Annotated in this window: 56 protein-coding genes, 2 tRNA genes and 2 riboswitches (2 of these 60 cut by a window edge); of the genes, 40 read left to right on the forward strand and 18 right to left on the reverse strand. The window is 69.3% G+C overall.

From position 1 onward, the window contains the following. Positions 1-1,665: the 3' portion of an amino acid ABC transporter ATP-binding/permease protein gene (locus HKD39_RS20115; RefSeq protein ID WP_171200925.1), read on the forward strand. 258 nt of this gene lie to the left of the window's left edge; only the last 1,665 of its 1,923 coding nucleotides appear in the window; its start codon lies beyond the left edge, outside the window; the stop codon is at positions 1,663-1,665. Positions 1,666-2,563: 898 nt separating this feature from the next. Continuing rightward, entirely contained in the window at positions 2,564-4,441 is a 1,878-nt protein-coding gene (locus tag HKD39_RS16245; protein ID WP_171200926.1) for a DUF222 domain-containing protein, read from the forward strand. A gap of 384 nt (positions 4,442-4,825) precedes the next feature. On the opposite strand, the gene HKD39_RS20120 is transcribed toward HKD39_RS16245, so the two are convergent. From HKD39_RS20120 to HKD39_RS16255, 3 genes are all read right to left on the reverse strand, one after another. After that, a complete protein-coding gene (locus HKD39_RS20120) occupies positions 4,826-4,957 on the reverse strand; it encodes a hypothetical protein (protein ID WP_281361966.1) in 132 nt (43 codons plus the stop codon). 91 nt (positions 4,958-5,048) lie between these two features. After that, complete coding sequence (locus HKD39_RS16250; protein WP_212754657.1) at positions 5,049-6,005, reverse strand: DUF2268 domain-containing putative Zn-dependent protease; 957 nt, start codon at positions 6,003-6,005, stop codon at positions 5,049-5,051. 208 nt (positions 6,006-6,213) lie between these two features. Beyond that, positions 6,214-7,941, reverse strand: coding sequence for an MFS transporter (locus HKD39_RS16255; protein ID WP_171200928.1), 1,728 nt, complete (start codon positions 7,939-7,941; stop codon positions 6,214-6,216). A gap of 30 nt (positions 7,942-7,971) precedes the next feature. On the opposite strand from HKD39_RS16255, the gene HKD39_RS16260 reads away from it, so the two are divergent. Beyond that, positions 7,972-8,670 carry a helix-turn-helix domain-containing protein gene (locus HKD39_RS16260; RefSeq protein WP_171200929.1) on the forward strand — a complete coding sequence of 233 codons (699 nt, stop codon included), beginning with the start codon at positions 7,972-7,974 and terminating at the stop codon, positions 8,668-8,670. 285 nt (positions 8,671-8,955) lie between these two features. Here HKD39_RS16260 and HKD39_RS16265 read toward each other — a convergent pair whose 3' ends face one another. Next, positions 8,956-9,228 (reverse strand): response regulator transcription factor, encoded by a 273-nt coding sequence (locus HKD39_RS16265; protein ID WP_171200930.1) that lies wholly within the window; start codon positions 9,226-9,228, stop codon positions 8,956-8,958. A gap of 122 nt (positions 9,229-9,350) precedes the next feature. Between HKD39_RS16265 and HKD39_RS16270 the strand changes: the two genes are divergently transcribed. From HKD39_RS16270 to HKD39_RS16290, 5 genes are all read left to right on the forward strand, one after another. Then, on the forward strand, positions 9,351-9,698 hold the full coding sequence (locus HKD39_RS16270) for a BlaI/MecI/CopY family transcriptional regulator (protein WP_171200931.1): 348 nt from the start codon (positions 9,351-9,353) through the stop codon (positions 9,696-9,698). Between the two features lie 33 nt (positions 9,699-9,731). After that, the gene (locus HKD39_RS16275) at positions 9,732-10,721 is read left to right on the forward strand and encodes a M48 family metalloprotease (protein ID WP_171200932.1); all 990 of its coding nucleotides are present in this window, start codon (positions 9,732-9,734) and stop codon (positions 10,719-10,721) included. 166 nt (positions 10,722-10,887) lie between these two features. Then, positions 10,888-11,066, forward strand: a riboswitch (cobalamin riboswitch). 127 nt (positions 11,067-11,193) lie between these two features. Then, positions 11,194-12,759: an ABC transporter substrate-binding protein gene (locus tag HKD39_RS16280; protein ID WP_171200933.1), complete on the forward strand. Its 1,566-nt coding sequence runs from the start codon at positions 11,194-11,196 to the stop codon at positions 12,757-12,759. Positions 12,760-12,763: 4 nt separating this feature from the next. Beyond that, positions 12,764-13,852: a FecCD family ABC transporter permease gene (locus HKD39_RS16285; protein ID WP_246232957.1), complete on the forward strand. Its 1,089-nt coding sequence runs from the start codon at positions 12,764-12,766 to the stop codon at positions 13,850-13,852. Next, positions 13,849-14,676, forward strand: coding sequence for an ATP-binding cassette domain-containing protein (locus HKD39_RS16290; protein ID WP_171200934.1), 828 nt, complete (start codon positions 13,849-13,851; stop codon positions 14,674-14,676). Before HKD39_RS16285 ends, HKD39_RS16290 begins: the two co-directional genes overlap by 4 nt. Positions 14,677-14,694: 18 nt before the next feature. On the opposite strand, the gene HKD39_RS16295 is transcribed toward HKD39_RS16290, so the two are convergent. Together HKD39_RS16295 and HKD39_RS16300 are read right to left on the reverse strand one after the other, a co-directional pair. After that, on the reverse strand, positions 14,695-15,297 hold the full coding sequence (locus HKD39_RS16295) for an isochorismatase family protein (protein WP_171200935.1): 603 nt from the start codon (positions 15,295-15,297) through the stop codon (positions 14,695-14,697). 166 nt (positions 15,298-15,463) lie between these two features. Further along, complete coding sequence (locus tag HKD39_RS16300; protein ID WP_171200936.1) at positions 15,464-16,780, reverse strand: nicotinate phosphoribosyltransferase; 1,317 nt, start codon at positions 16,778-16,780, stop codon at positions 15,464-15,466. A 71-nt stretch (positions 16,781-16,851) separates the two neighbouring features. Between HKD39_RS16300 and clpS the strand changes: the two genes are divergently transcribed. The 7 genes from clpS (at position 16,852) to rdgB (ending at position 21,879) form a co-directional block, all read left to right on the forward strand. Then, complete coding sequence (clpS, locus tag HKD39_RS20675) at positions 16,852-17,163, forward strand: ATP-dependent Clp protease adapter ClpS (RefSeq protein ID WP_171200937.1); 312 nt, start codon at positions 16,852-16,854, stop codon at positions 17,161-17,163. 3 nt (positions 17,164-17,166) lie between these two features. Next, a complete protein-coding gene (locus tag HKD39_RS16310; protein WP_171200938.1) occupies positions 17,167-17,721 on the forward strand; it encodes a DUF2017 family protein in 555 nt (184 codons plus the stop codon). Beyond that, positions 17,718-18,653, forward strand: coding sequence for an aminoglycoside phosphotransferase family protein (locus HKD39_RS16315; protein WP_171200939.1), 936 nt, complete (start codon positions 17,718-17,720; stop codon positions 18,651-18,653). Before HKD39_RS16310 ends, HKD39_RS16315 begins: the two co-directional genes overlap by 4 nt. 158 nt (positions 18,654-18,811) lie before the next feature. After that, entirely contained in the window at positions 18,812-19,546 is a 735-nt protein-coding gene (locus HKD39_RS16320; protein WP_171200940.1) for a rhomboid family intramembrane serine protease, read from the forward strand. A 2-nt stretch (positions 19,547-19,548) separates the two neighbouring features. Continuing rightward, positions 19,549-20,346: a glutamate racemase gene (gene murI / locus HKD39_RS16325; protein ID WP_343074752.1), complete on the forward strand. Its 798-nt coding sequence runs from the start codon at positions 19,549-19,551 to the stop codon at positions 20,344-20,346. A 52-nt stretch (positions 20,347-20,398) separates the two neighbouring features. Further along, complete coding sequence (rph, locus tag HKD39_RS16330; protein WP_171200942.1) at positions 20,399-21,271, forward strand: ribonuclease PH; 873 nt, start codon at positions 20,399-20,401, stop codon at positions 21,269-21,271. Further along, positions 21,268-21,879, forward strand: coding sequence for an RdgB/HAM1 family non-canonical purine NTP pyrophosphatase (gene rdgB, locus HKD39_RS16335; protein ID WP_171200943.1), 612 nt, complete (start codon positions 21,268-21,270; stop codon positions 21,877-21,879). Before rph ends, rdgB begins: the two co-directional genes overlap by 4 nt. Before the next feature lie 14 nt (positions 21,880-21,893). Here the strand turns inward: rdgB and HKD39_RS16340 are convergent, their stop codons facing one another. Continuing rightward, positions 21,894-23,006 (reverse strand): hypothetical protein, encoded by a 1,113-nt coding sequence (locus HKD39_RS16340; RefSeq protein ID WP_171200944.1) that lies wholly within the window; start codon positions 23,004-23,006, stop codon positions 21,894-21,896. A gap of 257 nt (positions 23,007-23,263) precedes the next feature. On the opposite strand from HKD39_RS16340, the gene HKD39_RS16345 reads away from it, so the two are divergent. Continuing rightward, positions 23,264-23,340 (forward strand) — tRNA-Leu (locus tag HKD39_RS16345). A gap of 91 nt (positions 23,341-23,431) precedes the next feature. Here HKD39_RS16345 and HKD39_RS16350 read toward each other — a convergent pair. Next, complete coding sequence (locus HKD39_RS16350) at positions 23,432-23,920, reverse strand: peroxiredoxin (protein WP_171200945.1); 489 nt, start codon at positions 23,918-23,920, stop codon at positions 23,432-23,434. A 106-nt stretch (positions 23,921-24,026) separates the two neighbouring features. Between HKD39_RS16350 and HKD39_RS16355 the strand changes: the two genes are divergently transcribed. Further along, a complete protein-coding gene (locus HKD39_RS16355) occupies positions 24,027-24,248 on the forward strand; it encodes a DUF3618 domain-containing protein (RefSeq protein WP_171200946.1) in 222 nt (73 codons plus the stop codon). A gap of 202 nt (positions 24,249-24,450) precedes the next feature. Next, positions 24,451-25,887 (forward strand): Ig-like domain-containing protein, encoded by a 1,437-nt coding sequence (locus HKD39_RS16360; RefSeq protein WP_171200947.1) that lies wholly within the window; start codon positions 24,451-24,453, stop codon positions 25,885-25,887. A gap of 58 nt (positions 25,888-25,945) precedes the next feature. Here the strand turns inward: HKD39_RS16360 and HKD39_RS16365 are convergent, their stop codons facing one another. Continuing rightward, complete coding sequence (locus HKD39_RS16365) at positions 25,946-27,133, reverse strand: MBL fold metallo-hydrolase (RefSeq protein WP_171200948.1); 1,188 nt, start codon at positions 27,131-27,133, stop codon at positions 25,946-25,948. Between the two features lie 102 nt (positions 27,134-27,235). Next, positions 27,236-27,351, forward strand: a riboswitch (SAM riboswitch). Positions 27,352-27,482: 131 nt separating this feature from the next. Between HKD39_RS16365 and HKD39_RS20830 the strand changes: the two genes are divergently transcribed. The 8 genes from HKD39_RS20830 to HKD39_RS16400 all read left to right on the forward strand — a co-directional run bounded on the left by HKD39_RS20830 (position 27,483) and on the right by HKD39_RS16400 (position 36,507). After that, positions 27,483-27,542 carry a putative leader peptide gene (locus HKD39_RS20830; RefSeq protein ID WP_425488466.1) on the forward strand — a complete coding sequence of 20 codons (60 nt, stop codon included), beginning with the start codon at positions 27,483-27,485 and terminating at the stop codon, positions 27,540-27,542. Positions 27,543-28,130: 588 nt separating this feature from the next. Continuing rightward, complete coding sequence (locus tag HKD39_RS16370) at positions 28,131-29,120, forward strand: amino acid ABC transporter permease (RefSeq protein ID WP_171200995.1); 990 nt, start codon at positions 28,131-28,133, stop codon at positions 29,118-29,120. Next, entirely contained in the window at positions 29,117-29,899 is a 783-nt protein-coding gene (locus tag HKD39_RS16375) for an amino acid ABC transporter ATP-binding protein (RefSeq protein ID WP_343074754.1), read from the forward strand. The genes HKD39_RS16370 and HKD39_RS16375 overlap by 4 nt, the downstream gene beginning before the upstream one ends. 62 nt (positions 29,900-29,961) lie before the next feature. Next, positions 29,962-31,002: a transporter substrate-binding domain-containing protein gene (locus HKD39_RS16380; RefSeq protein WP_171200996.1), complete on the forward strand. Its 1,041-nt coding sequence runs from the start codon at positions 29,962-29,964 to the stop codon at positions 31,000-31,002. A gap of 94 nt (positions 31,003-31,096) precedes the next feature. Beyond that, positions 31,097-32,329 carry an NADPH-dependent FMN reductase gene (ssuE, locus tag HKD39_RS16385; protein ID WP_171200949.1) on the forward strand — a complete coding sequence of 411 codons (1,233 nt, stop codon included), beginning with the start codon at positions 31,097-31,099 and terminating at the stop codon, positions 32,327-32,329. Beyond that, positions 32,326-33,306, forward strand: a complete 981-nt coding sequence (locus HKD39_RS16390) for an LLM class flavin-dependent oxidoreductase (protein WP_171200950.1) — start codon at positions 32,326-32,328, stop codon at positions 33,304-33,306. Before ssuE ends, HKD39_RS16390 begins: the two co-directional genes overlap by 4 nt. Before the next feature lie 38 nt (positions 33,307-33,344). After that, entirely contained in the window at positions 33,345-34,631 is a 1,287-nt protein-coding gene (locus HKD39_RS16395) for an NtaA/DmoA family FMN-dependent monooxygenase (RefSeq protein WP_171200997.1), read from the forward strand. A gap of 1 nt (position 34,632) precedes the next feature. After that, positions 34,633-36,507, forward strand: a complete 1,875-nt coding sequence (locus HKD39_RS16400) for an FAD/NAD(P)-binding protein (protein WP_171200951.1) — start codon at positions 34,633-34,635, stop codon at positions 36,505-36,507. A gap of 9 nt (positions 36,508-36,516) precedes the next feature. Here the strand turns inward: HKD39_RS16400 and HKD39_RS16405 are convergent, their stop codons facing one another. Continuing rightward, positions 36,517-37,479 carry a helix-turn-helix transcriptional regulator gene (locus HKD39_RS16405; RefSeq protein ID WP_171200952.1) on the reverse strand — a complete coding sequence of 321 codons (963 nt, stop codon included), beginning with the start codon at positions 37,477-37,479 and terminating at the stop codon, positions 36,517-36,519. A 62-nt stretch (positions 37,480-37,541) separates the two neighbouring features. Between HKD39_RS16405 and HKD39_RS16410 the strand changes: the two genes are divergently transcribed. Both HKD39_RS16410 and HKD39_RS16415 read left to right on the forward strand, forming a co-directional pair. Then, positions 37,542-38,297, forward strand: a complete 756-nt coding sequence (locus HKD39_RS16410; RefSeq protein ID WP_212754658.1) for a mycothiol transferase — start codon at positions 37,542-37,544, stop codon at positions 38,295-38,297. Beyond that, positions 38,294-38,935: a GNAT family N-acetyltransferase gene (locus HKD39_RS16415; protein WP_171200953.1), complete on the forward strand. Its 642-nt coding sequence runs from the start codon at positions 38,294-38,296 to the stop codon at positions 38,933-38,935. The genes HKD39_RS16410 and HKD39_RS16415 overlap by 4 nt, the downstream gene beginning before the upstream one ends. Here HKD39_RS16415 and HKD39_RS16420 read toward each other — a convergent pair whose 3' ends face one another. Next, complete coding sequence (locus tag HKD39_RS16420) at positions 38,936-39,568, reverse strand: ArsR/SmtB family transcription factor (protein WP_171200954.1); 633 nt, start codon at positions 39,566-39,568, stop codon at positions 38,936-38,938. It lies immediately after the preceding gene. A gap of 62 nt (positions 39,569-39,630) precedes the next feature. Between HKD39_RS16420 and HKD39_RS16425 the strand changes: the two genes are divergently transcribed. From HKD39_RS16425 to HKD39_RS16440, 4 genes are all read left to right on the forward strand, one after another. After that, the gene (locus HKD39_RS16425) at positions 39,631-40,377 is read left to right on the forward strand and encodes an alpha/beta fold hydrolase (protein ID WP_171200955.1); all 747 of its coding nucleotides are present in this window, start codon (positions 39,631-39,633) and stop codon (positions 40,375-40,377) included. Then, entirely contained in the window at positions 40,374-41,018 is a 645-nt protein-coding gene (locus HKD39_RS16430; protein ID WP_171200956.1) for a VOC family protein, read from the forward strand. Before HKD39_RS16425 ends, HKD39_RS16430 begins: the two co-directional genes overlap by 4 nt. A gap of 73 nt (positions 41,019-41,091) precedes the next feature. Then, positions 41,092-41,164 (forward strand) — tRNA-Lys (locus HKD39_RS16435). 231 nt (positions 41,165-41,395) lie between these two features. Continuing rightward, on the forward strand, positions 41,396-42,685 hold the full coding sequence (locus HKD39_RS16440; protein ID WP_171200957.1) for a hydroxyacid-oxoacid transhydrogenase: 1,290 nt from the start codon (positions 41,396-41,398) through the stop codon (positions 42,683-42,685). 18 nt (positions 42,686-42,703) lie between these two features. On the opposite strand, the gene HKD39_RS16445 is transcribed toward HKD39_RS16440, so the two are convergent. Further along, positions 42,704-43,624 carry a helix-turn-helix transcriptional regulator gene (locus tag HKD39_RS16445; protein WP_171200958.1) on the reverse strand — a complete coding sequence of 307 codons (921 nt, stop codon included), beginning with the start codon at positions 43,622-43,624 and terminating at the stop codon, positions 42,704-42,706. A gap of 128 nt (positions 43,625-43,752) precedes the next feature. On the opposite strand from HKD39_RS16445, the gene HKD39_RS16450 reads away from it, so the two are divergent. Then, positions 43,753-45,243 (forward strand): MFS transporter, encoded by a 1,491-nt coding sequence (locus HKD39_RS16450; RefSeq protein WP_425488467.1) that lies wholly within the window; start codon positions 43,753-43,755, stop codon positions 45,241-45,243. Here HKD39_RS16450 and HKD39_RS16455 read toward each other — a convergent pair. The 6 genes from HKD39_RS16455 to HKD39_RS16480 all read right to left on the reverse strand — a co-directional run bounded on the left by HKD39_RS16455 (position 45,237) and on the right by HKD39_RS16480 (position 51,484). Next, a complete protein-coding gene (locus HKD39_RS16455; RefSeq protein WP_171200959.1) occupies positions 45,237-46,541 on the reverse strand; it encodes a TadA family conjugal transfer-associated ATPase in 1,305 nt (434 codons plus the stop codon). The two genes, HKD39_RS16450 and HKD39_RS16455, sit on opposite strands and share 7 nt — an antisense overlap. Positions 46,542-46,748: 207 nt before the next feature. Further along, the gene (locus HKD39_RS16460) at positions 46,749-47,477 is read right to left on the reverse strand and encodes a PIG-L deacetylase family protein (RefSeq protein WP_171200960.1); all 729 of its coding nucleotides are present in this window, start codon (positions 47,475-47,477) and stop codon (positions 46,749-46,751) included. An 88-nt stretch (positions 47,478-47,565) separates the two neighbouring features. Continuing rightward, complete coding sequence (locus tag HKD39_RS16465; RefSeq protein ID WP_171200961.1) at positions 47,566-49,617, reverse strand: thioredoxin domain-containing protein; 2,052 nt, start codon at positions 49,615-49,617, stop codon at positions 47,566-47,568. 42 nt (positions 49,618-49,659) lie between these two features. Continuing rightward, positions 49,660-50,025 (reverse strand): HepT-like ribonuclease domain-containing protein, encoded by a 366-nt coding sequence (locus HKD39_RS16470; protein ID WP_171200962.1) that lies wholly within the window; start codon positions 50,023-50,025, stop codon positions 49,660-49,662. Next, the gene (locus tag HKD39_RS16475) at positions 50,015-50,311 is read right to left on the reverse strand and encodes a nucleotidyltransferase family protein (protein WP_212754660.1); all 297 of its coding nucleotides are present in this window, start codon (positions 50,309-50,311) and stop codon (positions 50,015-50,017) included. Before HKD39_RS16475 ends, HKD39_RS16470 begins: the two co-directional genes overlap by 11 nt. A gap of 234 nt (positions 50,312-50,545) precedes the next feature. After that, positions 50,546-51,484: a DUF5996 family protein gene (locus tag HKD39_RS16480; protein WP_171200964.1), complete on the reverse strand. Its 939-nt coding sequence runs from the start codon at positions 51,482-51,484 to the stop codon at positions 50,546-50,548. Between the two features lie 140 nt (positions 51,485-51,624). Between HKD39_RS16480 and HKD39_RS16485 the strand changes: the two genes are divergently transcribed. From HKD39_RS16485 to HKD39_RS16515, 7 genes are all read left to right on the forward strand, one after another. After that, positions 51,625-51,855 carry a hypothetical protein gene (locus HKD39_RS16485; RefSeq protein WP_171200965.1) on the forward strand — a complete coding sequence of 77 codons (231 nt, stop codon included), beginning with the start codon at positions 51,625-51,627 and terminating at the stop codon, positions 51,853-51,855. A 6-nt stretch (positions 51,856-51,861) separates the two neighbouring features. Beyond that, on the forward strand, positions 51,862-52,257 hold the full coding sequence (locus tag HKD39_RS16490; RefSeq protein ID WP_171200966.1) for a TA system VapC family ribonuclease toxin: 396 nt from the start codon (positions 51,862-51,864) through the stop codon (positions 52,255-52,257). A 140-nt stretch (positions 52,258-52,397) separates the two neighbouring features. Continuing rightward, the gene (hisN, locus tag HKD39_RS16495) at positions 52,398-53,234 is read left to right on the forward strand and encodes a histidinol-phosphatase (RefSeq protein WP_171200967.1); all 837 of its coding nucleotides are present in this window, start codon (positions 52,398-52,400) and stop codon (positions 53,232-53,234) included. A gap of 123 nt (positions 53,235-53,357) precedes the next feature. Further along, entirely contained in the window at positions 53,358-54,047 is a 690-nt protein-coding gene (gene ftsE / locus HKD39_RS16500) for a cell division ATP-binding protein FtsE (protein ID WP_171200968.1), read from the forward strand. 155 nt (positions 54,048-54,202) lie between these two features. Then, entirely contained in the window at positions 54,203-55,102 is a 900-nt protein-coding gene (gene ftsX / locus HKD39_RS16505) for a permease-like cell division protein FtsX (protein WP_171200969.1), read from the forward strand. 119 nt (positions 55,103-55,221) lie between these two features. After that, complete coding sequence (smpB, locus tag HKD39_RS16510; protein ID WP_171200970.1) at positions 55,222-55,773, forward strand: SsrA-binding protein SmpB; 552 nt, start codon at positions 55,222-55,224, stop codon at positions 55,771-55,773. A 100-nt stretch (positions 55,774-55,873) separates the two neighbouring features. Next, a protein-coding gene (locus HKD39_RS16515; RefSeq protein WP_171200971.1) for a glycoside hydrolase family 3 C-terminal domain-containing protein crosses the window boundary here: on the forward strand, positions 55,874-56,303 show its start. Its footprint extends 2,123 nt past the window's final position; 430 of the gene's 2,553 nt are visible here — the first part of the coding sequence; it begins with the start codon at positions 55,874-55,876; its stop codon lies off the right edge, out of view.

Consider the following 56,303-nt stretch of genomic DNA (forward strand, 5'->3'; position numbering starts at 1 on the left):
CGCGGGGTGCTGCGTTACGTTGAGCGGCTGACCGGGCACGCCGCGGTGCTCACCATGTTGGTGACGGTGCGCCGGCAGCTGGTCGGCGGGCTGGCAGATCGGTTGCGGCACGGGCGATTGGCGCTGACCGACGCCGGCGCGCTGACCCGGGTGAACACCGATGTCGACGAGCTGCAGGACGCCTTCCTGCGGGGTGTGCTGCCGTACCTGGCGTCGCTGGTGGTGTGTGCGGCCGCGACCGTGGTGTCCGGCATCATCTATCCGCTGGCCGGGCTGGTGCTGCTGGTCGCGATGCTGCTGTCGATGATCGCGGTGCCGCTGTTGACTGCCCGCGCAACCGCGGCCGATCAGCGTGCGCTGGTGCGGGCCAGGGCCGAGCGCGACACCGAGGTGGCAACGCTGCTGGCGGCTTCCGACGGCATGATCATCGACGACCGTTGGCGGCAGGGGGTGGACCGGCTGTCCACCGCCGAACAGCGGCTGCAGGGTGCGCGGGACTCCGAGAACCGGCGCAGCGCACTGACTTTGGCGCTCGCCGTTGCGGTGACCGGACTGGCCTGCGTGCTGATTGTTGGTGCCGGGTTGGGGGCGGTGCGGAGCGGGTCGCTGAGCCCGGTGCTGCTGGCCGTCGTGGTGCTGCTTCCGCTGTCGCTGACGGACCTGGTGGCCGCCGCCGGTGACTGTGCCGCGGCCCTTGGCCGCACCAAAGCGGCCGCGGCCAGGGTGCTTGGGCTGCTCGACACCTCGGCAGCGGACCAGGGTTCCGGCGTGGGCGGCGCGGGCGGGCGCGGTGTGGGCGGGGGCCCTGCCGGTGCGGGCAGCGCTGGTGGGAGTGGTGCGGGCGTGGGCGGTGCCGTTGTGGACGGCGCCGGTGCGGGCGGGAGCGGTGCCGTTGTGGACGGTGCCAGTGTGGACAGCGCCGGTGGGAGCACTGCCGGCGCGGTCGACGGTGCGGTGGCCGGCTCGGCGGTATCTCGGGCGGCCGAACGCCTCCCCGAGCCGGCGCGCATGCCGGTGGTGCAGTTGCGGGACGTGGCGGTGCGTTGGCCCGGTGCGGAGGTCGACGCGGTCAGCGGTGTCACGTTGACGCTGGGTCCGGGTCGACGGGTCGTGGTGTTGGGGCCGTCGGGCTCTGGCAAGTCGACGCTGTTGGCCTTGTTGCTCGGTTTGCTGCCGTTGTCCCGCGGGAGCATCAGCGTCGACGGCCAGGAGGTGGCCGGCCCCGGGGACCCGCTGCCGGATGGACTGCTGCCGGCCGCATGGCTGTCCCCGCAGGCGCACCTGTTCGACTCGACCATCGAGCGAAACCTGTTGCTGGCAAGCTCTTCGGGCGGGACCGCGTCGAAGGAAGAGCTGGAAAAGGCTTGCCGCGCAGCCGGTCTGACCAACTGGATCAAAACCCTGCCCGATGGCCTACAGACCGCTGTCGGCCCCGGTGGGCTCGCGGTGTCGGGTGGGGAGCGGCAGCGCATCGCGCTAGCCAGAGCGCTGTTGGCCGACCGGCCGCTGTTGCTCGCCGATGAGCCCGCCGCGCATCTCGACGCCGCCACCGCCGATCACGTGACCGCGGCGGTACTGGCGCCAGACCCGGTGCGCTGCACGGTGTTGGTGACCCACCGCGAGTCCGACGCCGACCTGGCCGATGAGGTGCTTCGGTTGTCCTGAAGTGTCTGCGTGGCTGCCCGTGGCGCGAGCCGATCTGCCTGGCGCGAGCCGATCCGCTTGGCGCGCGGCCGCTGCCTGCCGAGAGTCCGCTGCCGGGCCGAGCTGGCTGATTCGCCAGGTGCGGCGTGCAGCCCGTTGATGCCAGCGGCAGGCGTTGACCGCTTGGGGAGGGCGGTCACAACGACCGCTGGGCGCTCCAGGGCTACGACAGCATGACCAGGCGGGCGCTGTCAGTCTCTGGTGGGCTCAATGGGCTAGACCTGTTGCGTCGGTGCACCTTGGCGGCGCTGTCGACCTGCTGGCAGGGTGCGGTTACATCGATTGCTGGCGCGGCCGGTGCGGGCAAATTGGCGGTGTCGCAGCGCTTCTCGTGCGCCGGCCGCCGTGCCGTCTCGCCGTCTCGCCGCCGATGCAGCGTGCCTGTCACCGCTGGTGTGGAGTGGGGCGTGCCCACGTGATTTCGAGTGCCGAGTATTCGCTGACGATGAATTCTGTTGTCACCCACTGCCGGAGGGCGCCGTAGCTGCTGCTCGGGTGCGCCAATGCCGCTGGCGTTGGCGAAGGGTGACCCGTTGACGCTAGGGCGCGCCGTAACGGCGGGCCCGTGTCGCGTCGGCCTGCGGATTGTCGTTGCGACAACGTTTCGGGCACCGGTTTCATCCGATCGGCGGATCGAACATGCGTACTAGAAGAGGTAATCTGGGTGTGTCACAAGGGGGTGATGTTGATGCTCAACTGGAAGCCGGTTCAGGTTGGCGCTGCGGGGGTTTCGCACGCGGGGTTCCAGCGGTGGTGTACGGCGTTGGGGGTGCTGCAGCCGGGGTCGGGTTTGGTGGCGCATCTGGAATCCCGCCCGCCCACAGCGGCTTTGGTCGCCGAGCGGGGTGACTCGCCTGCGGTGCCCGTGCCCGCGCCCTCCACTGACGCCGACCCCGGTCAGGACAATGCCGACTCCGGGGACGCCGACAGTGGTCGCCCTGATGCTGCCGCGCGTAGCGCCGACACGGACTCGGCGAACGGTGCCGCTGATGCCGGTGTTGCGGGGGTGGTGTTGCATGGGAATGTGTTGCTGGATTCGGTGGTGGCTCGGGAGCGGGTGATCTGGCATTTGCAGGCGCTGAACGCTGCCGACCTTGGCGAGTTGGCCCGGAGCTATGTGGGGGTGCGGGAGTTCCTGGACACCGAAGTCGCCGGGGCGTTGATCATCTCTGAGCGTGCCGCCGCCACCCAGATCACGATCGCGGAGCAGCTGCGGAAACTTCCGGTCACCTGGGCGGCGTGGAACGCCGGGGAGATTGATCTACCGAAAGTCCGGTATTTGGCCGAACAAGTCGAACACCTCGACGAGGCCACCGCGCGTCGGTTGGAGGAGCGGATCTATCCCTCCGCTGTGGGGAGGCCGATGGGGTTGTTCCGCCGTCAGGTCCGGCGGGTGTTGCTCGGGTTGAGCCCCGACCACGCCCGGGAATCCCATGAGAAGGCCGTCGCGCAGCGGGGCGTGTCGTGTGTGCCGGGTGAGGATGGGATGGCGCAGCTGGTGTACTACGGCCCTGCGCAAGAGGTGGAGGTGGTGTGGCGGGTGTTGACCGTGATGGCCGACACCGCGAAAACCCCCGACGACCCCCGCGGGATCGATGCCCGCCGCGCGGACTGTCTGGTCGACCTGTTCCACCACGTGGTCGAGCAGGGCCTGCCCGGCGGTGCCCAGCTGACCGCGAGGCAGCGGTCGAGGGTGCGGTTGCAGGTGACGATGCCGTACACCGTGCTGACCGGCGGTATCGAGGTGTGTGAGTTGGACGGGTACGGGCCGATCACCGCCGCCCAAGCCCGAACCATCCTCGCCCGCACCCACACCGGCACACAGACGAGTGCAGGTATGGGTGGGCGAGAAGTGAACCAGGGCAACAACAATGGAAGCGCTCGACGGCCCGGCAGTGACGGTCGAGCCGGCCGAAGACCCGACCCTTCCGATCAACCCGGCCGATCCGATCAAGCCGGCCGCAAACCTGGCCCGTCCGAGGGGCCCGGCCGAAGACCGGATGTGTCGAGTGAGACGAGTCGAAGACCAGGCACTCCCCATGGAACAGACAGCAGACCCAGCGGCAGTGGGCAAAGATCGAATAAAGCGACGGGTAGTGCGACGGGCAGTAGGTCCGATCTCGGCTGTGACCTGCTTGTGCAGCGGTTGGTGTGTGATCCCTTGGACGGGTCGTTGCTGGATGCCACCCGGATCGCGGGGTATGTGCCGCCGGAATGGCTCGCCGAACAGATCCGCACCCGGGACCGCACCTGCGTGGCACCGGGCTGCCGGCAACCCGCCGCCCGCACCGAGATCGACCACCGCGTCCCGTACCAGGCCGGCGGAGCGACCAGCGCGGACAACCTGAACCTGCTGTGCAAACACCACCACCGCGCCAAAGACGGCGGCGGCTGGACCCTCACCCGCACCGCCGGCGGTAGCTACCACTGGACCTCACCGCTGGGCCGCACCCACACCAGAGAACCCGAAACCTGGTGGCAACCAACAGGTCCTGCGTCGGATCCGGGTGGCCGGTCGGCGGCGGCGCTCAGTCAGGCCGCGGACCGGTCGGCGACACGCGGTACGCCGAGCGAATCGGTAGCGTCCGAACAAGAGGCAGGGGAGCAAATGGGCGGAACGCGGGACAGCAGTGACCAGGGCCCCGCCACTATTTGCCCCGCTGAATCTCTTGCGCCGCAATCGGATCAAGCTGAGCCAGGTGCGCCTGACCAGAACGATGACCTCCCGCCGTTCTGAACACCCGCGGGACTGCCCGACCCCTACCGTGCTCGCTGGCCGTGGGAACGGTCGGCCGGTCAGCAGTCGAGAACGCTCGACCGGCCAGCCATCGCAGCGGCAATCGCTGGGCCGGTCAGCAGCCGAGAGCGCTCGACCGGCCAGCCATCGCAGCGGCAAACGCTGGGCCGGTCAGCAAGCTCAATTGGAACGCCGGGCAGGTCAGCAGCGGGAACGCCTGGCCTGCAATGGGAACGCCGGGCCCGTCAGCAGCGAGGCACGGTGGACCGGTCGACAGTGGAAACGACTGGCCTGCAATGGGAACGCCGGGTCGGTCAGCAGCGAGGAGACGGCCGGCTGGCCGGCAGTGGAAACGTCTGGCCTGCAGCGGGAACGCCGGGCCGGTCAGCAGCGGGGGACGCCCGGCGCGAACCCTGGCGCACCGGTTTGCAGGTAGGCGTCCGACACCCAGAGGCCGTCGGCCGTGCGATCCCAAATGTCGGTGCCGTACGCGGCCGGCCCTTTCTGCTGGCACACCACCGGCACCATGTCGCCCTTGGCGTACGCCAGTGTGTTCAGCTGCTCAGCCTGCAGACGAAGCCATCTCTAGTGCGTCAACCCCAGCCGCTCAGCCAGCCGGCAGCCGAAGGCGTTGCCGCGCAACGTCGATGATGTCCTGTGCGGGAGTGCGCACCTGCGCGGCAGCGGTACCCGACACCGCGCCCTGCTGGTCAAGATTGCTCTGCTGGTCAAGATAGCCCTGCTGGTCAAGATAAGCGCGCACCAGCCGAGCGCCGGCCGCGTAACCGGCTCCGGTGGGCAACCCCACCGGCTCGGCCCCGAACAGCCTGGCACTCGCATCACCATGCACCCACGCGGTGAAGTTCTGCATGCCGGTCACGTCGAGCCCACGTGCCACCGTCTGCAGCACAGCGTCGTCGACACGGGTCTCCGGAGCCACGAAGTGGGTGTAGCCGGTGTCCCCGTACAACTCTGCAGCGAACTCGTCGGCGAGCCCCTCGGAGATCACCTGCTCGCCGACCGTCACGGTCGCGGGATTCCACACCACACCGCCGGGGCTGTACCGCACGTTGTGATGCAACTCGTGGGCTGCGATGGCCTCCAGTCGCCCCAACACAGTCTCGTTGGGCCACACCGTGATGGCGATGTAGCCGCTGATCCCGCCGAACGCCGACAAGCCCTGCACTTCGCGGGTGAAGTGATCGTTGCCAGGGTCGCCGACCACCAACAGCACCGTCAGATCGGGGATCGCCGCTTCCGGATCGGCAGCGTGCAGCGCGTCGATGCCGCGCTCTAGACCCGCCCGGATCCGTTGCCAGGCATCAGCATCGGTCAGCAACCGCACCGCTGTACGGTTCCGCGCAGAGTCGTCGTCGGAGTCGCGGTCGATCGGAAAGCCGAAACTCTGCAGGTGCGCCTGCACCAGGTCGGTCTGCCCTGGGAAGTACCGATACATCCCGGCCATCGGCTGCCACAGCTCGCGCAATAGCTCGGGCCGTTCGGCGGCGGGTGCGTCGAGGATGTTCAGCATGGCGGGGCCGGAGTCGATCACGGTGAGGTTCATGGACATGGACGGTAGGCACTCACGTGGAGGAAGGGTCAACCCAGCCGGCCGCTCCACCGGCGAAGGCCGCCAGCGTGCACCAGGCGCCATCGGCGGCGCAGTCGGCGGCCGACGCCGGGCTGATCGTCCCCGGGTCGCCGCACGGCAGCGCGGCGACCCGGGAACCATCAAACTGGCCCGCGGATTACTGTGCCGTCACCGTCGCCCCTCACTGACCGGCCTCGCCCCTGGCGGTGTCATTCTTGCGCACCACCAACGTCTTCCAGGCGATGGCTGCGACCAGGTAGCAGCCAGCATCGACCAGGATCGCCGCGACCGACCACAGTTGCGACAACACCCCGGCGAGGGCTCCGCCGGCCATCGAACTGGCGGCCGCCAGCGCGCCGACGAGCCCAACAGTGGTACCAAGCGCCTTCGGCCGCGCCCGCTGCTGCAGCACGGTGCTCTGCGCGGCAGCCACCACCGCGAACGGCACCCCGGCAACCGCGCTCAGCACCAGCACCGACCAAGCGGCCGGCCACACCAGCGGCACTCCGAGCAACGGAACCAAGACCACCGCCGCAGCCGTCAACCCACGGCCCAGCAACGAGTCCGCCCCGGTTCGGGGCCGCCGCGCCCCGAGCCACAGGGCAGTCAGGACACCACCGACCGCCTGGGCGGCGAGCATGGCGCCCAGCAGTGCACTGCTGCCGAAAACCGTTGCAACGTAAGGAGCCAGCAGCGCAGAAACCACACCCTCGCCGATGCCGGTAGCGACGACAACACCAACAACCGGCCGCAGCCGCGGATCAGCGACAATCGTCCGCCACCCCACCGGACGTGCGCTGTCGCTCGGTGCCGGACCGGACCCGGCCAGGCGCGCGACTCGGCGACCCCAGCCGTTGCGTGCGGAACTCGTCCGTCCCAGGGGCGAACCAGTCGGGTGCCGGCGCCGGACGAGCGAGTCGGCTGGACCCGGCCCCCCGGGCAGCGAACCGGGCCGCACGCGCTGGCCGAGCGAGCTGGGCCGCATGCGCCAACCGAGCGAGCCGGGCCGCACGCGCCAGCCGAGCGAACCGGACGGGCGCAGACGCCAGGCGAGCATGGCGGCAACCAGGTACAGCGCCGCGTTCGCGAGCAGCACCGTCGTCATGCCACCCACCGCCAGCACCAGACCGCCGGCCATCGGGCCGACCAGCCGCGCGCTGGACACCGCGGTGCCGAGCAAGCCGTTGGCCCGAATGAGTTGCCGCGGCTCGACAATCGACACCACCAGCACCGATTCGGTCGGCTGAATCAACTGGCTCACCGCCGACTGCGCCAGGCCCAGCGGCAGCAGCAGCCACCACCTCCACTGGTAGCTCACCATGGCCACGCACACCCCAGCCAACAGCAGGTTGGCGCAGCACAGCAGCAGTCGCGGGTTGCCGCGGTCCACCAACGCGCCTGCGAAGGGGGCGACGGCAATCCCCGGCGCCGCCATCGCGATCGCCAGTGCCGCTGTTGCGCCGGTGGATCCGGTCGCCGCGAACACGTAGTACGCCAACGCAATCCACTGCACCTGGGTCGCCGTCAGGCCGACCACACCGGCGGACCAAGCGAGCCGAAAGTCGCGATGCCGCCAGGGCGAGGCGTCACCGGTGGGTGGGCTGCGGTGGCCGTCGGCGGGGCCATCACCTGTGGGTGGACTGCCGTGGCCGTCGGCGGGGGCGTCAGCTGTGAGTGGACTTCCGTGGGTGTCGGCGGGGGCATCAGCTGTGAGTGGGCTGCCGTGGTCGTCGGTGGGGCCGTCAGCTGTCGGTGGACTGCCGTGGTCGTCGGTGGAGTCACCCGTGGGTGAGCTGCCGTGGCCGTCGGCGGGGCCGGCACCTGTGAGTGGACTGCCGTGGCGATCGAGGGGGTCGGCAATGGAGTCGAAGCCGGTGTCGTCGTCGGTGCCGTCGCCGGGATGCGTCATCTCGGCAGCGTGCGAACTAAGCTACTTCAAATGGAACAGTCGGATTCACCTAGCCCCAGGCGTCGGGTCGAGAATGCCGCTGCCGCAGCAACTTCCGGTTATCGGGTCACCGACCCGGCCCAGGCTCGGCTGCTCACCGATCCGGTCGCTCGCGACTTCCTCGGGCCGTTTCTCGGGCGCACCGCCAGCGTGGCCGAGGCCGCTGCTGAGCTCGATGCCGCCCAGAACACCACGCTGTACCGAGTGCGCACCCTGCTGCGCGCCGGGCTGCTCCGGCAGGTCGGAGAGCGGCGCCGGGCCGGCAGGCCGATCAAGCTCTACCGATCGAGTCACGACCATTACTTCGTGCCGTTCGCGGCTACCGGGTACGACACGTTGGAAGATCGCCTGCGGGCGCAGGGCCGGCCGATCTGGGACGGCCTCATCGATGCGTATGCCGCTGCGCTGCACGGGCATCGGCGTTACGGGCACCACGTGTTCCGCTCCGGCGGCGCCGTGATGACCTCAGATCTGCTGCCTGAGCAGTCGCCGTCCGGACGCCCGCTGTTCTGGTCGGACACCACGGTCACGCTGACCGATGCCGACGCGGACGAGCTGGCCGCGCGGCTGCGGGAGTGGTACGCCGAGCTGGTGCGCCGGAGCCCGCCGAGCACCGGGGGCGGCAGCCGCGAGAAGGGCCGGAGATATCTGGCGCTGGCCGCGCTGTTGCCGGTTCCGCCGCAACGCTGAATCTGCCCCGGCTCCGGGTCCATCGAGCACCGGCCGCCGGTGAGCCGCCGCGCACTCGGGGCGTCGGCTCGCAGTGGCTCCAGCTCTCCCGACGTCCCGCACCTCAGGCTCGCCCCACGGGCTCGCGTCTCAGGGTCGCCCTACGGGCTCGCCCCTCGGTCTCGCGCCTCCGTCTCGCGCCTCGGGCTCATGCGTCCCGCGCCTCGGTCTCGCGCCACCGGGCCGGTGCCATGGGCACGCCACGGGCTGGTGCCACAAGCTCGAGCCGCACCGGCTCCCACCTGCTCAGCCGAAGTGCGTGACCCGTCCGCCGGTGGCCTCGGCCACGGCGACGTGCACGGCGGCCTGGGCGCGGCGCTGCAGTCCCAACTTGGACAGGATCACGGTGACGGTGTTCTTCACCGTCTTCTCCGCGATGCCCAGCCGGGCGCCGATCTCCTTGTTGGTCAGCCCCTGTCCGATCTCGTGCAGCACTTGGCACTCGCGCGGGGTGAGCGCTGAGTACAGGGCGGCAGCGGTGCCCGCCGGCAGGTCGATCCGTGATGCGGTGGTGGTCATGCCTCCACTCTAGTTCGACAAGTTGTAGAACTTCTACTCAACTTCTACAAATGGTAGAATTTTCTTGGGCGGAGCGCACAAGGCCCTCCGCCGGTCCCGTCACAGGCAGGAGGCGAGCCACGATGACACAGCGCGGCGAGCTGGAACGCGCTGTGATGCAGGCATTGTGGGCCGCCGACGGTTCGCTCACCGCTCGCGACGTTGCCGAGCATCTGGCAGACCGGGATCTGGCGATGACCACCGTGTTGACGGTGCTCGGTCGGTTGGAGAGCAAGGGCCTTGTGGTCCGCAGCCGGGCCGGCCGGGCCCACACCTACGCACCGGCTGCTGATCGGGCCGAACACACCGCTGAGCTGATGCGGCAGGCGCTCGATTCCGGCGGCGACCGGCGGGACGCGCTTGTCCGTTTCGTCGATGCGGTTTCCGACGACGACCTCGCTGCCTTGCGCCGCGCCCTCGACGAGCGCTGAACTTCCCACCCGCTCCTGCTAGCTTCCAGCAGGGTGAGCGGCCTGTCGGTAACGGTGATCGCGATGGCGCTTGCCATCGTCGGGTCAGCGTGCGCCGGGCCGGTCAGCATGCGATTGGCGTCGGCGCGCTGGCCCGAGCGCGCCCCGACGGCGGCGCTGGTGCTCTGGCAGGCGGTGTGCCTGTGCGCCGGCCTGTCGCTGACCGGGGCGGCGCTGGTCGCCGGCATCGCACCGCTCGGTGAGCACCTACCCAGCGCACTACTGACGTTCTGGCGCAACGCTTTTCGGGGCCGGCCGTTCGACGGGCTCTCCGGCTGGCGAGTGCTGCTGTTGCTGCTGGCCGCGGTGATAGCCGGGGCGCTGCTGGTGGTGTTGGTGCGCTGCTTCGTCCTGACGGTGCTGCGCCGGCGGGCCCATCGACAGTTGCTCGATCTGCTCTCCACCGGCGCTCCCGTCGACCACGAGTCGGCCGCAGCGGATGCCGAGCCGCCGACGCGCAACGTGCGGGTGCTCGACCACGACGCCCCGTTGGCCTATGCGGTGCCGGGCTGGCACACCCGGTTGGTGTTGACGCAAGGTATCCGGCAGTTGCTGGATCCGGCTCAACTCGCCGCCGTCATCGCGCACGAGCGGGCCCACCTGAACTTCCGTCATGCGTTGCTGCTACTGCCTTTTCATGCCTGGTCGGTGGCGCTCGGTTGGGTCCCCGGGGTGCGCTCGGCGCGGCAATCCGTTGCGGCGCTGGCCGAGATGCAGGCCGACGACGCCGCGGTGCGGACCGCCGGTGCGGAAGCGGTGGCGTCCGCAATCTCTGCCGTTGCGCTCTCCGGCGGCGGGACGGCCGCGACGGCCCGCTCGAAGGAACTGCCGCAGGTCGGCAGCACCGCGGTGGTGCGCAGAGTGCGCCGGCTGCAGCAGATCAAGCCGTTGCCCCGGTGGGCACTGGCCGGCGTCTATGCGTTGGCCGCCGCACTGCTGCTGGTGCCCACCGCCGTGTTGTTCTTGGGTTGGCGTCCGGTCTGACGCACGTCCGGTCCTGCAGGAGCGAACAGGTTCCCCTTGGCACGGCGGGCAGGTTCCCCTTGGGCACCGCGGGCGGGTTGCGCCGGCAGCGGTACAGTCTGCGATGCCGATGGTCTGCCTGCGCGACCGGTCCAGCTGCCAACGGGGCAGCCCGGACTGGACCGCCATGGCAGGACAACAGGGAACCCGGTGCGAATCCGGGACTGCCCCGCAGCGGTGACCGGGAACGACAACCGTCACACAGCACTGGGCCGCGCCAGCCACACTGGGCCGCGGCCTGGGAAGCGACGGTCGGTAGGCCGGCGGCAGCACGCCGCAACGCCCGGGAGTCCGAAGACCTGCCGTCGGAGCGCCCACCGCCGGTGGGTGCTCGTTCCGGGGCCGCGAGGGACGGCCGTGGGCGACCGGCTGATGCTCTGCTCGGGCCGGGGCCTGCAGGATCCGGACCCGCCGCATCGCCGATGGGATCCACATGACCACACGTTTCACCACCCGCCGGTCCGCCCGGCAGCTGCCCGATTCTCCTGACGTCAACGGCGTTCCGCGCGCCGCGGCTCCGGTTCGTGCCCGCCGGGCCGGGCTGACCGCCGCCGTGCTGGTGCCGGCCCTGTTGCTGGCCGCCTGCGGCAGCAGCGGCGACGACGGAGCCGCTGCATCCAGCACCACCACCTCGAGTTCCAGCGCCGGCGCCACCGGCACCGCCGATTCCGGGGCGGCGGGCGCTACCGGTTCCGGTGCGGGCGCTGCCGCCGGGTCGTCGGGCGCGGACGCTTCCGCCGGGTCCGGCGCCGGGTCGTCCGCCAGCTCGTCCGGTACCGGACCGTCCAGCGCGGTTGCGTCCGCCACCGGCAGCGGTGCGCCGGGCAGTGGCGCAGTTGGCGGCAGCGCGGCGAACAGCGGGGCGGCGGGTACCAGCGGTGCCGCCACCCCGGCCGGGCTCGACGCCAAGGGCTGCATCACCGACTTCGACCCGGCGACCGACTACTACCCGGTCAAGCAGAAGGTCATCGACGCCAAGCAGTTCTCGATCAGTTACCACAAGTCGTATCAGGTGGTGACGGTGAAGCAGGAAGGCGGCCCCGACCTGAACTACGTGCTGCAGCGCTGCGGCGCACCGGCGCCAGAGCTCAGCGGAGCCCTGGCCAAGGCACCGGTGGTCACCACCCCGGTCACCTCGCTGTACTCGGGCTCCACCACGCATCTTCCGGCGCTGGTCGAACTCGGCAAACTCGATGTGCTGAAGGGAGTGTCGTCCACCGCGTTCGTCTCCGAACCCGAGGTGCTCGACTACATCAAGAAGCAACCCAAGTCCGACCCGGTGGTCAGCTACGCGCCCAGCGGCACTGTCGACGCCGAAGTGGTGATCAAGAACAAGCCACAGGTGGTGATCGGTGGCGGCTTCCCCGACGCCGCTGACGCCAAGATCACCGCCGCTGGGATCCCGGTGCTGCAGGACGTCGACTCGTCAGAGCCGAACCCGCTGGGCCAGGCCGAGTGGGTCAAGTTCTTCGGTGCCCTCACTGGCACCGAGGCCAAGGCCACCGAGACCTACGACAAGATCGCGAACAGCTACCGCAAGACCGCCAAGTTGGTCTCCGGCGAAGATCCCGTGCAGGTGCTGCCGAACACCCCGTACCAGGGCGCGTGGTACATCCCAGGGGGAAAAACCTTGAAGGGCAGGCTGATCGCCGACGCCGGCGGCACAACGGCGTGGGCCGACGATCCGTCACCGACAGCGATCAAGACGACCATCGAGGCGGTGTACGCCAAGGCGGCGAAGGCGCCGATCTGGATTGCCGACGCCACCTGGACCTCGCTGGGCGACGCCACCAAGGTGGACAAGCGGCTGGCCAACTTCACCGCGTTCAAGGACAAGCAGGTGTGGAACGCGGTCAAGGGCACAACACCAGAGGGTGGCAACCCGATGTACGAGCTGGGCGCGGCCCGTCCCGACCTGGTGCTGGAAGATCTGGTGGCGATTCTGCACCCGAAAGCGTTGCCGGATCACGAGTTCACCTTCTACGAGAAGCTGAAGTAGCCGCTTGACCCGCGGTCGACCGACGCCGGAACCCGCGGCCGGCGTCACCACCAGAACCCCGCTGCGGCCCACGCTGGCCGTGGCGGGGTCGGTGGTGGGGTTGCTGGCGGCATTCGGCTGGGCGTTGGCGGTCGGCTCCGAACCGGTGCCATGGCCGGTGATCTGGCAGTACCTCACCGGCCGCTCCGCCCAGGCCGATCCAGGCACCCTGGTGCTGCTCACCGACTTTCACCTGCCCCGAGCGCTCACCGCGGTGGCCGCCGGGGCCGGGCTCGCGGTGGCGGGACTGCTGATGCAAACCCTGTTCGCCAATCCATTGGCCGACCCGTACATCCTGGGAGTGTCGTCCGGCGCCAGCCTCGGGGTCGCGGTGTCCGTGCTCGGAACCGGAAGTGCCGCAGCCACTTTCGCGGCGTCGGTGGGGTGGTTGGGGCAATGGGGCACCACCACCGCAGCCATGCTCGGGGCACTGGCGGTACTGGCGCTGGTGCTGCTGGCCGGTCGTTGGGTGCGCAGCGTCGTCTCGCTGCTGGTGGTCGGCGTGATGATCGGTGCGGTTGTCGGCGCCATGGTGTCGGTGCTGCTGGCCTTCGCGGCGCCGGCCCAGATCCAGCGGTACGTGATGTGGAGCCTCGGCTCACTCGACGGCACCTCGGGTGCCGACATGTGGGTGCTGCTTCCGGTGACGGCCGCGGGAATCCTGCTGGCCCAAGCGGTCTCGCCGTCGCTGAACGTGATGCTGATGGGGGAGCGGTACGCCGCCTCGATGGGAGTGCCGGTGCGCTGGGTGCGGACCGCGGCGATGGTCGCCACCGCGGCCATCTCAGGGGTGGTGACGGCGTACTGCGGGCCGATCGCGTTTCTCGGCATCGCGGTGCCGCACCTGGCCAGGGTCGTCGCCGGCCGCTCCGACCTGCGGCTGCTGGTGCCGCTGAGCGCGTTGTTGGGCGCCGCCGTCTGCCTGGTCTGCGGGGTGGTGGCGACCCTGCCCGGCACCGACGGGGTGCTCCCGCTGAACGTGGTGACCGCGGTGCTCGGCGCCCCGGTGGTGATCGCGCTGCTGATCCGCAGCCGGACGCTGGTCGGCTCGTGAGCCTTTCGCTCGATGCTCTTGGGGTCGGCTACCAACGGTCGCCGATTCTGCCGCCGGTGACGGCCACCGCAGCGGCCGGCCGGCTCACGGTGTTGTTGGGGCCCAACGGATCCGGCAAGTCGACCCTGCTGCGGACGGTGGCCGGGCTGCAGCCGGCGCTGGGTGGCGCGGTGCGGCTGTCGACGGCCGGTGCGGAGCCGGTCGACGTGCTCGGCATGGGGGTGCGGGACCGCGCCCGGCGGGTGGCCGTGGTGCTCACCGACCGGTTCGACGGCGCCCTGCTGACCGGGGGTGACCTGGTGGCGCTGGGCCGGCACCCGCACCTGCGGGTCGGTGGCCGGCTACGCGATGCCGATCGGACCGCGATCCGGTCGGCGCTGTCGGCGATGCACGCCGACGAGCTGGCGGACCGCAAGCTGGTCGAGATGAGCGACGGCCAGCGACAGCGGGTGCTGGTGGCACGGGCGCTGGCCCAGGAACCGGCCCTGCTGCTGCTGGACGAGCCCAGCGCCTTTTTGGACGCGCCCAGCCGGATCGACCTGCTGGCCGTCCTCGCCGACGTCGCCGCCGAGCGGCAGATCCCGGTGCTGGTCTCCACTCACGACGTGGAGGCCGCCATCCGTACCGGCCAGGACGGCTGGCTCATCGACCCCGCCGCCGGTGAGCTCGGGGAGTTGGTTACCGGCACGGTCGCGGAGCTCTCCCGCGCAGCGATCGGGCGGGCCTTCGACACCGATCGAGTGCGCTTCGACCCCGGCGACGTGAGCTTTCGGCTACGCAGTTCACCGTTGGACGGCCGGTCATCGCCCGAACGCCACGGTTAGCTGCCCTGCTCGACCGGGTCAGTCCACCGCGACACCGGCGGCGCGCATCTCGTCGATGGCGCGGTCGGTGTCGCCAGGGTTCAGCTCGACGAACGCGGTGAGCGCCAGCGGCACCCGCACCGCGAAGTCCTGCTCGGCGGCGTCCACGGCGGTGGCCTTCACACACCAGTCGCCGGCGAGGCCGACCACCGTCAGCTCGCTGACGCCGTCCAGCAGCCCGGCCAGCTCGGTGGCGTGCACCGCGCCGGTGTCGAGATTGCGCACCGAGAACCCGGAGTACCCGTCCTCGGGGCCGGAGCCCTTGCGCACCACCGGTTCCGGCGCGCCGGCCGGGTCCAGACCGGGAACGAACTCGGCGCCAGGCGTGCCCATCACACAATGCACCGGCCACAGGCCGCCGTCGGTGGCGAAGTGCGGGGTGTGCTCCGGATGCCAGTCCTGGGTGAACACCACCCGCGCTCCCGCCGCCCTGGCGGCGGCGATCTCGGCGGCGATCGGTTCGGCCAGCTGGTCACCACCGCGGACGTACAGCGAGCCGTCCGGGTCGGCGAAGTCGTGCTGCATGTCCACCACCACAAGCGCTGCTCCGGAGTGGTAGCGCTGTTCGGTCGGCTCGCTCATGGCTTCTCCTCGGGTTGGCGGGCGGGCGCCGGACGTGCGCTGCCCCACGGGCGCTGCCGGACCTGCGCTGCGCCACCGTGCTGGCAGACGTGCGCGGCCGGACCGCGCTGCCCGACAAGCATTGCAGGACAGTACGTTGCGGCGGAACCACCGGCGGGGGACCGGCTCAGTGCCCCGGCAACAGCAGCGTCGTCGGGATGGCCGGGTCACCCTGCGACAGTTTCAAACCCTCCCACGGCAGCGTCACCAGCGCGTCCTTCAGATGCCGGCGGGAGTCGACCAGCGCCGGCAGCCCGTCAACGCGAGAACCACCACGCACCAACGGGATCGGCAGCACCACGTCCCGCTCGTCCGGCTCCGGGTGCTGGCCCTCGGCAAGGAAAACCACCTCCTCGGTGGCTGTCCCGCTCGACCGGTGCCGCCGCAGCGCGCTCTTCCGGCCCCCCAGCGATGCCTTGTTCTCGCTGCGCTTCTCCACCGGACGGCCGTCCACCTCGACCAGCTTGTAGACCATGCCGGCGGTCGGCGCGCCCGACCCGGTCACCACCGAGGTACCGACGCCGTAGCTGTCTACCGGTTCGGCGCGCAGCGCGGCGATCGCGTACTCGTCCAGATCACCGGACAGCACCACCCTGGTCTGCTTGGCGCCCAACGCATCCAGCTGGTCGCGGGCCGACCGGGCGAGCACCCCGAGGTCACCGGAATCGATACGCACCGCACCGAGGTCGGTGCCGGCCACCCGCACCGCGGTCTCGATGCCTTTGGTGATGTCGTAGGTGTCCACCAGCAGCGTGGTGCCGGTGCCCTGCGCCGCGATCTGCGCGGCGAAGGCATCCTCCTCGGAGTCGTGCAGCAGGGTGAACGAGTGCGCAGCGGTACCACCGGTGGGAATGCCGTAGCGCCGCCCCGCCTCCAGATTGGACGTGATGTCGAAGCCGGCCAGATAGGCAGCTCTGGCGGCCGCCACAGCGGCGTCCTCGTGGGCCCGACGCGATCCCATCTCGATCAGGGTGCGATCGCCTGCGGCGCTGGACATCCGGGCCGCCGCGGAGGCCACAGCGCAGTCGAAGTTGTAGATCGACAATGCCACCGTCTCCAGCATCACCGCGGCCGCGAAGGTACCGCGCACCGACAGCACCGGGCTGCCGGGGAAGTACAACTCGCCCTCCGGGTAGCCGTCGATGTCGCCGTCGAAACGGTAGTCGGCCAAGAACTCCAGCGTCGGCCGGTCGACGATCGGCTCGAGCATGGCCAACTCGGCGTCGCCGAAGCGGAAATCCTCCACCGCGTCGATGAAGCGCTGCACACCCGCGACCACGCCGTACCGGCGGCCGGCCGGCAGCCTCCTGGCGAACACCTCGAAGGTGCATTGCCGCTTGGCCGTGCCGTCGGCCAGCGCGGCCTGCAGCATCGTCATCTCGTACTGATCGGTCAGCAACGCGGTGCTGACCTGCGGTGCAGCCGCTGTCGTCTCGGCAGTCATCGGATCACCATAGGGCGCCGGGGTCGGCGGATCGGCGTGAACCCGCCCGTCATGCGTGTCACACTGGACGGGTGAGCAGTCCCGTCCCGACCGCCGAACCTGGTACCAGAGAAGCGACCGGCACGCTCACCGACGAGCAGGTGGAGCCGGACACCCCATGGGTCGCGATCGTCTGGAACGACCCGGTGAACCTGATGTCGTACGTGACGCACATCTTCGTCACCGTGCTGGGGCATCCGAAGAAGCTCGCCGAGAAGCTGATGCTCGACGTGCATCACAAGGGCAGGGCATCGGTCTCCACCGGGAGCCGCGAGAAGGTCGAGGGCGACGTGTTGAAGCTGCAGGCCGCCGGCCTGTGGGCGACCATGCAGCAGGACCGCTGACGCGTGCAACCCTTCCGCCGCAAGCGCGGTCAGTACGTCGCTGAGTTCACCGCCGACGAGGCACAGGTGGTGCGCGACCTGATCGATCAGCTCCGCATACTGCTGGATCGGCGCCGCGACGACGCGCCGGTCGATCCGCTCGCCGAGCTGACCGGGATATCCGCGGGGCCGGCGGTCGCCCCGGAAGATCCGGCGTTGGCCAGGCTGCTGCCCGACTTCCACGCGGATGACGCCGAGCTGTCCGCTGGCCTGCGGCAGCTGCGCGAGCCGGAGTTGTTGGCGCTCAAGGACAGTGCCGCCGCTGTGCTGCTCGACACCCTGCCGGTGCAGGGCGGCGAGGTGCGGTTGGACGAGCAGCAGGCCGAGCAGTGGATGCGCGCGCTGAACGACCTGCGGTTGGTGCTGGCCGAGCGCCTGCATCTCGCCGACGACCCGCACAGTGCCGAGAGCGGCGCCGAACCCGCTGTGCTGCACCAGGATCCGACCGGGCATGCCCGCGCGCTCTACCAGATCTACGGCTGGCTCTCCGCCGTGCTCGAATCGCTGGCGACCGCGTGAGCGCATCGGCTGACGTCGCCGCGCTGATCCCGGACGGCTATCGGCGCAAGCTGGCCGACCGGCGGTCGGAGGGCTATCAGGACGGCCCGACCTGGCTGCGGCAACTGCCCACCGCGCTGGCCGAGGTGATCGCGAACTGGCGGCTGCAGGTGACCGGGCCGAGCCGGTACGGGCACGGTGGCATCGCCGTTCCGGTGCAGGCATCGAACGGGCCGGCGGTGCTCAAGGTGATCTGGCCGCACCCCGAAGCCATCACCGAGCGGCTGGCGCTCAAACGTTGGGACGGTGTCGGAGCAGTGCGGCTGCTGGCCGCCGATCCGGCCCGCTGGGCGCTGCTGCTGGAACCGGCAGACGCCGAGCGTGACCTACAACGCGAACCGATCGAGGCGGCCTGCCACGCCATCGGTGAGCTGCTGCGCATCCTGGCGGTACCGGCGATGCCACAGCTGCCCACTGCGAGCGACACCCTCCGTGAGTTGCCCGGACAACTTGCGCCGTTGACCTCGATACCGCGCCGGTTCATCGAGCAGGGGCAGAGCCTGTGCCGCGAGCTGCTGGCTGAGTCCGGAATCGACGCCACCGTCACCCACACCGATCTGCACTACGAGAACGTGCTGGCCTCGTTGCGTCCCGAACATGCCGGCCGGACCCACTGGCTGGCCATCGATCCGCAGGCCCGCAACGCCGAACCGGGCTACAGCGTCGCTCCGGCTTTGTGGAACCGCTGGGACGAGGCGGCCGGCTCCGGCAACCTCAGGGACGAGCTGCGCCGGCGGATCGGCTGGGTGTGCGAGGCGGCCGGCATCGACGAGGACAGGGCGCGGGCCTGGACCATCATCAGGGAACTGCAAAACGCGCTGTGGGCCACCGAGGACGCCGACGAACAGGCGCTGACCAACGCGGTCACCATCGTCAAGGCCATGCAGGACTGACCGGTGTCGCGAATCCGGGTCTGGTTGGGTTCTCGGGGCCGATTCGAGGGTCGAGAACCGAACGCGACCCCGATTCGCGACATCGCCTGGCCGCGAATCAGGGTCGGCTCAGGGTTCTTTCCCGCCTGCGCACGCCGGTTCGCCCGTACTCTTGAAGCATGAGCGCACCCACCCCAGGCCCCGTTGGGTCGTCCGGCGGGAATCAGTTCAACCTGCCGGCCCTGAATGTTCCGTCAGTCCCCGCTGCCACGCCGCAGGGAAACGCTCCGAAGAAAAAGAACTCGCTGCTGCCCGAGAAGGTCCGGCCGGCGCTGTTCACCATCGGCGGCCTTGCGCTGCTGATGGTGATCGCTCAGTTGGTCAACTCCTTCTCGAACGACTGGCTGAACCGACAATTCGGCCTGGTCTCCCGGCACGTGTCCGGGCTCGACGGCGTGATCTTCGCGCCGCTGCTGCACGCCAACTGGCAGCACCTGCTGAGCAACCTGGTGCCGCTGCTGATCTTCGGGCTGCTGCTCTTCGTGGGCGGGGTGCGGCAGTTCGTTGTTGTCACCGTGCTGGTCTGGGTGCTGTCCGGATTGGGACTGTGGCTGATCGGGCCGAGCAACACGCTCACCGTCGGCGCCTCTGGGCTGATCTTCGGCTGGCTGGCATACCTGTTGGCGCGCGGCATCTTCACCCGAAACTTCGGTCAGATCGCCATCGGCCTCGTCCTGCTGGTGCTGTACGGCGGCATGTTCTTCACCGGCATCATCACCACCGCGTTCCGGGATGCCTTCGGCGCCACCAACATCTCATGGCAGGGCCACCTGCTCGGTGCGCTGGCCGGGGTGCTCGCGGCGTTCCTGGTGGCCAAGGCGGACGGCCCGCGGCGCAAGCAGGTGGCCGCCTGAGCGTGGACGCCGGCGCACCCATCGGCGTCTTCGACTCCGGCGTCGGCGGCCTGACAACGGCGCGGGCCATCATCGACCTGCTCCCGCAGGAGTCCATCAGCTACCTGGGCGACACCGCCAACGCCCCGTACGGCCCACAGCCGGCGGACGCGATCCGCGACCATGCGCTGGCCGCCACCGATTCCCTGGTCGGCTCCGGCGTCAAGATGCTGGTGATCGCCTGCAACAGCGCGGCGGCCGCCGGCGTCACCGAGTTGGCCCGCAGGCGGTACCAGATACCGGTGCTCGAGGTGGTGACGCCGGCGGTGCGGCGCGCGCTGGCGGTCTCGCGGGCCGACCGGATCGGGGTGATCGCCACCGTCGCCACCGTGCAGTCGCAGGCCTATCCGCAGGCGTTCGAGTTGTTCAAGGATCGGCCGTTGCAGGTCTGGCAGCAGGCCTGCCCGAGCTTTGTCGATTTCGTCGAACGCGGCATCACCAGTGGCCGGCAGATCACCGGCCTGGCCCAGGCCTACCTTGATCCGTTGCAGCGCGCGGACATCGACACCCTGGTGCTGGGCTGCACCCACTACCCGCTGCTCGCCGGGGTGCTGCAGTACGTGCTTGGTGAGCGGGTGACGCTGGTGTCCTCGTCGGAGGAGACCGCGCGCGACGTGTTCAAGGTGCTGACGGAGTCGGACCTGCTGGCGCCGCCCGATCAGCAGCCGGTGCGGGACTTCGACGCCACCGGCGACGCCGACGCGTTCCGCCGGCTCGGCCGCCGCTTCCTCGGGCCGGAGGTCGCCGCCGTTCCGTGGTGACCGGCCGTCCCCGCCGCCGCGCCGCCGGCCACCGGAAAGTAAGTTCTCAGCCATGAACAGCCAGCACAGCAGCGACAGCAGCCAGGGGCCGGATGCCGCGGAAAAGTCAGGTCCGGCGCCGGCCGACGGCGCGGCGGTCGACTCGGCCGCGGACCGGGCGGACTCGTCGACGGCGGGGGAGCGGCGCGCCGACGGACGGGCTGACGACGAACTCCGCCCGATCACCTTCACCCGCGGGTTCCAGGCCCATCCGGCCGGTTCGGTGCTGGTCGAATTCGGCGGGACCAAGGTGCTGTGCGCCGCCTCCGTCACCCAGGGGGTGCCGCGCTGGCGCAAGGGTTCTGGGCTCGGCTGGCTCACCGCCGAGTACGCCATGCTGCCGTCGGCCACCCACGACCGCAGCGACCGGGAATCGGTGAAGGGCCGCGTCGGCGGGCGCACCCACGAGATCTCCCGGTTGATCGGCCGGTCGCTGCGGGCCTGCATCGACCTGAGTGCGTTGGGGGAGAACACCATTGCCCTCGACTGCGACGTGTTGCAGGCCGACGGCGGAACCCGCACCGCCGCCATCTCCGGCGCGTACGTTGCGCTCGCCGACGCGGTGCACTATCTGCGGGAGACCGGAGCGCTGGCCGATCCGCAACCGCTCAGCTGCCAGATCGCGGCGGTATCGGTCGGGGTGGTGGGCGGCAAGGTGCGGCTGGACCTGCCGTACGCCGAAGACGCCGGCGCCGAGGTCGACATGAACGTGGTGGCCACCGACGCGGGCATGCTGGTCGAGATCCAGGGCACCGCCGAGAACGCCACCTTCCCGCGGCGCACCCTCGATGCCATGTTGGACTCCGCGCTCGCCGGAATCCACACCATCACCCAGCTGCAGTCGCAGGCGCTCGCGGCGCCCTACCCGAAGGAGATCGTCAAGTGACGGCGCGCGTCCTGCTTGCCACTCGCAATCGCGGCAAACTCGCTGACCTGCAACGGATTCTCGCCGGCACCGCCGAGGTGATCGGACTGGCCGACGTGCCCGAGTTCCCGGAACTACCGGAGACCGGGGCCACCTTCGCCGAGAACGCCACGGCGAAGGCGGAGCAGGCGGCAGCCGAGACCGGCGAGATCTCGCTGGCCGACGACTCCGGGCTGGCGGTGGCCGCGCTGAACGGCATGCCGGGGGTGCTGTCGGCGCGCTGGTCGGGGCAACACGGCGACGACACCGCGAACAACGCCCTGCTGCTCGCCCAACTCGCCGATGTGCCGGACGAGCGCAGGCAGGCGGAGTTCGTCTGCGCGCTGGCGCTGGCCGTTCCCGGCCGACCGACCGTTGTGGAACACGGCAGGTGGCCCGGCCGGATCGGCCGGGAAGCGGTGGGCGACAACGGCTTCGGCTATGACCCGCTGTTCCACCCTGACGGCGGCTGGGGCACCAGCGCCGAGCTCAGCCCGGAAGACAAGAACGCCCAGTCGCACCGGGCCAGGGCCTTCGCGGCCATCCTGCCTGCCCTGCAGGCGGCGCTGCGCGAGGCCCCCGGCCGGTAACCGTCAGCGCCGGATCAGGCCTGCGGCTTGATCCGCTCGATGGTGGCGTTCTCGCCGGCACGACGGGCGATGTGCCCGGCGATCCCGGCGAACAGCAGCGCAACGCCGACCCCGAAGCCGACGGTGCTGAAGAACTGCACGGGGTCGGCCCTGTCGAAGAGCCGATTCGACCAGTCGGCCGCCGTTCTGGCCACCTGGTCGACGAAGATCACCGCGATTCCGGCGGCGGTCAACAGCACACCGGCGAACCACGCCGCGGCGGCCGACCAACCGATCAGCAAGCCCGGAAGAGCGGCCAGCACCACCGACACCACCAGCCCGAACTTGTCGCCGAACCCCACGCCGTTGTCCGGCCGCACCAGCAGCGCGTACACCAGCGCGCCCAACGCGACGAAAACCACTCCGACAATCGCGCCGAGCAGGTTCGGCCCGAACCGCTTGCGCCGCGGCGCGAGTTCCACCCGCGGCGGCAACTGCTGGCCGGGCCCCGCGAAGAATCCGGATGACTCGACGCCGGCGTACTCCCGCTGATCGGAACCGGCCGGTGCGTAACTGGGCGAGCCGCCCGCCGACTCCGCCGACGACGAAGCCGGGAACGGCGCAGGCGGGGCGTCGTGCAGCCCGAGCCCGCCGGGGGCGTCGGACCCGGTGCCCGAGGCCGGCAACACGGTGGTCGGCGTTGCGCGTTCCACGTCAACGGGATCGTCCTGCACCGGCCGGGAGTACAACGAGCCGCCGGTGTAGTCGGACTGCGGATCGTATGCGGCAGTGGAGGGTTGCTCCGCCGCGCCGCTCGACCCGGTCCGGCCGCTCGACCCGGTCCCGCTGGTGTCCGCCCCGCCGGAGCTACCGGACCCGGCCCTGGCAGCCGCATCGCTGGAAGCGGTGCGGTCGGACTCGCTCGCGCCGACAGCGGAACCACCCTGGTGCTCGCCGCGTGGGCTTGCCGGAATGGCGGTGGTCGCTGCGTCAGCGCCGCCCGCCTGGTCGGCCGGCTGCCGGTACGGAGCGGCCGGCGAGGCACCGAGGTTTGCGTTCGAGCCCGACGCGGAGGCGGAATCGTCCGCCGGACCTGTTGCGCCGGCCGGCGTGTTGGGTGCGGAAGAGCGATCGTCGGGGGTCGTCATGGCAGCTCACCTCATTGCGTCGGGACTGGCCGCCGAGCACCGCCAACGGTTGTCAGTGGTCGGGCGATTCCGCCGGCCATCGGTAATCTCGACGCTACGTGCTCGGTGCTGTTGGCGCCCGTCTTTCCGGCGGAGTGTCCAGTCCGCTGCGGTGGACATCGCCGGTGCCACCGCACTTTTCAGGTGCATTCCGGACGAATCGATCTCAGGGACCGGCGTGCGATCGGCCCGAGCGCGGCCGGCCCTAGACTGCTGGCGGGGCCGTAGCCCAATTGGCAGAGGCACACGGTTTAGGTCCGTGCCAGTGCGGGTTCGACTCCCGTCGGCCCCACCATTCACCATTCATCGTGTCCGCCCCTTTGCGGGCGCCTACCATCCAGACGACGCAGGCCGCGCAGACACCGGCGGCTGCTGCTCGCTGGTGGCTACTGGATCCCGAGCGAGGCGAGCACCCGGCCCACGTGCCCGGTGGCTTTGACGTTGCGCATGGCCTGCTCGATGCGGCCGTCCGCGCCGATGACGAACGTCGAGCGGATCACCCCGAGCACGGTCTTGCCGTAGTTCTTCTTCTCGCCGTAGGCGCCGTAGGCCGACAGCACCGTGCGGTCAGGGTCCGAGAGCAGGATCAGGTCGAGGTCGGAGTCGGCGGCGAACCTCGCGAGCTTGTCAGGGCTGTCCGGGGACAGCCCGATCACCGTGTACTCGGCGCCGTCCAGTGCCGGGCGCGCTGCGGTGAACTCGCGGGCCTCGGTGGTGCAGCCGGGAGTGCCGGCAGCCGGGTAGGCGAACAAGATCACCTTCCGACCGGCGAAGTCCGATAGCGACACCTGCTTTCCCTCGGCGTCCGGCAGGGTGAAATCGGGGGCCTTGTCGCCGACGGCAGGGCCGGATGGTGCGGTGGAGTTGTCAGCCATACCGTTAGGCTAATGAGCCGGGCCGGCAGCCGATGCCGCCTGGTCCGGGTGAGAGCATCACCCCAACCCGCGGATCCAGCGAGACCCAACAGCACCAGGAGGCGACGTGGCGCGCGACGTCGAAACGATCCAGGCCGAGATAGATCGGGCGCGGAACGCGCTCGCGGTCGCCGTCGACGAGATCAGCGACCGGGCGAACCCGAAGGCGTTGGCCGAGCGTGGCAAGCAGACCGCCGTTGCGACGCTGAACGATCCCAAGGTGAAGTTCCCGTTGATCGGCGTCGGGGTGTTGATCCTGCTGCTGATCATCCGCAAGATCTTCCGCTGAACTGCGGTCGGCGCCCCGGCGGACCGCCGGCTCGTCCGCAGCTCATTGGGCCGCCGCTGCGCGCGTGACGCTGCCGTCGGCAGCGGCCGGGCCGGCTCGGATTTCCCACGTACTCTCGGAGCGTTATGCCAAGCGCTCGTCTCACCGAGAGGTTCTCATGCGGGGTTCGCGTCGTGGGTTCTGCACTGTTACGGCTGCTGCGGTGACGGCGCTGGCGGTGTTGGCGGCAGGTTGCAGTTCCAGCTCCGGCAACGCCGATCCGGCGCCGGTGACGGCGACTGCGCCGGTCACTACCGGCCCCACCGCCCCGACCGGTCCGGCCGCCGGCAGCGACAACACCGGGACGATCGGCGCGACCAGTGTCGCCGGCCGGGTCGTCGTGTCGGACGAACCCACGTCTGCGCCGGCCGGATCCTCCGGTCAGCACCCGGCGCCCAGCAACGGCTCCGGCGCCGCCGCGCCGAGTTCGGCAGCTGTCAGCTCGGCACCGTCGAGCTCGGCTCCGTCGAGTTCGGCACTGTCGAGTTCGGCCCAGGCCAAGCCGAAACCTGTCGCGACCATCAGCTCGACACCGGCGCTCGGCAGCACAAACATCTCGCCGGTCACCCCCATCACCGTCACGGTCGGCAAGGGCACCATCACCACGATCGATCTGGTGAATCCCAGCGGGTATCACGTCAAGGGCAAGCTCTCCGGCGACAAGAAGAGTTGGACAACCGCCGAGGTGCTCGGCTACGGCAAGAAGTACACGCTGACCGGCAGCGCCACCGGCGCCGACGGCAAGGCGGTCCCGATCAAGGGCAGCTACACGGTCGTCACCCCCAAGAACGAGGTGCGCACCACTGTGTATCCGTCGGACGGCATGCAGGTCGGCGTGGCGATGCCGATCATCGTCAAATTCCCGTTCGAACCCGAGGACAAGGCGCTGATCGAGAAGAACGTCTCGGTCACCACCACGCCCAAGGTCGAGGGCTCGTGGGGCTGGGTCAAGCATGACGCCGACGCCAAGGGAAACCCGGTGTGGGGACTGGACTTCCGCCCGAGAACGTACTGGCCGGAAGGCACCAAGGTGCACGTCAGCGCGCAGCTGTACGGACTCAGGTTCGGCGCCGGCGCATACGGCAAGACGGACATCACCAGCGACTTCACCATTGGGCGCAACCAGGTGGTGAAGGCCGACGCCCGTACCCACAAGATCGTTGTGGAGCGGGACGGTCGGCCGGTCGCCACCTACAACGCCTCGTACGGGCAAGAGACCGACACCGTTGCCGGCCACGATCCCAAAGACCGGCAAACCAAATCGGGTGTGCACGTGGTGAACGACATGAAGGAAGACACCGTGATGCGCAGTCCATTGTTCAACTATGCGGAGAAGGAGAAGTGGGCGGTCCGCATCTCGAACAACGGTGAGTTCATCCATGCCAACCCCAACACCATCAACGAGCAGGGTAAGGCGAACGTCAGCCACGGTTGCATCAACCTCTCGCTGGCCGACGCCGAGGCCTACTTCAAGACCGCGATGATCGGCGACCCGGTCGAGGTGACCGGCACCGACGTCACGCTCGGGCCGGCCGACGGCGACATCTTCGACTGGACGTACAGCTACTCCCAGTGGAAAGACTTCTCGGCGGCCAACTGATCCGCGGGGGATCGCTGCTGCCTTCGGGTTGCGGCGCTCGGCGCTCCGTGGCGCAAGCTCAGGCCGAGGCCGTCCACCAATCCGCCTGCGGCGCAGGGGTTCCGGCGACGAAGCGTTCGCCAGGAGCGGGCAGCAGCAGCGCGTCACTGCCGGTGCCACCGCCGGTGCCGGTCTCAGTGTCGGCACCGGTGGCCGCCGCTGCGATGAGGCGCTGCACCGGTTCGGCCCAGTCATGCAGCGCCAGATTGAAGGTGGCCCAGTGGATCGGCAGCAACAGCTTGCCGCCAAGGTCACCGTGCGCCTGCCAGGCCTGCTCGGGATCCATGTGAATATCCGGCCAGTACCGGCTGTACGCGCCGATCGGCAGCACCGTCAGGTCGAAGCCCGAGAAGCGGGCACCGATCTCGGCAAAACCGCTGTGATAGCCGGTGTCTCCGCCGAAGAACACCCGGTGCCCCGGGCCGGCGATCACCCACGACGACCACAGCGTGTCGTTGCGCCGCAGGCTGCGGCCGGAAAAGTGCCTGGCCTCGACGCAGCTGACGGTCAGGTCGCCGACGCGGTGATCGGCACCCCAATCGAGCTCGACGATGCGACCTTCCGCCACGCCCCAGCGCCGCAGGTGCGCTCCGACCCCCACCGGTACCAGGAACGGGGCGCGCTGGGTGCGCACCAGGTGGTCAACGGTGGCCAGGTCGAGATGGTCGTAGTGATCGTGCGAGATCACCACGGCGGAGAGCTCAGGCAGTGCCTGCGGATCAATCGGCAATGGATGTAACCGGCGCGGTCCGGTCACTTGGGTGGGGGACACCCGCTCGCTCCATACCGGATCGCACAGCACCCGCTGGCCGTCAATCTCCAGCAGAACGCTGGCGTGGCCGAGCCAGGTAGCGGCAAGGGCCGCGGGCGGATCCGGGAATGCCGGCGCCATCAAACCTACTGGCGCGGAAGGCTTCCCATGATCGCCGCGACTGGCCATCAGCCGAATCACCTGCGTCGGCGTCAGCGCATCGGCCAGCACGCTTGCCGGGGTGCGGTTGACGAAAGCCCCGTTCCGGTACTGCGGATTGCCGTCGGCGGCGCCGGCCAGTTCCCGCCGGGAGGCGCCCATGGCGTAGCGCAGTTTCCAGCCGAACCGAGCCGCGGCCGCCAGCGCGGCGCCGCCTGCGGCGAGCCCGATCGCCGCGCCGACAGCACGGCGATGTGAGCTACCACTGGCCCCGGCTGTGGATCTCTTGCTGCTCATCGCACCAGTCTGCCTGCTGCCGGGTGGTGTGGTCGCCGTCACTGGAATCCCTCGGCGATGACCGGTTGACGATGGCCCGGCGGCTGTGGCAGCCTCAAGCCAGGTCATGAGTTCCAGCGCACAGCCCCGGCTAGCTGGACGGCAACCCTCCCTCGCGGCGGGGTGCTCCGGGTGAAGACCTGGCATCGCGGTCGAACGACACGATGCAAGCGCGAGCTCGCACGGTAGCGGGCCCTCACCGACGGGAACAATCGCAGTGACCACCGCTCCAGCCTCACCAGCAACCGACAGCGTTCGCGCCGCACAGCGGCCGCTGCAGCTGTGCCGAGCAAAGCTGTTGCGCCCCACCATGTGCTCTCGCCGTCACATCGATCTGCTACGGGTCTCGTCGGCGCTCTGTTGCCACTGATCAGGCACCGGTAACGCCTCGACGCTGTCGGCAGCGAAGCTGACCGCGCGGCGCCGCTGTCGGCGCCACGCCCGGCAGCCGGTGGCGCCGCTGCCCATGCCTGTGCTGGTGCACCGGCTGCCGGGTCTGCCTCGGATATCCCGACCCGGCGGGCCTTCCGGCAGCTCATCCTGCAGTTCCAACCGGCAGCTCATCTGCAGTTCCACCCTGCAGTTCCATCCTGCAGACCAGACGCCATTGCCCTCTGTTTGCCCTGCTCGTCAGATGCTCGTCAGATCCATCGTCCCGTCCCGCGACCGACTCGGCCGGCGGCCAGCAGCACACCGCATTCGGCCGGTGCCGCGGCGGTAGCCGGAACCGTGACGAAATAAACCGTGACGAAATAAACCGTGACGAAACGAACCGTGACGAAAGATCGTTGACCTCAAGGACACCTTCGTGACAGCCACTCCAGTTACTGCCACCTCAACCCGGTCGACGCCGCACCCCGCGGCGCCTACGACCGCAACGCAAGCCATCCCAGCGCCAACAACCGCAGCGCCAACAACTGCACCGCCAACAACTGCGGCGCCAACAACTGCACCGCCAATCACCGCAGCGGATGCCGAATCACCGCCGGCGACTGAGCCGGCGGCGGCACCGAACGCGGCATCGCCACCGCCGGTCGAGCGCCTTCCGGTGGTCGGGGTGCGGCACCCGTGGCGCTGGGTCGGCATCGCTGCGGTACTGGTGCTGTTGGCTCAGCTGGTGCACGGTTTCGTCACCAACCCGGGTTGGGACTGGCCGACGTTCGGCGCCTACTTCGTGTCGGCCACCGTGCTGAAGGCACTATGGGTGACGGTGCAGCTCACCCTGCTCGGAACGGCCCTGGGGTTTGTCCTCGGCACGGTACTGGCAGCAATGCGCTTGTCGCGCAGCAGTTTTCTGCGTGTCGTGTCGTGGAGCTATGTATGGGCGTTTCGTTCCATCCCGTTGATCGTCCAGCTGCTGTTCTGGTTCAACATCGGCTATCTGTACCAAACCCTGCAGGTCGGCGTGCCGTTCGGGCCTGGGCTGTTCTCGGTGCAGACCAACTCGTTGTTCGGGCCGATGGGCGCGGCGGTGATGGGGCTGGCGCTGCACCAGGCGGCCTATGCCGCCGAGATCATCAGGGGCGGCATCGTGTCGGTGGACGCCGGCCAGCTCGAGGCTGCCGCGGCACTGGGCTTGCCCCGCCGCCGTCAGTTCTTCAAAATCGTTCTGCCGCAAGCAATGCGCAGCATCCTGCCGAACGGGGCCAACGAGGTCATCTCGCTGTTCAAGGGCACATCCATCGTGTCGGTGATGGCGATTCCCGAGTTGTTCTACCAGGTTCAGGTGATCTACGGACGCAACGGCAGAGTGGTGCCGCTGTTGATGGTGGCGACGGTGTGGTACATCGTCCTCACCACCGCGCTGTCGATTCTGCAGCACTACTTGGAGCGCCGATTCGGCCGCGGCAGCGAGCGTCATCGAGGCCAATCGGCGGTGCACCGGCTGCGTTCGGGCCTCGCCGCGATCAAGGCCAAGGCGACGGAGTCGGCGGTGACCGGCCGATGAGCGCCGCATCGACCAGTCAGGCGCCGATGATCGAGATCCGCGGCGTGCACAAGTCTTTCGGAGAGCTCACCGTGCTGCGCGGCATCGACCTGCGGATCGACCCAGGAACGGTGACGGCCATCATCGGCCCCAGCGGATCAGGCAAGTCGACCCTGCTGCGCACCATCAATCACCTGGAGCAGGCTGACGCCGGCACTGTCACCGTTGCCGGCACGCTGATCGGCTATCGCCGCCGCGGCGATCGGCTGCATCAGCTGGCCGAGCGGGACCTCCTGCGACAACGCTCGACCATCGGGTTCGTCTTTCAGGATTTCAACCTGTTCGGGCACCTGACGGTGCTGCAGAACGTGATCGAAGCCCCGCTGTCCGCACAACGCCGCAAACGGCGCGAGGTGGAACCACTGGCGCGTGACCTGCTCGCCAGGGTCGGCCTGGCGGACAAGGCCGACGAGTACCCGCGGCGGCTGTCCGGTGGGCAACAGCAGCGGGTCGCCATCGCCAGGGCCCTTGCCCTGCAGCCAGCGGTGATCCTGTTCGACGAGCCGACCAGCGCCCTTGATCCCGAACTGGTCGGCGAGGTGCTCGAGGTGATCGCCGAGCTGGCCCGCTCCGGCGCCACCCTCGTCATCGTCACACACGAGATCGGCTTCGCCCGGCGCATTGCAGACACGGTGGCCTTCATGGACGGCGGCCAGATCGTCGAATCCGGGCCGCCGAACTCAGTTCTCGACCATCCGCAGCACGAGCGCACTCGTGCCTTCCTGTCAAAGGTGTTGTGATGCCACACTTCTCCGGTTTCGCTGGACAGTCAGAATCGAGCCCCAGCCCGACGACGATCGCCATGTCCGGATCGGCCAAGACTTTCCGTTCGCGTCGGTCGCTGCTGCGCTGGGCCGCGGTATCGGTCGTGGGTTTTTTCGGGTTGACCGCCTGCGCCACCCCGGACGACGCGGCGCCGACGGTACGGGTCGCGGCGCAGCCGGCCGCCGCCGGGCAGAGCGCCGGGCCGGGCGAAACCGGCGCGAGTAGCGCCGGCGTCAACCTCAGCCCGCAACAGAACCGGATCACCACCCCCAAGGTGGACAGCATTGCCGCGCTGGTACCCGCCGACATCCGCAAGCGGGGGACCCTGGTGGTGACCGGATCCGCCGGCAGCGCGCCGCCGCTGCGTTTCTACGCCGATGACGACAAGACGGTGATCGGCGCCGAGACCGACCTCGCCTACTTGTTCGCCGACGTGCTCGGTCTGAAGGTGGAGCTACGGGCAGCGGACTGGGCACAGAACTTCGTCCAGATCGACTCCGGCAAGGCGGATGCCTTCATCTCCAATGTGACGGTCACCGAGCAGCGCAAGCAGAAGTACGACTTCGCCACCTACCGCAAGGACGACGTGGCATTCGAGGTGGGAAAGAACGTCAGCGGCGCCATCACCCGGCCGAAAGACGCTGCCGGACTGAAGATTGCCGTCAGCTCCGGCACCAACCAGGAGCAGCTGCTGCTGGACTGGAACAAGCAGAACCAGGCCGCCGGGTTGCAGCCGATCGAGATCTCCTACTACCAGAACGCCACCGATTACTACCTTGCCCTGGGTTCCGGCCGCATCGACGCCTACCTCGGGCCGAATCCCAGTGCCGCTTACCACGTCGCCGTCACCGGGCAGACCCGGATCGCGGGTGTGGTGTCCGGTGCCGGGGACGCGCTGCAGGGCGAGATCGCCGTGCTCACCAAGAAGGGCAACGGGTTGGCGCCGGCGTACGCGGCCGCGATCAACGAGACCATCGCCAACGGCAGCTACGCGAAGGTGCTGGGGCGATGGAACCTGAGCTCGGAGGCCGTCAGCAGATCCGCCGTCAACCCACCCGGTCTGCCGGCTGAGGGGTGATCTGAGAAAAGCCCGTAGCGGCAGCCTTTTCGGTGCTTGCCGCCGACCATTGCCCATCAGCGTGATTGATTCGCCCTTCAGGAGATTCACGACCATGTCAGTTGTTCTCTCGCTTTCCGGAAGTCCATCGGCAAGCTCCCGCACCAACGCGGTGCTCGCTCACATCGGCCGCCGACTTCAGGTGGCCGGCCACCAGGTGCAGCAGCTGTCGCTGCGTGACCTGCCGGCTGCGGCGTTGTTGGCCGGCGACCGGACCGATCCGCAGGTCGCCGCCGCGGTCCAGCGCGTGGTCGAGGCCGATGCGCTGGTGCTCGGGTCACCGGTGTACCAGGCGGCGTACTCCGGCCTGTTGAAAACCTTCCTCGACCTGTTGCCGCAGAACGCCTTCCGCGGCAAGGCCGTACTTCCGGTGGTCACCGGCGGCTCACCGGCGCACGTGCTGGCAGTGGACTATGCGCTACGGCCGGTGCTGCACAGCCTCGGTGCCGACCACGTCGGTCCCGGCTGGTTCGTGCTGGCCAGGCACGTCCGGCTGTACCCGGACGGCGGTGCGGTGCTGGATCCGGAGGCGGCCACCCCACTGGCCGAGGTCACCGGCGGATTCCTGCGTCAGCTCGACGCCCGCGCGCTGTTGACCCAGCCGACGACACCGGCACCATCGGCCCAGCCCACCGGTACCGCCGACCCGGCCTCAGTCGCCGGGTCGGCCGCCGTTGCCGGATCGGCCGCGGTCGCCGGACCGGCGGCAGTTGCTCGATCGGATGCGGCCGGGCCGGTGGTGCGGGTGCGGGTCGTCCGCGACGGTGACCCGGCGCTCGCCCCGCTGCTCGCCGAACTCAAGGTGGAGTACGGCACCAGGTACGGCCGGGTGAATCCCAACACCGAGCTCACCGAGGTCGACGCCGACGAGTTCCACGAGCCGAATGGGGTCTTCCTGGTGCTGGAACGGGACGGTCACACCATCGCCGGCGGTGCGCTGCGCCGCAAAGCCGCTGACACCGCTGAAGTCAAACGCGTCTGGACCGATCACCGCGAGCGTCGGCAGGGCCTCGGCCGCAGGGTGCTCGACGAGCTGGAGCGGGCCGCGGTGCGGCTGGGCTACCGCCGCCTGTACCTGACCACCGGGCCACGGCAGCCGGAGGCGGTCGCGCTGTACCGGGCGGCGGGCTACCGGCCCCAGTTCGACGTCGCCGCCGACCCGGAAACCATTGGTCCGCTTGCCTTTGTGAAGGAGCTGACCGCGGCTATCCCGGCGGACCCGACCGGTACCGAGCCGACGGCGGCGGCACCGGCGTTGCGGCCGGCCCTGGCGGGAGCGGATCGATGAGCGGCTATGTGGTGGGACTGGAGCTGGCCACCGACACCGCCAACCCCGGCTACTACCGGCGGGTGGTCACCGCGGCGGAAGCAGCCGGCGTGACGCTGGTGACGTTGTCGGACTCGCTCGGCGCCCCCACCGCAAGGCTGCAACTCGACGCCGTTGGCGTTGCCGGCCTGCTCGCGCCGATCACCCACCGGATCGGGCTGGTCCCGACGGTCACCACCACCCACACCGAGCCGTTTCACCTGCAGGCCCAGATCGCCAGCATCGACTTTGCCTCGCAGGGCCGCGCCGGGTGGCAGGTGGCGGTGTCGTCGACGCAGCAGGAAGCCGACCAGGTGGGTCGCCGGCAGCCGGCCGCACCGGCCGAGCTGTGGCGCGAGGCCGGCGAGGTGATCGAGGTGAGCCGGCTGCTCTGGGATTCCTGGGAGGACGATGCGGAGATCCGGGACGAGCTCACCGGCCGATTCATCGACAGGGACAAGCTGCACTACGTCGACTACATCGGCCGGAGCTTCAGCGTGAAGGGTCCGTCCATTGTGCCGAGGCCGCCGCAGGGCCAGCCGGTGATCGTGCTCGAACTCGCCGAGCAGGCGGCCGCTGCGGTTGCCGGGTCGGCCGATGTGCTGATCGTGCAGGGAGCGGTGCAGCGCCCCGAGCAGCGCCCAGCACAGCGGGTACTGGCCGATCTCGGTGCGGCCCAGCAGGTATCACCCGATGCCGCTATCGATCTGCACCGCGCCGGCTGGGACGGCATCAGGGTCGCCGTCCGTGACGCGGCTGACCTCACCGCGCTGCTCGACCGGCTGTTGCCGCCACTGCGCGCCGAGCAACTGGTGAACCCTCGCGGCGGCACCGGCCGGACCCTGCGCAATGCGCTGGGGCTGCCGCGACCGAACAATCGCTTCGCGGCACCCGGCGCGACAGCGGCCGGCCCGGCGGACGGTGCCGCCGCGCGCCGCGTGGAAGGAGCCTTGCAGTGACATCACCGTCCAACCGCCGCGGTGCCGGCAAGCAACAGCTGCACCTGGCGGCGCACTTCCCCGGCGTCAACAACACCACCGTCTGGAGCGACCCGGAATCCCGTTCGCAGATCGAGTTCCGATCGTTCGCGGAGCTGGCCGCCACCGCAGAGCGTGGCCTTTTCGACTTTTTCTTTCTGGCCGAGGGGCTGCGGCTGCGCGAGGTCAACGGCCGCATCCACGATCTCGACGTTGTCGGTCGCCCGGAATCCCTCACCGTGCTGAGCGCGCTGGCCGGCGTCACCGAACGGCTCGGCCTGGCCGCGACCGTCAACGCCACCTTCAACGAGCCGTACGAGCTGGCCAAGCGGTTCGGCACCCTCGACCTGCTGTCCGGCGGCCGGGCCGCGTGGAACGTGGTGACCAGCTCCGACGCTTTCACCGGCGAGAACTTCCGCCGCGGCGGGTACTTGGATCACGCCGACCGCTACACCAGAGCCGCCGAAGCGGTGCGGGCCGCCAGGGCGCTGTGGGACTCGCCCGCCGACGATGGTCAGTTCCGTTTCACCGGAAAGCATTTCGACATCTCCGGGCGGTTCACGCTGCCAGAGTTGCCGCAGGGGCATCCGGTCGTCATCCAGGCAGGCGACTCTGCGCAGGGCCGCGACTTCGCCGCCGCCGAGGCGGATGTGGTGTTCACCCGGCACGGGTCACTGGCCGCGGGGCAGGAGTTCTACCGCGACCTGAAATCGCGCCTGCCGGGGCACGGGCGCAGCGCCGAGTCGCTGAAGATCATGCCGGGCGTCAGCGTTGTGGTCGGCGACACCGACGCGGAGGCGGAGGAGAAGGCCGCCCACATCCGACGTCAACAAGTATCCGGCGCAACAGCTCTCGGCCTGGCGCAGCTGCTGTGGGGAATTGACCTGTCGGATCGCGATCCCGACGGCCCGCTGCCCGCGGAAGATCCGGTGCTCGACTCGGCCGTGGTGCAGGGCCGGGTGCGGCCAACCGATCCGGTGGGCACGGTGGCGAGGTGGCGCGCGGCGGCGGCCGAGAATGGGTGGACGCTGCGCGAAACCGTGATAGCGCAACAGAACCGGCAGTCGTTCATCGGATCGCCGGAGACGGTGGCGACCGCGATGGATGAGTTCGTGCAGCAGCGAGCCGCCGACGGTTACATTCTGGTGCCGCATCTGACCCCTGGAGGACTCGACGATGTGGTCGAGCGAGTGGTGCCGGTGTTGCAGGAGCGCGGGGTGTTCCGCACCGAGTACGTCGGCAGCACGCTGCGCGAACACCTGGGATTGCCGCGGCCGAAGGGCGCCCGATCGTCAGGTGCAGCCTGAGATGCCTGACGCCGCTGCGCCGGTGGTGGTCTTCGTCGGCGGGGGACCGCGGGTCACCAGCCTGCTGGAACGGTTGTCCGCCAACGCCTCTGCCGCCGGCAGCGGGCCGATGAAAGTTCATGTCGTCGATCCACACCCGCCCGGCGCCGGCCGGATCTGGCGGCAGCGGCAGTCGCGGTTGCTCTGGATGAACTCGGTGGCCGGCGACGTCACCCTGTTCACCGACGAATCGGTCACCATCGAGGGGCCGCACCGGCCCGGCCCAACCTTGGCCGAGTGGATTGCCGGAGCCGGCCGGACCTTGCTGGCCGCGCACGGTATCGATCCGTCGACTACAGCGCTGGGCGGCAACGACTTTGTGCCGCGCGAGGTTGCCGGGCACTACCTGGCGTGGGCATTCGACCGGGCCGCCGCTGCGCTGCCGCCGGGTAGCAGGGTGTACCGGCATACCGACTCCGCGGTCGCGGTGACCGACGATGTCGAAGGGCGGCAACGGATTCGGCTCGCCGGCGGCGCGTGCCTGGCAGCGGATCTGGTGGTGCTGGCCCAGGGATATCTGGACAGGACACCCGAACCGGCTGAGCAGGTACTCGCCGATCACGCGGTGCGAGTCGGTGCGCGCAATGTGCCGCCCGGTTACACCGCCGATCTCGACCTGAGCGGGCTGGGCGCGGGGCAACCGGTGCTGGTGCGCGGCTTCGGACTGGCCTTCATCGACCTGATGGTGTTGCTCACCCAGGGGCGGGGCGGCAGGTTCGATACCCGCTCCGACGGCACTCTGGCGTACCGACGAAGCGGCGCGGAGCCGCGGCTGATCGTCGGCTCCCGCCGCGGAGTGCCGTACCACGCCAAGCTCGGATACCAGTTGCCCGCGACGGGACCGAGCCTGCCGGAGTATCTGCCGAGCCCAGGATCATTTGCTCCGGACGGGTACGACTATCGGCGCGACATCGCCCCGCTGGTCGCCGCGGAACTCCGGGCCGCGCACTACCGGCGGTTGTTCGACGCGCATCCGGAGCGTTGCTCGGGCCGGTGGTCGGAACTGCGCGCCGCCCTCGAAGCCGGCGCCGCAGGCAGCGCCGATCAACTCCGACGTCAGGTGCCCGACCCGCGCGACCGGTTCGACCTCGACCGGCTGAATCGGCCGCTGGCCGGCCGCCGCTGGGCTGGTGCGGGAGTGGAACAGGCTGTGCGGCAGCACATTAGGGCAGACCTGGCGCGCCGGGCCGATCCGCGCTTCTCGCCAGATCGAGCGGTCTTCGACCGGCTGCTCACCGTGCACGGCACCCTCGCTGCCATGGCGGCGGCAGGCGCGTTGACCGCGGACGACCGGGTCAGGCACGTCGAGGGTGAGTTCCACAGCCTGTTCTCGTTCCTGGCCAGCGGACCACCGCCGCGGCGACTGTCCGAGCTGCTGGCGCTGAACGAAGCCGGGGTGGTGCGGTTCGCCGGACCGGATCTGCAGATCACCCCGGTGGATGCAGGTTTCAGAGCCGACAGCCCAGCCAGCCCGACCAGCTGGACCGCCGCCACCCTGGTGGACGCCCGACTGCCGCGCACCGAGGCCTCCGCCGTCACCGACCCGCTGCTGCGCGGGCTGCTCGCCGACGGAGAACTGGCGCACGGCAACGGAAAACTGCTCGCGGACGTCAGGGCAAGGGCCGTCCGGGCGGACGGCACCGCGCACCCCCGTCGGTACCTGCTCGGTCCGTCGGTTGCCGGCTCGGCCGGGTCGGCCGGCTTCGCCCGGCCGGGATTCAATGCGCCGTCGCTGCGGCAGAACGATGCGGTGGCAAGGGATCTGCTTTCGCAGCTGCGGGAGATCACCGATCGGCGGGCACGCCCGCGCGCCGTTGCGCTGGCCGGATCTCGCTGAGCGGGCCGGTCAGGGCACAGCAGCGGTGAGCCGCCGCGCCAACTCGGCCACCGTCTGTTGGAGTTCGGTGCCGCCGAGCACGGTGAAGTCGCCCGGCGTGGCGGCGAGTTGCTCGGCGTACCAGTACGGGTTGCTGGTGGTGCCGGTCAGCCGGGTGCGGTCGGCGCCCAGCGGCTCCAAGGTGCCGAGCGCGCCCGGAAGGCACCGCCGGGCCTGCGCCAACGGCACCTGCAGGATGACCTCGGTGGCGTACTCCCAACCCCGGGAGAGGTGCCGCTCAAGGAACGCGACCGGGTCGAAAGCCGCTGGCGGCGTGAAGGTTTCGGCGCTGACGGTGACGGTGCTGACCCGATCGACCCGGTAGGCGCGGGTGGCTCGCGGGCGGTGCGCATAGTTCAGCAGGTACCAGCGTCCGTGCCGCACCACCACACCCCACGGATCAACGTCGGACTGCCATTGCCGCCCGGATTCGGACCGGTAGTCGAGGGTCACCCTGCGGTGCTCGGAACACGCCGCCACCAGGGTGGCCGTGACGGCCGGGTCCGGACGCGCCGCAGCCGGATCGGGCGCCGCGGCGGCCGTGCGCCTGACCGCCTCCGCCTGGGCCGCGACCGGAGCCGGCAGCGCCCGAATGATCTTGCCGAGCGCAACCCCGACCGGGTCGTCCGGGTCGCTGGCGGCATGGTGCCCGTCCAGCACCGCCATCACAAGGCCAAGCGCCTCGGCGGAGCCGAACACCAACGGCGGCAGGCGAAGTCCGCGCCCCAGCCGGTACCCGCCGTAGCGTCCCCTGACGGTTTCCACCGCGATGTCGGCCTCGCGCAGCACCTGAACGTAGCGCCGGGCGGCTCGTTCGGAAACTGCCAGCTCCCTGGCCAGACCGCCGGCGGTGATGCCCGGCTGCTCCTGCAGCAGTTGCAGGGTGCGCAACGCCCGAACGGTCGGGTTGACCGCAAGGTCGGCGGCAGCCATCTCAACATTCTTGCACTTAACCGGACGGGATTCTGCCGGTATCCGATCTAGCGTCCCTCGGCATGACCAACGACAATGCTGCTCCCTCCGGCCCGACCGGGCCGGCCGCGTCAATCGGGCCGGCCGGGCCGGCCGCGTCAACCGCGCCGGATGCGTCGGCCGCGCCGGACGACGGCGGTCAACACATCGACCAGACCGCCGCCGAGGCCGGCGGGGATTCCGCATGGGTGCCGGCGCCGTGGGAACCGCCGGTGGCCGGTACCGAACTTGAGCATCTGCTCGGTGCGCTGGACAGGCAGCGGGCCACGTTCCGCTGGAAGGCTGATGGACTCGACCGGACGGCGCTGAACGTGACGATCGGCGCGTCCGCACTCACCCTCGGCGGCTTGCTCAAACACCTCGCGATGGTGGAGGACGAGAAGGTCACCGTGTGGCTCACGGGCGAGCCGCTGGGGGAGCCGTGGACGTCGCTCGGCGGACCACCGGAAGGCGCCGACGCCGACGGCTGGATCTTCGGCTCGGCCGCCGCCGACAGCCCGGAGCAGCTGTACGAGCTGTACGACGGTGCGGTGCGGCGGGCCCGCGCGAAGCTCGCGGCCGCGGCGGCCGACGGCGGGCTGGACCAGCCGATCAGCCTGAGCTTCGGCAGTGACGGACATCTCAGCTTGCGCCGGATGCTGTTCGACCTGCTCGAGGAGTACGGGCGGCATACCGGGCATGCCGACCTGTTGCGTGAGGCCATCGACGGTCGGGTCGGTGAAGACCCGCCGTCCGACTGGCGGCCGCCAGGTCTGCGCGAGGGCGACGAGGCGTCATGACATCCCGACGCCCACCGGCGGAACCCGCTGCGACGTTTCCGGTTCACGCGCTCTCGGCGGACACCTGGCCGGCGTTCGAGGCACTTGCCTTGCGGCACAACGGCGTCTGGAACGGCTGTTGGTGCACCTGGTTCCACTCCCGCGAGCTGTTGCGGCCGGGTGAGTCGGGGCGGGAGTTCAAGCAGCGTCTGGTGAAGGAGAGAAAGGCCCATGCTGCGCTGGTATTCGACGGTGAGGGCCCGGATGCCGAGGCCATCGGTTGGGCCGAGTACGGACCTCCGGACGAGCTGCCGCGGATCTACCACCGTAAAGAGATCGAGGCGCGCGACGAGCCGGCGCCGGACTACCGCATCACCTGCTTTTTCGTCGACCGGCGTTATCGGCGCAAGGGAGTGGCCGCGGTGGCGCTGGACGGCGTGGTGCGGCTGGTGGCCGAGGCCGGCGGGCGAGTGCTGGAGAGCTATCCGCGAGACACCAACGGCGCCAGGATGTCTGCGTCGTTCCTGTACAACGCCACCCGCAGCATGTTCGAGCGAGCCGGGTTCAGCTACATCGCGCCGAAAGGTCAGTTCAACTGCATCATGCGGCTGACCGTGCCCGGCGCTCGGCGAGCCCGATCGAGAGGCTCGAATAGGTGATCAGGGATGGTCGCCGGAGCCCGAACCGGGGCGCTGGTGGGCAGCAGCGTCGTCCGCCGGGGGCAGCGTGACGTGCTCGGTGGGATACAGCCCGGCCACCAGGGCGTAGCTGCGCTCGCCGGTACGGGGCAGCGCGGAGAACTCGGCGAACAGAGCGATCATCTTGCGCCAGAACGGTTCTGCCTGATCTTCGGGAATATGCGCGTAGCGCAGCAGCGCCCGCAGCTGGTCGTTGCGGTGGGCCGCGACAGATTCCGCCGCTGCCGTCGGCAGGTAGTTGGGCACCAGCGGCAACTGCTCGGCGCTGATCTTGCCGACATAGAACGTTCTGGCGACCCGGCCGTACCAGCGTTCGTCGATGGCGCGCACCTTGCGCGTCCGCACCACCTTGATCAGCCCGGCGTCCAGCAGCTTGGCCACGTGGTAGGCCACGGTGCTGGGTGGCCGGCCCACCGCGTCGGCCAGTTCGGCGACCGTGGCCGCGCGTTCCAGCAGCAGGTCAACCAGCTCCTCGCGCAGGGGATGGAACAGCGCTTTCAGCTCAGCGGTCGAGCTGATGATCCGGACGTCCTCCAGCTGGTAGTCGGGTCGGTCGACCGGTGTCGGATCGGTCTCCGGGTTAATGCTCGACATTTCTGGATCATTCCTGTTAGGTTTCATCGATCGACAAATCTGGATCATAACGGAGGCATGGCATGGCACATCTCGTTCTCGTTCCCGGGCTCTGGCTGGACGGCAGCAGTTGGGACGCCGTAGTCCCTGCGTTGCGGGGCGCGGGGCACGGCGTCTCGCCGCTCACGCTGCCCGGTCTCGAGGCCAAGGACGCTGACCGCAGCAAGGTCGGCCTGCAAGATCAGGTGGATGCCATCGTCGCCGCGATCGACGCCGCACCAGCTGGCGAAAGCGTTGTGGTGGTGGGGCATTCCATGGGAGCGGGGCTTGCGCATCTCGCTGTCGACGCCCGTCCCGATCGGGTGGCAAGGGTGGTGCACATCGGCGGCTTCCCGGCCGCTTCCGGAGCGCCGCTGGCGGAAGGTTTTGCGGTGGACGGGCCCGACCTGCCGCTGCCGGACCTGAGCACCTTCGACGACCGTGACATCGCCGACTTGGACGAGCAGGCGCGCTCCGCCTTCGTGGCCAGGGCGATCGCCTCGCCGGCGTCGCTCACCACCGATCCGGTGCGGCTGACCGACGAACGTCGCTACACGGTCCCTGCGGTGATGGTGTGCCCTGAGTACTCGGTGGACGAGCTGCAGAGCTGGGTCGCCGGCGGGGACCTGCCTGAGGTCGCGGCGATCGCCGACGTCAGCTACGTCGACATCGATTCGGGGCATTGGCCCCAGTTCACCCGGCCGACCGAGCTCGCCGGCATCCTCAACGAGCAGGCCAGCATCGCCGATACCGCGCAGCGTCCCGGCCCAAGTGATCAGGGCGAGCGATGACATCCATTACCCCGCAACAGTTTCATGACAGTGACGGGACCGCCGACTGGCGGTTCCTGTTCAGCGGCGTGACCGCGTGCTTCCGGGTGGATTCGCTGGGCCAGGCGATTGAGTTCGCCGGACGGATCGGCTCGGCCGTCACCGGCCTCGGCCGGGTTCCGGACCTGGATCTGCGCGCCGACAGCGTCACCGTCAGGGTGTTTCCAGGGGTGGACGGTCCGGTGGCGGACGACATCGAACTGGCCCACCGGGTCTCCGCTGCCGCGGCCGACCTTGGGCTCGCCGCCGATCCGCAGTCCGTGCAGCACATCCAGCTCGCCATCGATGCCACCGACTATGCCGCGATTCGCGAGTTCTGGGCAGCGGTGCTCGGCTACCGGTTGCTCGGCGAAGAGGACGCCGTCGACCCGAAGCGGATTGGGCCGCCGATCTGGTTCCAGGAAAGCCCGGAGCTGCGTACCGGGCGCAATCGGATTCATGTCGATGTGTCGGTGCCGCACGACGTCGCCGAGTCGCGGATTGCGGCGGCACTGGCGGCCGGCGGGCGGATGGTTGATGACAGGTTCGCTCCGGCCGGCTGGACCCTCGCTGACCCGGAAGGCAACGAGGTCGACATCGCCACCTGGCAGGGCAGAGCCTGACGGTTCCCGCTGAGCGTGGCTGAGCGGCGGATTTCACCCCACGCGGGGTGCCGGTGTAGGCTCATTCCCGCACGCGCTACTAGCTCAACTGGCAGAGCAGCTGACTCTTAATCAGCGGGTTCGGGGTTCGAGTCCCTGGTGGCGCACAGCGGAGCACGACGAAGGAAGCGGTTCTCGAGCCAGGGTTCGGGAGCCGCTTCTTTCTGTTTGCCCAGGTTGCACCCATCGACGGCACCCGCCTCGCGGCCGTGCCGAACAAAATTGAAACGCTGTGTCAGTAGCTGTCGATGGCGTGGCTAAGCTACGGGTTGACGCCCGGAGCCGTGCCACGGCTGCATGGACGTCGATGCAACCAGACTTCTCCAGGAGATTCGACGATGTCGCAGCCCGCAGCTCCGTCCACCGAAACCGTGTTCACCTATGGCGCGCCGCAGCTGAAGTTCGGCCCGGGCAGCAGCGCTGAGGTCGGGTACGACCTCGGCCAGCTGGGGGTGAGCCGGGTGCTGGTGATCACCGACCCCGGGGTGGCAGCCACCGGAGCACCGCAGCAGGTGGTGGAGCAGATCCGCGCCGCCGGGCTCGAGGCCGAACTGTACGACGGTGTCAGCATCGAACCCACCGACAAGAGCATGCAGCAGGCCGTCGACCACGCCAGGGAGCACGGCCCGTGGGACGGCTTCGTCGCGGTCGGCGGGGGATCGAGCATCGACACCGCCAAGGCGGTGAACCTGTTGCTCACCAACGACGGTGCGGTGATCGACTACGTGAACGCGCCGGTCGGTGGCGGCCGCGCTCCCCGCAATCCGCTGCATCCGTTCGTGGCACTGCCCACCACCACCGGCACCGGAGCCGAGTCGACAACGGTGTGCGTTCTCGATGTGCTCGATCAGCACGTCAAGAGTGGGATCAGCCACCCGCGGCTGCGTCCGGTCATGGCGGTGATCGACCCCGATCTGACCCGCAGCCAACCCGCTATGGTGACGGCATCGTCCGGCATGGACATTCTCTGCCACGCGTTGGAGAGCTATACGGCCAAGCCCTACACCAGCTTTGCCCGCAAGCAGCCGGAGCAGCGGGTGCCGTACTGCGGTGCCAACCCCATCGCCGACATGTTCTCCGAGAAGGCGATGTCGCTGCTGGCACAGTCTTTCCGGGCTGCCGTGCACGAGCCGGAGAACATCGAGGCGCGCAACGCGATGGCAATGGCCGCGACCTTCGCCGGGATGGGATTCGGCAACGCCGGGGTGCACATCCCGCACGCCAACGCCTACCCGATCGCCGGTCAGGTGCGCGACTTCCAGCCGGCCGACTACCCGCAGGGGCATGCCATGGTGCCGCACGGCATGGCGGTCTCGCTGACCGCGCCGGCGGCATTCGCGTGGACCTTCCAGTTCGATCCTGAGCGGCACCTGCGCGCCGCCGACCTGCTCGACCCCAGCGCCGAACGCGCCGCCGACCCCTCCGATCAGCTGCCCAACGTGCTGAAGAAACTGATGCGGGACATCGGCATTCCGGCCGGCATCGGGGCCGTCGGCTTCACCGAGGCCGACATCGACGCTCTGGTGCCCGGCACCCTGAAGCAGCAGCGCCTGCTGGCCATCGCGCCCGGGGACCCGACCCCGGAGGATCTTGCTGGCATCCTGCGGAACTCGTTGCAGCTGTGGTGATCTGGGACTGCTGAATCGTCAGTCGGCAGCGGTGGCAGTGAGCAGTCGCAGCGCCGATTCGGCCGGGCTGTCCGGCGCGGCGGTGTACATCAAGATGCGCTGACCGTCGCCCTCCGGCAGGTGCAGCACCTCGTAGTCGAGGGCGAACGTGCCCAGTTCGGGATGCTGAAACACCTTGCTACCGCTGGTGCACAGCCGCACCGTGTGTCCCGCCCACAGGCCGGCAAACTCGGTGCTCCGCACACTGAGTTCACCGACCAGGTCGGAGATGCGGCGATCACTCGGGAACAGACCGGCGACGTAACGCAACGACGCCACCGCCAGCGCCGCCTCGGCGGACCAGTCGCGGTACAGCTCGATGGTGTGCGGATCCAGAAACAACATCCGGATGTGATTGGGCCGGTCGGCCGGTCGCGATGGAGCGGCGACATCGAGGTGCCCTGCGAGCAGCCGGTGCCCAGGACGGTTCCACGCGAGAAAATCCAGATGCCGACCGAGCAGAATGGCCGGGACGTCACGGACCGCGTTCAACAGTTGCACCGCACCGGGTTTCGCGGTCTCCGGCCGCGCAGACCTGGCGCGCCGCCGCGGGGTCGGACGGGCCAGCGCAAACAGGTGGTCGCGCTCGTGCGGATCCAACCGCAACGCCCGCGCCAACGCATCGATGACCGCGTCCGAAGCGTTGCTGGACTGGCCCTGCTCCAACCGGGTCAGGTAGGTGGCCGACACACCGGCCAGCTGCGCCAGCTCCTCTCGCCGCAGGCCAGGGACTCGGCGGCGCCCGTAGCTCCGCAACCCCACAACGTCAGGGGTAAGGCGGTCGCGCCGGGACCGCAAAAACTCACCGAGTTCGGTCGACGCCGGTGCGCTACCGGAGATGGTGTCGGCCCGGTGTGCCGCCGCGAGGCGCGGAAGATCGTCTTGGTCGGCTGGTGCCATCGGTCCATGATGACGCACATCGTCCCGGGCCAGCCTGACCCCACCAGTGCTAGGCAACGCCGGGACTGGTTGCCATGCATGCCGATCGCAACGCTGATGGCATGACACCCACCTCCTCACAGTCACCGATGTCACCGCCACCCATGTCACAGCCGCCGACCCGGTCTCCGGCCACACCTTCGGCAGCGGCCCGGAAGCCGACCACCGGGCACCCGGCGGGACCGCGACAACCCGCCGATGCGATCGTGCCGACCGCGCGCAGCCGCGCCGCGGTGGCGCTGTTGCTGACCGGCAATTTCACCCTCGCGGTCGACTTCTCGATCTTGAACGTCGCGCTCCCGCATATCGGCACCGAACTCGGCTTCTCGGCCGGCGGGCTGCAGTGGATCGTCACGGCATTCGCGTTGTGCGCCGCCGGTTTCACCTTGTTCTTCGGCCGCGTCGCCGATCTCTTCGGCCGCAAACGCTTGTTCCTGGCCGGAATGGCATTGCTGGGCGCGGCATCGCTGCTCGGTGGGCTGGCCGGCACGCCGGCCCTGCTGCTCATCGCGCGGGCGGCCCAAGGCGTTGCGACCGCAATGGTGACCCCCGCGGCATTATCGTTGCTGACCACCATGTTCGCCGAAGGACCCGCGCGAGCTCGGGTGCTCGGGCTGAACGGCGCTTTGATGGCCGCGGGCTTCACCAGCGGAGCGGTGCTCGGTGGCGTGCTCACCGGGGTGATCAACTGGCGGTGGGCGTTCTACATCAACGTGCTGGTCGCCGCCGTCGTGCTGCTGGCCGCTCCCACGATTCTCCGCGAACCCCACCGATCCGACCGGCCCAGGCTCGACCTGCCAGGTGCCGTCACCATCACGGCGGCGCTGCTCGCCCTGGTGCTGGGCATCACCCACGCGGGCGAACACGGCTGGGCGGTGCTGGGAACGTGGCTCCCGATCGCGGTGGCGGTGGTGCTCGGAGCGGTGTTCGTCGTCGTCGAGACCAGGGTGGCGCAGCCGCTGATCGCGGTGGAGCTGTTGCGCCGCAACACCATCACCGTCGGGAATCTCGCAGGCCTGCTGGCCTTTGCCACCGAGACGTCGCTGGCCTTTCTGCTCACTCTCTACCTCCAGGAGACGCTGGGCTACTCCGCGGTGGCCGCCGGCCTCATTCTGGCCTTTCTCGGGATCGGGACGGTGCTGGGCGGCCTGCTGGCACCGAAACTGATCGGCAGGGTCGGACCACGGCGAGCTCTGATCGCCGGCTTCGGCGTGCAGGCCGCCGTGACACTGCCGCTGGCGTTCATCGGCGCCGATCGGGCCTGGTTGATCCCGTTGCTGGCGTTGACCTTCATCGGGGGAGTGGCGAACCTTGTCGCCATTGTCGGCTACGTTGTGACGTCAACGACGGGCGTCCCTGCCGATCAGCAGGGTCTGGCGACGGGCCTGGTGACCATGAGCCAACAGGTCGGTATCGCCCTTGGCACACCAGTGATGTCGGCGTTGGTGGTGAGCCAGGCCGCGGCGGGATTGCTCAGCGGCATCCGGTTCGCCGTCGCCGTGAACGCCGGCCTTGCCCTGCTCACCTGTTTCGTGGTGGCCGCGCTGCTGCGCCCGCCGATGGGTGGACGAACTCAATAGGAATGCCGGCCGGACGCGCCGTAACCGGCCGGGTCGTCGGCGTTGTTGTCGGCGCCGAGGTCCGAGCCCCGGCCCAGCAGCAACGCCGGCAGATCGTAGCCGTGCCGGGCGAATCGATCGTCGTGCGGCGGGAAACCCTGGGCGCGAACGAGTTTGCCGTCGCGAGTGGTGAAGATGTCGGCGGTCTCCACCACCCCGGACTCGACTCGCCCTGGCAGCGCCACGATTTCGCGGACCCGCCGGCCACCGCCGGGCTCCAGCCCGAGTTGCACCACCAGATCGATCGAGCTGGCCACCGTCGGCACCACAAAGTTGTCGGTGACGTTCTCGCCGGCCAGCAGCGGCAGGGTGCACAGCTTGATGACGGCTTCCCGTGCGGAGTTGGCGTGCACGCTGCACATGCCGGGCAGGCCGGAGTTCAGCGCGATCAACAGATCCAGCGATTCTTCCTGCCGCACCTCACCGACGATGATCCGGCTCGGCCGCATCCGCAGTGCCTCCTTGACCAACCGGCGCAGCTGAATCTCGCCGTGGCCCTCGAGGTTCGGCTGCCTTGTCTGCATGGCGACAACGTCGGGAAGGTTGGGGCGCAGCTCGAACACTTCCTCGCAGGTGATCACCCGCTCGCTCGGCGGGATCGAGTTGACCAGGGTGTTCAGCATGGTCGTCTTCCCGGCCTGGGTGCCGCCGGCGACGATGATGTTGAGCCCGGAGACCACCGCGGCCTCGAGGAAACGGGCGGCGTGCGGGGTGATCGTCTCGCGCGCGACCAGATCTTCAAGGCCGTTGGCGGCGACCACAAACTTGCGAATGTTCAGCGACAGGTGCTCGCGGGTGATGTCGGGGATCACCGCGTGCAGCCGGCTGCCGTCGGGCAACAGCGCGTCGACGAACGGAGACGACAGGTCGAGTCGGCGGCCGGACGGTTTCAGCATCCGCTCCACCAGGTCGCGCACCTCGCCGGGGGTGAGCACGGTGGTGGTCAGCTCGTGGCGGCCATCGCGGGCGACAAACACCTTGCCAGGCTGGTTGATCCAGATCTCCTCGACCTCGGGGTCGTCCAGAAACCGTTGCAGCGGACCGTATCCGGCCAATGTGTCGTACACATAGCGAGTGACACCGTCCCGATCCAGCAGCGGCGGCAGCGACGAGGTCGCCACCCGCTCCTCGTAGTGGCTGACCACTTCGTCGATGAGTTGCCTGGCGGCCCGCCGGTCGACCACCGGGTCGAGTCCGCGGCGGCGGATCAGCTCGCGCACCTCGTCGTGAATGTGCTCGGTCGCCGTCACGGTAGCCATCGCTCGCCCCCTGCCTGGTGCGGAGCGCGGCTCGCCGCCGCGTGTCCGCTTTCGGATCGCTTGGGCGAACCCTAACCGCAACCGGGCACCCGCGCCCTGTGCTGTCCACAGCCGTTGCGCCGAGTGCCAGTACCGGCGAGGTGCACGCACCCGGCGCCTGTGCTCGCCGGGCCGACGCAGCTGGTGCCTGCGACAACTGACGCCGTACTACAGCTGGTAGCCCCGGAAGAGCACCGCGTAGTCGGTGCCGGCCGCTTCGCCGCCCTTGCGCAGCTCTTCGGGGATGAACACTTCCGGGTCCGGATGGTCGGGCAGGTGCCGCAGGTAGGCCTGATGGCACTGCAGCGACGTCACCGCGGCGTCGACGGCGCGCTGGTCGACAGGCTGCGCGAGGTTGGGGTTCTCGTCGCCGGTCACCAGCAGCAGCGTGGCCTGCCAGGGACCGAGGTGCTCGGTCTCGGCGAGGTCTCGGAACACCCACCGGTTGGCCGCGTCCCTGGTGGCGTCGATGACGGCGATGCCGGTCACCCGATGGTCGGCCTGGTTCAGGCCGCCGTACGCCTCGACGTGAAAGTTGGCGGTCAGCACCACATCGGGACGGAACATGCGGATCTGCCTGGCGATGTCCTTGCGGAGTTCGAGGCCGGGCTGCAGCATGCCGTCCGGGTGGCGCAGGATGGTCAGGTCGGTGACGCCGACGGTGGCGCAGGCGCGGCGCTGCTCTTCAGCGCGGACGGTCCGCACCTGCTCGGGGTCTTCCGCCATGCCGGCCTCGCCGCCGGTCAGCAACAGATACCCGACCTGCTTGCCCGCGCGAGTCCAGGTGGCCACGGCGGCGGACGCGCCGTACTCCATGTCGTCAGGATGGGCAACGACGCACAGCACCCTGGTGAAGTCGTTGTCGTCCAGCGGTGTCAGCTCTCCCCGGTCTGCCATGGACCGAGCGTATCGACCGGGTTCGGCGGCTGAACAGGGCCGGTCGGCCAGGGACGGATAGTCGGGGCCGGTCGGTCAGGGCCGGCGGTTAGGGCCGGCGGGCCAGGGTTGCGGCGAGTTGGTCTGGCTCGGTGACGGGCGCCTGACAAACGAAGCCCCTGCACACATACGCCGCCGCCCTGCCGTGCACCAGGCTGCGTTCGGCCAGCAAGGGAACACCGGGCTCGTCCGGTCGGCCGGCGACGGCGACCAATCCAGGAGACGTGTTGTGCCGCGCGACTTTCAGCAGTGCTGCCGCAGCCTGTGACTCGGCGCCGACGACGGCGACCTGCAGCGGACCGGCCAGCATGGCCTCGGCCACCGACAGGAAGTGCCCGGCAAATCGCGGCTCCCTTGCGGCCAGCGTCGCTGCGCCACGGACGATGGCCTCGGCGGCGGTTCTGGCGTCGGTGTCGCCGGTCAGTGCCGACCAGGTGAGCAACGCACCGGCCAGCGCGGAAGCGCCGCAGGGTTCGGCGTTGTCGGCGTCGGTCGATGGGCGCCACAGCAACGGCGGTGAATCGGCAGCCGTGTCGTGCACCGTCATCTGATCCGGCCGATCGGGGTCGGTGCTGACGAACAGCTCCCGCGCCGTCTCGAGCAGCTCACCGGCGGTGTCGAGATAGTGGCGCTCACCGGTGATTTGGAACAACGTCACCAGTCCATCGGCCAGGTTGCCGTAGTCCTCCGCCACGCCAGCGGCCGAGCCGGCAGCGCCGTCCAAAGACACCCGTCGCAGCCGGCCGCCGGAATACTGGGTGGCGAGCAGCGCGTCGGCGCATTCCTTCGCTGCCGCAAGGTATTCCGGGCGCTCCAGCAGGGTTCCGGCCTCGGCCAGCGCGGCGATCGCCAATCCGTTCCACGCCGTCACCACCTTGTCATCACGGGCCGGTTGCGGCCGCTGCCGACGCGCGCTCAGCAGTTGCCGCCGCACCCACCCCCACCAGGCCTCGTCGGCCGGATCGGCGCGCCGCTGCAGCGTGGATAGCCCGTGCTCGAAGGTGCCGGACTCGGTGACGGACAACAGTTCCGCTGCCCTGGCGCCGTCCCGCTCGCCCAGAATCTCCACCAGCTGGGCGGGGGAGAAGACGTAACTGGCGCCTTCGACGCCGTCGGTGTCGGCGTCCAGCGACGCGGCGAACATGCCTTGCGCGGTGCGCAGGTCGGCGAGCAGAAAATCTGCGGTCTGCTCGGCGACCCGGCGCGCCAGCGGTGCTCCGCTCGCCCGCCACCAATGCAGGTAGCCGCGCAGCAGCAAAGCGTTGTCGTACAACATCTTTTCGAAGTGCGGCACCACCCACTGCCGGTCAACGCTGTAGCGCGCGAAACCACCGGCCAGCTGATCGAACATGCCGCCGCGGGCCATCGCCGCGAACGTCGTCTCGGCCATGGTGATGGCTGCCGCGTTTGCGGTGCGGGCGTGCTGGCGCAAAAGAAACTCCAGCACCATCGACGGCGGAAACTTCGGTGCGGTACCGAACCCGCCCTCGTCAGGGTCGAACTGCCGCCGCAGCGTGTCCACCGCGGCGGCGGTGTCCTGAGCCGTCATCGGGGCCGCGCCGGCGGCGATGTCGAATGCCGGGCGCTGGCCGGACGAATCGGGCGCTGCGTCGCCGCTGGCATGTCGACGCAGCGCCTCGGCGATCTGGAAACCCTGCTGCCGCACCGCATCCGCGTTGTCCCGCCACAGCTCGCGGACCTGGCCGAGCAGATTCAACAGCGCCGGCTTCGGCAGGTAGGTGTCGGTCCACACCGGCTCGCCGGACGGCAGCAGCACACACGTCATCGGCCAGCCGCCGTGCCCGTTCATCGCGGTGGTCGCCGTCATGTACACCGCGTCGATGTCCGGCCGCTCCTCCCTGTCCACCTTGATCGGCACGAACGTCTCGTTGATCGCGGCCGCAACCTCGTCGTCCTCGAACGATTCGTGCGCCATCACGTGGCACCAGTGGCACGCGGCGTACCCGACCGACAACAGGATCGGCCGGTCGCTCTCGCGCGCCAGCGCCAGCGCATCGTCGTCCCATTCCCGCCAGTCGACCGGGTTGTCGGCGTGCTGGCGCAGGTACGGGCTCAGTGAATGCTGCAGGCGATTAACCATGGTGGCGGCACTGGGCATTCGCCGGTGATGACGCCCAGCGAGTCACTCTTCGGCCCCCTGAGGATAGGCAGCGCTGGCGAGGAGTCGATCGAGCGTCTCGATGAGGCCCTCCGGCCTCGTCGTGGCGGTGTTCCAGACGCGGTGATTCTGCACCTCTGCGTAGCCATGTACCAGGATGTTGCGGAATCCGACGATCTGTCTCAGATCCGGGACGCGCGCGGCCACCTCTGGATCGGCTCTTTCAAGCCTGTTCAGGGCCTCCCCGACTGTGATGAACTGCCGCTCCACGGCTGATCTCAGCAGCGCATCCTGGCGATAGTCATCCAGCGTCTTGCCCTGGATGAAGATGCTGATCTGGGTCGCGGCCTCGCGGGCATCCCACAGATGGGCGGGCGAGTCAGGCCGCATACAGGTCTTCCTTGCTGGCCTCGATGGACTCGATGATGAAAGGATTGCGAAGGGCACCTGCCTCGACCAGGTCCACCGAGCGATCGACGAGAGCCTCCAGCGCGCCTTTGAATCGGAAGTAGTGACTCAATGTCTGCGGGGCGCTGTCGGCGAACTCCACGAGGAAGTCCACGTCACTGCGCTCGGGATTGAACCGCTCCGTCACCGCCGAGCCGAATACAGCGAGCCGACGTACACCAAATTCGCGACACAGCTGGGCGATCGCGTCGCGATCCAGGCTCAGCACGGCGGACCTCCTCGCTCCAGTGCTCTGCTCCATGTTCCCACAGAGGTTCCCACACAGCTCCGCGCATCGACAGATATCTGCTACCTGCTATCGGCCTGCCCGGCGGGATGTCGGCATGTTGGCGCAGGTACGGCCCGGAGCACCATTCAACCGAGGAGCACCGTTCAACCGAACCGCAGGGTTCACCGTTCGCGCTCGGTGTCTTCGCCCCTACCGGATGTCTTCCGATAACGGTCACCGGCTGCTGTAGATCTCGGCGTCCAGCCGGTGCGGGTTGACGTCGAGCAGCTTGCGGTCCCAGTTGCCGAGATCCGCTGCCAGACCATAGGTTTCGTTCAAGAATCTCAGCAGGGTGCGCTGCGGATTGTCGCTGGTGCGCACGTCGCGGTACGGCAGCACGAACTCACCGAGCTTGTCGTCGTAATAGCCTGCCGACAGTTTCCCTTCGGCGTAGCCGTCGGGAGCCGGGTACGCGTAGGCGTAGAAAGTGCCCTCCTCCGAACCGCCGGCCCAGAAACCTGAGCTGGCGTTCTCGCGGGCCTCGGCCTCGACCATCACCCAGTGCGGGCACGAAGGCGGACCCGAGCCCTCGTACGGCGGGGCGTTGCGCCCGGAGTACCGGGCGCAGGCCAGGTCCATCGAACCCCAGAACAGTTGCACCGGACTGTCTTTGCCCGCGAAGCCGGCGCGGTAGGCCCAGAACACCCGGTTGACGGCCAGCAGCTGCCGCCAGAAGGTGTTGACCGCGTCGGCGTCGTAGGACTTGTGCTGGGTATCTTCCGCGAACGGAATCGCGGGGGAGACCTCGTTGGGGCTCGGCACGATCACGCAGTTCAGGCTCAGCGACTGCAGCGTGTCCATGGTGGCGGCGTAAAAGTCGGCGACCGTACGGGGTTTCAGCTCGACGGTGCGAACGGCACCGCTGCTGCTGCGCAGCACCAACTGGTGGTCGACGAAGTCGAATTCGGCGTCGAACTCCTCGCCGTTCTGGCGCATCAGCCAGGTGCGCAACCCGCGCGCGCTGACCTCGTAGGTGACGTTCCACCAGTGGTTGATCAGCGGGGTCGAGACCTCCTCGATCTTGCCGACGATCTGCAGCCACATGTGCAGCGTCTCGCGGGTATCCGTCCAGCTGTCGACCAGCAACTCCGGCCACTCGCTGTTGTCGCTCATCTACGTTCTCCCTCGCCTCGGTGCCGCTGCCTGCTGGACTGGCACCAAGTGTGCCCCGCCCGACCGTTCCGCGGTCGGACGAGCTTGGACCAGGTATGGCAGCTCTACTGCATCACTACTGATGTCGATATGATGTAGCGATGCGTACCACGGTGGATCTCCCGACCGCTGTGCATCAACGAGCGGTGGCTTTGGCGCGGTCGCGCGGAGTTTCGCTCTCCGCGGTGGTCGCCGAGCTGGCGATCCGGGGCCTGGAGCAGCTGGACGAGCCGCTGTCGATCAGTACCGACCCCACGTCCGGTTTCCCGGTGGTCAGCATGGGACGCCGCATCACCTCCAGCGAGGTCGCCGAGGCGCTGGATGACGAGTGATCGCTGGTGAGTCGGTACCTGCTCGATGCCAACGTGCTGATCGCACTGACGGTTGCCGAGCACGAACACCACCGGCGCGCAACGGCGTGGCTGGCGACAGTTGACGGCTTTGCCGTGTGCCCCGTCGTCGAGGGCGCTCTCGTTCGGTTCCTGGCACGGTTGGGTGAGCGGCCTGCGGTAGCCGTCGAGATTTTTCGTGCCGTCGGGACGCACCCACGCGGCCAGTTCTGGCCGGACTCCTTGTCGTACGCCGATGTCGAGTTGGCGCGCGTGCGGGGTCACCGCCAGGTGACAGACGCCTACCTTGCCGGTCTCGCGGTCGCCAACGGCGGCCGCCTCGCCACGCTGGATGCCGCGTTGGCGCAGACGCTGCCGGATGCCGTCGTGCTGATCGATGATTAGCTGCACCGGTTCCTGGTGACACGGCTTCTCGAGACACGTTCTTAGTGAAACGGCATCCCAGCGACGCGGCCGTGGCGCCGGCGACCTACACCGCCACCGTGCCGGGCGCCCAGCGCCGGCAGGTACGAAATACTGAAAGCGTGAGCACCGAACCGAACGGCAACGCCTTCGACGACGACCTCCGGCTGGCCCTGCAGCTGGCCGACGCCGCCGACGCGATCAGCTTGCCGCGCTTCGGGTCTGCCGATCTGGAGGTGCGGAGCAAGCCGGACATGACGCCGGTGTCCGACGCCGATCTCGCCGTCGAGACCGCCCTGCGGGAACTGCTGCAACAGCACCGGCCGGACGACAGTGTGCTCGGCGAGGAGTTCGGCGACAGCCGGCCGGGGGCGCGCCGGCGCTGGGTGATCGATCCGATCGACGGCACCAAGAACTTCGTCAGGGGCGTGCCGGTGTGGGCCACCCTGATCGCGCTGGTCGACGGCACCGGGCGCGACGCCCGCGTCGTCGTCGGGGTGGTGAGCGCACCGGCGCTGTCCCGCCGGTGGTGGGCCGCGCTGGGCGGCGGCAGCCACGCCAGCTTCGCCGGCGGGTCGTCGCGGCCGTTGCGGGTGTCCGGCGTCAGCGAGCTCGGCGATGCCTCACTGTGCTATTCGGATCTGCAGGAATGGGACAGGTTCCAGCTCGGCGCGGCGTTCCGCCAGCTGGCCGACGCCTGCTGGCGGAGCCGCGGGTACGGCGATTTCTGGTCGTACCTGCTGGTGGCTGAGGGCGCTGCCGACCTGGCCGCGGAGCCTGAGCTGAGCCTGTGGGACGTGGCTGCGCTGGCACCGATCGTCACCGAAGCCGGCGGTCGCTTCACCACCAGGGACGGCGAGCCGGTCGACCAGCTGACCGCCCCGCACGTCAACGGCGCGTTGGCCTCCAACGGGTTGCTGCACGACCAGCTCCTCGGTGCCCTCGGCGCCGCCCGCTGAGGTCCCGCCGTACTCCAGCGGCACTCCCGCTGCATTCCCGCGAGGCCTGGCCGTGGCAGCCGGACGCCGGGCACCCGGCGAGGTAACACTGACATAACGGAATCGCCGGTACAGTGTGCTTTCGTGATTCATCTTTCCCACGTCTCCAAGAGCTACAAGACCTCGACGAGGCCGGCTCTGGAGGACGTCACCGTGGACGTCGGAAAGGGCGAGTTCGCCTTTCTGATCGGTCCCTCCGGGTCGGGCAAATCGACGTTCCTGCGGCTGCTGCTGCGCGAGGAGGCCCCCGACCGCGGCGACATGACCGTCGCCGGGAGTGATCTCACCAAGATCCGGCGCTCCAAGGTGCCGGTGCATCGCCGCCGCATCGGCTGTGTTTTCCAGGACTTTCGGCTGCTGTCGAACAAGACCGTCTCGCAGAACGTCGGGTTCGCCCTCGAGGTGCTTGGCCGCAACCGCAACGTGGTGCGCCGGGTGGTGCCCGAGGTGCTGGAGCTGGTCGGGCTGGAGGGCAAGGCCAATCGGCTGCCGCACGAGCTGTCCGGCGGCGAGCAGCAGCGCGTCGCCATCGCCAGGGCCTTCGTCAACCGGCCGCTGCTGCTGCTGGCCGACGAGCCCACCGGCAACCTCGACCCGGACACCAGCGCGGACATCATGCTGCTGCTGGAGCGGATCAACCGCACCGGCACCACGGTGCTGATGGCCACCCACGACAACGCCATCGTGGACTCCATGCGCCGCCGGGTCATCGAGCTGCAGCTCGGCAAGGTCGTCCGCGACGAAGACCGCGGCGTGTACGGCGTCGGCCGGTAACCACCAAGCTCCACCGACGGAGCGGAACGGGCCCCGCGCGCGTCGCCACCAACTTCGTCGTCGTCACCTGAATAGTCACCATCGGAACAAGCGCCATCAGAAGGTGCACTGCCGACCCGCGGGAGACTGCGGGCCGATCCGTGTGAAAGGAACCCATGCGAGCGGGATACGTGTTCAGCGAGGTCGCCACCGGCCTGCGGCGGAACATCACCATGACGATCGCCATGATCATCACAACGGCGATCTCGCTGGGGTTGCTTGGCGGCGGTCTGCTGGTGGCGCGGATGACCTCCCACGCCGAGCAGCTGTACGGCGACCGGGTGCAGGTCGACGTCTTCCTCACCACCGAGGTGTCCAAGAACGACCCGAACTGCCGCAACGCCTGCCTGACGCTGCTCGACGAGATGAAGGCGAACCCCGACATCGAGGCGGTGGAGTACCACAGCCAGGAGGACGCCTACCAGCAGTACCTCGAGCAGTACCGCGGGCAGCCGGCGATGACGGAGATCGTCGACAAAGACACCCTGCCAGCGTTCCTGCGGGTGCGGCTGAAGGACCCGGCGAAGCTGGCCATCGTGGCCGAGCAGTACGGGCGCTCGCCCGGCGTGCAGCAGGTCACCGACCAGCGAGAAGTGATCAACCGGGTGTTCGACGTGTTCACCGCGGTCCGCAACATCACCCTGGCCATCGCGGTGATCCAGGCCATCGCGGCGCTGCTGCTGATCTCCAACATGGTGCAGATAGCCGCGTTCACCCGGCGGACGGAGACGTCCATCATGCGGTTGGTCGGCGCCAGTCGATGGCGCACCCAGCTACCGTTCATGATCGAGGCGATCGTCGCCGGCGTCGTCGGGTCGATCCTTGCCGTGCTGGGACTGTGGGCGGCCAAGGCCTGGTTCATCGACAAGAAGCTGTCCGGGCTGTTCAACTCGGGCGTGCTACCGCAGATCACCTTCGGCGACTTCGTTTTCGTGACGCCGATCCTGCTCGGCGCCGGGGTGCTGCTCGCCGCGCTGAGCGCCTACGTCACGCTGCGCGCGTACGTCCGCACCTAACGTCCTGCGGCCCGTCACCTGCCCGATCTGGCAGTAGCGCGTGCCCGGGAGGCCGGGGAGTGCCGGGAGCCCGGCGAGCCGGCAAAGTCGCTGGCGCGCGCCGGTAACCTGGACCGGTTATGTCCAAGTCATCCGCAGCCCGCCCGGTGGCCGCCGCCGGCAAGTCCGCCAAGTCCGCCAAGGCGGCCAAAGCCGCCGGCGGCCGCTCGCTGATCGCCTCGAACAAGAAGGCGCGGCACGACTACGAGGTGCTCGACCGCTACGAGGCGGGCGTCTCGTTGACCGGCACCGAGGTGAAATCGCTGCGGGCGGGTCGGGCCTCGCTGGTGGACGGCTACGCCACCATCTCCGACGACGAGATCTGGCTGCGCGGCGTGCATATCGCCGAGTACGCAGAGGGCACCTGGACCAACCACGCCCCGCGCCGGGCCCGCAAACTGCTGCTGCACCGGGCCGAAATCGACAAGCTGGCAGCGCGGATGCGCAGCGCCGGCGGCGGCCTGGCATTGATTCCGTTGTCGATGTACTTCCTCGACGGCAAGGTGAAGGTGGAGCTGGCGCTCGGCCGCGGCAAACGCGAGTACGACAAGCGGCAGACCATCGCAGCGCGCGACGCCGACCGCGAGATCGAGCGCTACGCCGGCCGTCGGGCCAAGGGCATGACGCGCTGAGCCGCTCCGGCTCGGTGGCCCGCCCGCCGCACCGTTTCGGCGGCTTCGGCGAGGCCGGCCGGCCGCGCCGAGGTTCGCGGTCAGCGCAACAATGGGCCGCATGACCGAGCTGCTTGACATTCCCGCCCTGCTGGCCGAGCTCACCACCGGTGAGAAGGCCGCGCTGTGCCTCGGGTCCGGCTTCTGGTTCACTGCGCCGGTGCCGCGCCTTGGCATCGAGCGGGTGATGGTGTCCGACGGCCCGCACGGCCTACGGGTGCAGCCGGAATCAGGCGACCACGTCGGCATCTCGGACAGCCTGCCGGCCACCTGCTTTCCGCCCGCTGTCGCGCTGGGATCGTCGTGGGACCCTGAGTTGGCGCAGCGGGTCGGCGCCGCGATCGGCGACGAGGCGCAGGCGGTCGGGCTCGGCGTCGTGCTCGGGCCGGGCGTCAACATCAAGCGGTCGCCGTTGTGTGGCCGCAACTTCGAGTACTTCTCCGAAGACCCGCTGGTGGCCGGGACGATGGGCGGCGCGGTGGTGCGCGGCG

It is taken from the genome of Nakamurella aerolata (assembly GCF_013002705.1).
Taxonomy (GTDB): Bacteria; Actinomycetota; Actinomycetes; order Mycobacteriales; family Nakamurellaceae; genus Nakamurella; species Nakamurella aerolata.

Bases quoted from the DNA above. Each gene is read 5' to 3' on its own strand.
- HKD39_RS16255 (WP_171200928.1), bottom strand. From the start codon at position 7,941: ATGACGCATCCCGGCGACGGCACCGACGACGACACCGGCTTCGACTCC.
- HKD39_RS16250 (WP_212754657.1), bottom strand. From the start codon at position 6,005: ATGAACCTCACCGTGATCGACTCCGGCCCCGCCATGCTGAACATCCTC.
- HKD39_RS16440 (WP_171200957.1), top strand. From the start codon at position 41,396: ATGTCGCAGCCCGCAGCTCCGTCCACCGAAACCGTGTTCACCTATGGC.
- HKD39_RS16425 (WP_171200955.1), top strand. From the start codon at position 39,631: ATGGCACATCTCGTTCTCGTTCCCGGGCTCTGGCTGGACGGCAGCAGT.
- HKD39_RS16260 (WP_171200929.1), top strand. From the start codon at position 7,972: ATGGAACAGTCGGATTCACCTAGCCCCAGGCGTCGGGTCGAGAATGCC.
- HKD39_RS16460 (WP_171200960.1), bottom strand. From the start codon at position 47,477: ATGGCAGACCGGGGAGAGCTGACACCGCTGGACGACAACGACTTCACC.
- ftsX (WP_171200969.1), top strand. From the start codon at position 54,203: ATGCGAGCGGGATACGTGTTCAGCGAGGTCGCCACCGGCCTGCGGCGG.
- HKD39_RS16405 (WP_171200952.1), bottom strand. From the start codon at position 37,479: ATGGCTGCCGCCGACCTTGCGGTCAACCCGACCGTTCGGGCGTTGCGC.
- HKD39_RS16340 (WP_171200944.1), bottom strand. From the start codon at position 23,006: ATGACGACCCCCGACGATCGCTCTTCCGCACCCAACACGCCGGCCGGC.
- HKD39_RS16265 (WP_171200930.1), bottom strand. From the start codon at position 9,228: ATGACCACCACCGCATCACGGATCGACCTGCCGGCGGGCACCGCTGCC.
- HKD39_RS16390 (WP_171200950.1), top strand. From the start codon at position 32,326: ATGAGCGGCTATGTGGTGGGACTGGAGCTGGCCACCGACACCGCCAAC.
- HKD39_RS16445 (WP_171200958.1), bottom strand. From the start codon at position 43,624: ATGGCACCAGCCGACCAAGACGATCTTCCGCGCCTCGCGGCGGCACAC.
- HKD39_RS16375 (WP_343074754.1), top strand. From the start codon at position 29,117: ATGAGCGCCGCATCGACCAGTCAGGCGCCGATGATCGAGATCCGCGGC.
- HKD39_RS16280 (WP_171200933.1), top strand. From the start codon at position 11,194: ATGACCACACGTTTCACCACCCGCCGGTCCGCCCGGCAGCTGCCCGAT.
- HKD39_RS16470 (WP_171200962.1), bottom strand. From the start codon at position 50,025: ATGCGGCCTGACTCGCCCGCCCATCTGTGGGATGCCCGCGAGGCCGCG.
- HKD39_RS16480 (WP_171200964.1), bottom strand. From the start codon at position 51,484: ATGAGCGACAACAGCGAGTGGCCGGAGTTGCTGGTCGACAGCTGGACG.
- HKD39_RS16485 (WP_171200965.1), top strand. From the start codon at position 51,625: ATGCGTACCACGGTGGATCTCCCGACCGCTGTGCATCAACGAGCGGTG.
- HKD39_RS16270 (WP_171200931.1), top strand. From the start codon at position 9,351: ATGACACAGCGCGGCGAGCTGGAACGCGCTGTGATGCAGGCATTGTGG.
- HKD39_RS16380 (WP_171200996.1), top strand. From the start codon at position 29,962: ATGTCCGGATCGGCCAAGACTTTCCGTTCGCGTCGGTCGCTGCTGCGC.
- rph (WP_171200942.1), top strand. From the start codon at position 20,399: ATGAACAGCCAGCACAGCAGCGACAGCAGCCAGGGGCCGGATGCCGCG.
- HKD39_RS16410 (WP_212754658.1), top strand. From the start codon at position 37,542: ATGACCAACGACAATGCTGCTCCCTCCGGCCCGACCGGGCCGGCCGCG.
- HKD39_RS16365 (WP_171200948.1), bottom strand. From the start codon at position 27,133: ATGAGCAGCAAGAGATCCACAGCCGGGGCCAGTGGTAGCTCACATCGC.
- smpB (WP_171200970.1), top strand. From the start codon at position 55,222: ATGTCCAAGTCATCCGCAGCCCGCCCGGTGGCCGCCGCCGGCAAGTCC.
- HKD39_RS16350 (WP_171200945.1), bottom strand. From the start codon at position 23,920: ATGGCTGACAACTCCACCGCACCATCCGGCCCTGCCGTCGGCGACAAG.
- HKD39_RS16320 (WP_171200940.1), top strand. From the start codon at position 18,812: ATGAGCGCACCCACCCCAGGCCCCGTTGGGTCGTCCGGCGGGAATCAG.
- HKD39_RS16295 (WP_171200935.1), bottom strand. From the start codon at position 15,297: ATGAGCGAGCCGACCGAACAGCGCTACCACTCCGGAGCAGCGCTTGTG.
- HKD39_RS16300 (WP_171200936.1), bottom strand. From the start codon at position 16,780: ATGACTGCCGAGACGACAGCGGCTGCACCGCAGGTCAGCACCGCGTTG.
- ssuE (WP_171200949.1), top strand. From the start codon at position 31,097: ATGTCAGTTGTTCTCTCGCTTTCCGGAAGTCCATCGGCAAGCTCCCGC.
- HKD39_RS16400 (WP_171200951.1), top strand. From the start codon at position 34,633: ATGCCTGACGCCGCTGCGCCGGTGGTGGTCTTCGTCGGCGGGGGACCG.
- HKD39_RS16415 (WP_171200953.1), top strand. From the start codon at position 38,294: ATGACATCCCGACGCCCACCGGCGGAACCCGCTGCGACGTTTCCGGTT.
- HKD39_RS16465 (WP_171200961.1), bottom strand. From the start codon at position 49,617: ATGGTTAATCGCCTGCAGCATTCACTGAGCCCGTACCTGCGCCAGCAC.
- HKD39_RS16430 (WP_171200956.1), top strand. From the start codon at position 40,374: ATGACATCCATTACCCCGCAACAGTTTCATGACAGTGACGGGACCGCC.
- HKD39_RS16420 (WP_171200954.1), bottom strand. From the start codon at position 39,568: ATGTCGAGCATTAACCCGGAGACCGATCCGACACCGGTCGACCGACCC.
- HKD39_RS16455 (WP_171200959.1), bottom strand. From the start codon at position 46,541: ATGGCTACCGTGACGGCGACCGAGCACATTCACGACGAGGTGCGCGAG.
- HKD39_RS16450 (WP_425488467.1), top strand. From the start codon at position 43,753: ATGTCACCGCCACCCATGTCACAGCCGCCGACCCGGTCTCCGGCCACA.